Genomic DNA, 41,656 nt, shown 5'->3' with positions numbered 1-41,656 from the left:
CGGCTCGACGAACTCTTGCCCTGGAATTGGCGCGACCGGAACAAGCAAGCCAATCAGGCTGCCTGAGTGACCGCTGCGCGGTCCTCACCGGATGCTTACACGACGTCGATCCCAAGGCCTGGCTCGCCGACGTCCTCGCCCGTATCGCCAATCTTCCCGCGTCGCGCCTGCACGAACTGCTGCCCTGGGAATGGAAGCTCCTGCGCCAAGCCGACAAGCCCGCCGATCAGCAGGCTGCCTGACCTTCACGCAACGCCATCATAGAGCCCGGCGCGCCCGCGCGCATGCGACAATCAGGCGGTCTTCGTCGTATGCGTACAACGCAGCTCTTGTGCTCGCCGAAGCACTCTCGCGGAAGCCGCGCATGCTCGTGGCGATCGCCTTCGCGACCAAGATGGCTCGGACGATTTGGGCCATGGCCAATCGGAAGGTGGATTATCCGGAACCCAGCGCAGGCAGTGACGGCATCATGACGAATGCGGCACGAAAGAGCCTGATGTTGGTGAAGGGTGCGAGCAGGCGACGACCCTAATGGGCGGAACGATCGAACCGATCTGGATCAGGAAAACCAGTTAGAGCCGAAGAGCCGAGGTGCTCGGAGATGAGAATTGGACTTGATCCGCGGATCACCATACCGGCCAGCGGCTTCTGAGGACGCCGTAAAGGAAGGCCTGACAGAAGACCGCATCGTCCACACGCCGAACGGGTCAGAAACTTCTTGCATCACGGGCAGCAACGACAGAAGGCTCTACACGAAGTACCGTCAGCCCGCCAGTGACCGCCGCCAAGGCGTCGTTTAGTCCGTCAACCGCATATCGGACCGAGAACAACCCCGCCTACCATCGCAGAAGAAGGGTGGGCGCGGCCGTCGCCGGCCGGACCGGTTGGCCGATGTGTTTTGAGTCAGAAGTGGTGCCGATGCTCGAGGCAGCCCGATATCGCCGATGCGCAGTGGCTGCAGCGGCTCCATTCGTTTGGGCTGTCGCGAGCCAGCTTTCGGCCCAAAGGACAGATTGCGGAGCTGCGATCCTACGTGCGCCAGCGCGAGCGTCTGATTGGGTACGCGGCCTCCCACATCAAGCATATGCACAAGGCCTTGACGGAGTTAAATCTTCAACTCCACCAGGTCTCGCCGACATCACCGGCGCCACCGGCTGCGCCTGATCCGCGCGATCCTTGCCGGCGAGCGCGATCCTGAGGCGCTGGCGTGCTTGCGCCATTACAGTTGCCACGCTAGTGCGGAGACGATCGTGAAGGCGCTCACCGGAGGCTATCGCGCCGAGCGTCTGTTTGCGCTCGAGCAGGCACTTGCGCTTTAGGACGCCTACCACGAGAAAGCATCTGTCTGCGACGCCCCGGATCGAAGCCGTGTTGAAGGCGCGTCGGAATCGAACCGATCAGGCGAACGCTCTAGCTTACGAACGTCCGCGTGGCGCTGTTCCGTTGGTCGGAAAGGACATCACCACGCTCGACGGCCTCGGTCCTTACCTCTCGCTGAAGCTGATCGCTGAATGGGGCGACGACCTCTCCTCGTGGCGAAGTGCAAAGCATTGTACCTCTTGGCTGGGACTGGCGCCGAACAACAAGGTCTCCGGCGGCAGAATGCTCTCGTCCGAACCCGCGGATCCGGCGGTAGGGCGGCGGCACTTCTGCGCCTTGCTGCCGTGACCGTGGGCCGTACAGACACCGCGCTCGGCAGCTTTTACAGGCGACTTTCATCGCGCATCGGCAAGGCCAGGGCAGTGACCGCCACGGCCCGCAAGATCGCAGTTCTGTTCTACAACGCTTTGCGATACGGACGGACTATGTCGATCCAAGGGCCTCGTCCTACGAGACGCGTTACCCAACGCGAGTGGTCAACAATTCGCATGGGCGTGCCAAGGCATTGGCCTTTGTTCTCCAACCCTTGGAGCCGCAAGTCGGTGCTCCCGTTTCTTAGGAATCATTCTCCAGCGTCAACTCCCCGCTCTTGGCATTTAGTGACTTCACATCGACCGCGGGCGCAACCGTCGCCGAGCTCCCCGCGCCGAACACGTCAGAAGCCCAGGCCTCAAGCTGAGCTTTCCAGGCCGTCACCGGATGGGGTGGACGTCGAAGTGCTCGGCCAATTGGCCTGTCGTCCGATCGGTTGACGGCGGCAAGCGCCACCTTCGCCTTGAAAGCCGGGCTGTGGTTCTGCGCGGTTCGTCTGTTCTTGGTCTCTCCTGTTCGCGGCCATCATCGCCGCTTTCAGGCAGAAACTCCAGTTATCGACCTGTTCAAAATTTGCGGAGCCGGCTCTCAGAAGAGTGGCGCCAGGTGCTTGGGGTGCGCCTCGAGTGCAGCGCGCGTTCTTCCGCCGCCGCTTGCCGAGCGGCGGCTTTCTGATGACGTGGCACATACCGAGTTTCTCGAGGCCGTACTGTCGAGCGGCGCAGAAGTTGCACCCGTCAATGAAAAGGTAGATACGAGTCCGCACCTTACCCGCAACTGGCCTTTCAGGCCACCTTCTGAGACGACGCCGGCGTTGCGACCTAACTCGGAACGCCTGCGGCTTGCATGGGCTCGGTAAGGCGTGCCTTCAGGTCGTCCAAATGGTCCTCGGCATAGGACTGCACTTTCGAGATCGCCGTATCGAGGCCGAACTGCACGGTCTGTTCGAGCATCTCCTTTGCGAGGCCCTCGCGCAGCGCGAATTTGACCTCGGGCCCAGCGACAAAGCTAATGGCCTGCCCCGCAAGATTAAGGCCAGCCTCTTTCAGGGCCTGTTTCATATCACCCCCGCTAATGCCCGTATGCAGAAGGCTCAATGCTTGCGACTCGAGCTCGAGCACCATCGATACGCCATCGGCCAACTCGCCCAGTCCCGGAATGACGCCGAGCAGGCCTACTGCCGTGGCCTCCCAGTCGAGCACCTTCGAGCCAACCTTGGCTACGTCATCGACCGCATGCATGAGGACCCCGCCATTCTTCTTCGGAGACGCGACATCGGGTTGGTCGGATACCCCCATCACCATATCTGTGACTGCATTTTGTTCAGCGGCGGTCTTGGGGACATGGGTCTTGATCTGCTGAACGGTATGGTTCGCAGGTGACATGTTGCTATAGAAGTGCCTGAAGTCGTTTTTGCTGATATTACCAGAGTCGACCGTATGCCCGCCGCCTAAGTCGAAGAACTCCTGATGGGTTTTGTAGCCCGTAATCGAATTGTTTAGCAAACGGAACAAGAGCGGGTCCGAGAGCAGTTGCGATGCCGCTTCTCGTATCTTCGGGTCGAGAGTCTTGTCATCCACCATACTCGCCAACTTGTGTCGTGTCATGTCGCCGTCCCCGAAGAAGGCATTCTGATTCTTGTTGATCGTGTCGAGCGTGTTCAGCTCGCTTTGCGTGGAATTCATCGACGACGAGGCGACTTGCAAGAAGTCTTCCTTGTGGATTTTATCAGTCGCACCACCGCACAACTGCTTCCAGGCGTCCGGGTGATCGAGGAAGTGTTGAGCCGCCGCGATCAGCTGAGGCGGACACTTACCGATGTCGGCGTTGCCGTCGACGATCCGCTTGAAATCGTCAAGGCTCAAACTCTTGGGCAGGTAGTCAGAATACTTGTAAAACTCGCGCAATGCATCATTCAAGGTCATGACCGACGCTTGTCCATTCGAGGTGCCGTCGGATGGAATATAGTTCTGCTCGTAGCTATGCGCTTGCTGCTCCTGGAATGTAGCAACCTGCGAATGGCTGGCGGAAAACTCTGACAGATCCTTGGCCTTGATCTTGCCGCCGCAGCGGCCGTCCCCCTGGGAGCCAATCGCATAGAAGAGCTCTGGATCGCGTCGCAGTCCGTCGATCGCCTCCTTCAGATCCGGGGGCGTCGAGGGATCGCTGGCCTTGGCTGCCAGCGAGTCCCAGCTGAGTGGGCATTGGTCCTTGTGCCGGTTCAACACTGCCACGATCTGCAACTCGGCATTGGTCAGCGTGCCGCCGTCCCACGTGATCCTAGAGCTTGGCACCGGAGTGCTCGGAACGTCAGGGGATGGAGCAGCTGTCGCCGATGCGTCTGCACTAGGGGAGTCGACCGACGAGGAATCGACCGAGGAGGAATCGACCGGGGAAGAATCGACCGAGGAAGAAAGAAACGGATCCTTCATCACCGCCTCGATCGCCGCCTTCGCGTGCGCTGACAACTGGTCCAGCGGATCCTGCGGGATCTGTAGCTCTGATTGCAGCAGATCCGGCGGCGTGGAGGGAACGTCGGATTTCTCTTCCCGCGAGCAGAGGGACACCATTGCCTCGAACATCGAAGGTTCGCCTTGCCGAATCTGGCCGGGGGTCTGCGCGGATGATCCCAAGGCCGACGAAGCCCCCGGAACAAGCCCGAACTGAGCTGGATCTGCACTGGCGGGCAGCGAAACGCTGTTGAGCTGCATTAGGTTCATTCCATTCCATTGCGGTAAATACTTGGCGTCGGCGTCGTAAGATCGAGCTTTCATGTTAAGGGGGCGAGCTTTCGAGAAGCTGACGACTTTTAGACGGAGCAGGACGGGCCAAAGTCGGTCGTCTTAACATCCCGGAGAGGCGTCATCGTGCTCGTGAAACTCTGCGCAGGCACGAAGCTGCTCTGACGCTTTCGCAAAGCAGGTGCCTGCGGTCGTCAGTCCCGAGTGACGATCGCTGTGGAGCCACGAAACAACATCACCACCGATTCCCGCGGCAGCATTTCCAACTGCGCGCGGTTTTGCCTCTGACTTGCCATCACACCATTGCTGATCGACCAATGTGATGAGGTGCGTTGGGCAGGCGCCGCGATCTGGCGCTCGTCGTCATAATGTAGAGATTGAAAGTGGGGCCGAGAAATTCGCGCGGTGGCAGTCGCGGCATGTACCTGCGAATCCGCGCTCTCAGCTGGGTTGACGTTGACGATAGTGAGGTTGTTCTCATTCTCGTCAGCTTCTCGACAGCTAGTCCCGGTAGCGTAAGCAATGTGAATCGCTCGGTGGTGATACCACCGTTTTGGCGGAACTGAAGTGAGAGGCACCAGATGGCCGGGGCAATCGAAGGCGTGATCCATACCAATTCTGACAGTGGCAGCTCGCAGTCGGTAACTGATCGTCAGAAGTTCGAATCGGCTTTCGGTTCGGTTCTTGCCAACGTCGCGATGCAAGCGATGGAGCGAAACATGTCAAATCTTCGCGAAGCTATAGCTGAAACAGAAGAGGATACCTGACGCCGGTTCTTCGACGTCAGTGGAGTGTTGCCATTGATGGCGGCAAAAAAACGGAAGGTGAAGCGATATGACCAAAACAAGTTCTACTAGCACTTCTACTGGTGGTGCCCACGACACCCATGATAGCAAGGCAAATAACAAGACTGATAACAAGACTGATAGCAAGTCCGCGAGTCCCGGCGTCGGTAGCTCGGCGACCGATGACGTTGGTGGGACGGGTACTTTCGAGAAACTGATCGACGAATTGAAGGCGGTTAACAAGCAGGCCATGGTGCAGGACATACGGTTGCGTGCACTGACGACCGAGCTCTCGAGTGAGAGGAAGGCGGCCAGCGAGCGCGTCAACGGATAACGGTCAAAGGCGGGGCGAATCGTCGCTCCGCCTTTCCCGTCACATCGGGGTGATGTGAGTGGTGCGGCCTAGGAATGAGTCGTGCGACCAATCGCCCTGCCGTGCTCGTCATGGTTCGGAGAATTGTCCGTGAATGAGGCCGCCTCCTTACATTTCGAGGTACTGTCGGGACCTTATCTCGGGCTAAGCGGGAAGGCGGCTGCCGGAACGAGCCTTATCGGTAGCGGCCTCGACGCGGATATGGTTTTCGTCGAACAAGGGCTTGAGCCGCATCACCTACGTATCACCCTCGTTGGCAATTCAATCGAGCTTGAGGCTCTTGCAGCCGTAAGCACCCCAGAGGGCGAAGGGGATATTGCCGCAGGTGAACGTGTTGTTCTTTTTCTTCCCGCCGTCATTAGTGCGGGCGCCATGTCTATTCGCTGGTCGATGCAGAATGCAGTTGAGGCTCGGTCGATCAGCCTCTCGCGCGTTTGGATCTCAGCTCTCGCCCTCGTGCTCCTCAGCTTTCTTGGTGTAGGCAGTCTCTCAACCATTTTCTTCAAAGCCACCGGAAGTGCACCGACCGGCATTGCGCCGGCTGCCGCAGAGCTTGCACCCAAGCTGGGCACGAACCGGCCTGACGATCGGGGAGCTCAGGCTGCAGCCGAAGTGCTGAAACAGGAAATTGATAAGGCGGGCCTGCTCGATATCAGGGTTGGTTCGGGGCCGGGTTTTGTTAGCGCTGAGGGAAAAGTCACGCCTGCAACCGTTGCGAAATGGCAGGAGCTCCAGCAATGGTTCGATGGTCGTACATACGGTGCGGTCACACTGGTGAACGGAGTGATCGTCAAGGAGGAAAAGCAGCCATCCTTAATCGCGATCGAAGCTGTTTCGCGCGGATCCCAGCCCTATCTGCTTGTCGGTGGGCAGAAGTATTTCGTCGGCGCTCTCTTGGCCGAGGGATGGGCGGTCACTCGAATCGAGGATGGGCGTGTGCTGCTAAGCCGCAACGGCCGCGTTGTTGCCGTTCCGTATTAGGCTTTCCTGGCCCGAAGGAAGGATAAGGAGATCGTCATGTCAAAGGTTTCCCGCTACGATGTCGGGCCTGGCGCTGCTTCGCAGAGACTCAGCGAGGACCATCATGAACCAGTGATAGGGCCGACCATCCGACCCAATAAAGGTGAGGCGGACGGTGCTCGTGCAAATGGCGAGAAGGAGCGTGCGTCGATCTGGGACGAGCTGAACACGCCTTATATGTCGCTGGATGTAGCGATCGAAGCCGCATCGGAGGCCAAAGATATTGATGCAGTCTGGCGTGTCAGTCTCAACGAGATGCGCACTCGCATTTGTGAGATCGAGCAGCCCGCTGGGGTGGGATCGCTCTACGGGCGCGATATCGCGCACGATCTACTCTCCTTCGTCACTCCAAGCCTACGTCATCCGGACATGCTGCGGGCAGAGCGGTATAGCATTGTTCTGGAACGTCTCGTCCATAAACTGGCGGCCGCGCCTGCGGATTCGATGGCGGGGGACGGTATCGTCGTCCTCCGGCAGGGGCTGCACTGGCTAGCGCTGCTCCGCCAGAATCGGAATAGCTTGATCGAAGCCTAACAATGTTCAACTCCGATGGAGCGCAACGGACGACCAGCGTTTCCGAATCCGATAACGTCTCACTGAGTTCCGGGCAGGAGCGCGATTTGCTCTGTACACTTTCCTATCTTCATCTTGCATGTGGGCAGAGCGCAGAATGCGTGGCTCTCTTGCGACTCATCGTCGGCAACGACTCGCGAGATGTCGATCTATTACGGATTCTCGCCTATGCCCTCATCTTGGAAGGCCTCGGAGGTGAGGCGTTGCAGGTCCTAGATAGACTAAACGCACTTGATGACGAACCCTCGGCGCGTATCTCTTTGATGCTGTTGCGTAGCCACGCCCTGCGGCGGGCCGGCCTCATAGACGAGGCGCTCGCCGCTTTCCAACGCTATGTCTCGTTGCGTGAGAGCACTGGCCTGATCAATCAACGATCGGAAAGTCCCCATGACCAGCGTCCTGCGTAAGATCATTGCGCGCGCGTCGGCCAGCTCCGATTTGATGGTCGCGTTGATGCTGCTTCTGACGGTCGGCATGATGATCATGCCGATCCCTATAGTGGCGATTGATACGCTCGTCGGCTTCAATCTGGGCTTGGCCATATTGCTGCTGATGGTCGCTCTCTATATTAGCACTCCACTTGATTTCTCGTCCTTGCCGAGCGTCATTCTGATTTCCACGGTATTCCGTCTGGCGCTCACCGTCTCAACGACGCGGCTGATCTTGGCTGAGGGGGATGCGGGCAGCATCATTCGCACCTTCGGTGATTTCGTCATATCGGGAAATATCGTCGTCGGCATTGTCATATTTTTAGTCGTGACCATGGTGCAGTTCATCGTCGTGGCCAAGGGGGCTGAACGCGTGGCCGAGGTGGCGGCGCGGTTCACGCTCGATGCTCTGCCAGGCAAGCAGATGGGAATCGATGCGGAATTGCGCAATGGCCATATCGATCAGAATGAAGCCCGCAGCCGGCGCGCTACATTGGAGAAAGAAAGTCAGCTTTACGGGGCTATGGATGGCGCCATGAAATTCGTGAAGGGCGACGCCATCGCAGGATTGGTGGTTATCTGCGTCAACATGCTGGGCGGGATCACCATCGGCCTGCTCTCCAAGGGAATGTCTTTCCAGGCGGCGCTGCATCAATATACCCTGCTGACCATAGGTGATGCGTTAATCTCACAAATTCCCTCGCTGCTGCTCTCGATTACAGCTGCGACAATCATCACTCGAGTAAATGGGGTTGTAAGGCTCAATCTTGGGACCGACATCGTTAACCAGCTCACAGCAAACTCGCACGCATTGCGGCTGTCTGCCGGCGTCCTGGTTGTAATGGGGGCTATTCCGGGTTTTCCACTCCCTGTCTTTCTCGTCTTGGCTGCAGTCTTTGCGGCAGCGAGCTTTGCCGACGGTGCGACCCAAAGCGGCAAGAAAAGCGCTGATATCTCTCGCCCGGCTCCCACACAGTCTAACAAGGATATCGTGCCTGCGGAGGCGCTTCCCATCGCATTGTTCCTTGCGTCAAGTCTGACACGGGCGATCGACAAAGAAGAATTGCAACAGCACATTGCACGCGTTTCGGGACTGATCTCGTCTGATCTCGGCATCACAATTCCGCGCATCCCCATCGAGGTCGACGAGCGCTTGCCAGACTTGGAGTACAGGGTGGATGTCGAGGGCGTGCCCGTCGAGCAGGAGTTAATTGATCCAACGCAGCTCGCACTCCACGACGATCCGGCCAACATTGAATTGAGTGGCATCCCGTTTCGGCATGACCGGGAGACGGATCAAATCTGGATTGAACAGAGCAATGCACCGGCTCTCAAAGCAGCCGGCATCGGGCACCACCGTCCCATTGAAATCCTGGCCTTGCGCGTCCATTCGGCGTTGACCCGCTATGCACAGTGCTTGGTGGGTATCCAGGAGACGCGCCAGTTGCTGGCTCGCATGGAGACGGAATATTCCGATCTGGTCAAGGAGGTGTTGCGTACGACGCCGATCCCTAAAGTAGCCGACGTCTTGCGGCGCCTCCTGGAGGAGGGTATTCCGATCCGGAACACACGGCTGGTCTTGGAAGCATTGGCCGAATGGAGCGGACGTGAACAAAACGTCGTCTTGCTCACGGAACATGTTCGCTCCGGTCTGAGACGGCAAATCTGCCACCGGTATGCCAACACACACCGCGTCGTTCCGGTCTTTATCATCGAACGTCAAACCGAGGATATCGTGCGCAGCGCGGTTCGAGAGACTGCCAAAGGACCCTACCTGGTTTTGAGCGACGGGCAAAGCGAGGCGCTGCTCTCAAAAATGCGTCAGATCCATTCGAACGTAGTGCGGGGGCAGATCCGGCCCGTTATCCTTGCTTCGATGGATATACGACGCTTTGTCCGCGGCTTTCTCACCCGTAATGGGATCGATCTTGCTGTTCTATCCTATCAGGACCTTGCCTCGGACTTCACAATCCAGCCTGTTGGATCCATTACACTCGCAGCTGCAAAGGACGACGACGCGCCGTCCGAGGAACTCAGCAACACGTTCCTTGCCGCCGATTCACAGGCGCAGCAGTCAATCCAAGAAGGACCGCATGAATTCACCTCGTAAGGCAGTGCGGTGGCGCTTGGGTTCATTCTGTTTGCTTTCGTGCTCGGCTCTCTTCGCTACTCTAGGGCTCTGCAGTTGCGCTAGCTGGGATAGACCAGCTCTTCAAATGCAAGAGCCGCCGGCGCCAAAGTTGCTCGGCGCCAAAGACATCGATCCAGCTATGCGCGAACGCATTGAGTGCGCGATCGGCCGGACTCCTGACCAGGAGCTTTGCGCGACGCGTTGAAGCAAAACAGCTCGGAAGATCAATGCAGCGGATCGGTCTTGCGTGTCGATGCGAAAGCGCCTCGCATTGAGTGCTCGCCAACGTCTGCCTGGACCTGCGATTTATATGCGCTCAAGACTAAATGCGTTAACTCGACAACGTGGGACGCTTGGTGAGCCACAACGGCAATACAAGCAATGGCGACAGCGCAGCGTATTCCGATTGCGCGGACCAAATCACGTTGTCCGCAACGATCGGTGCACGATATCGCGCAATGCAAGCACCCGCCCGCTGCGCTGGCGTGCCGCCCTACAGAAATGACGCATAGCTAATAGTATCGGACGTACTGGCTCTGTTGTCTCGATTACCAACTAGGTGAGCAGGTCCTTTTTGGGAACCCCCCGTGGGTGCTAAGTGCGGCAGGGAACTGCTGGGGCATAAGAGAAATGTGATACAGTTTGATTTTGCGACGCGCCTCTCTTGCGCTAGCCCCGTTGCGTGCGGCAAGCGTGGTGCTTGGAAAAGGGGTGTCGAAACCCGCTCGTAAGATCCCTGTGTTCGTCTCCTGGCTTGCTCCGGGCAGGAAGTCTCACGCACGCTTTACCCGGCATAGCACTCAGCGTGAACTCCAAATTGATCGGCTGATTGGGGTTTTCCTGCATACGCCATGACCGATACCAGATGTGATGCAGGGATTTGCCGCATCGTTATGGCCCCGAGCGGCTCGGCACCCGCTGGGCTCGTCAGGAGGTACAAAGGAAATTCCGAACGCCTATGCGATGAGCCAGTCGACCAGTCCTCGTCTCACCCCGGATGGAATAGCCTGATTGCCTGGCGGCAGATTACGTAAACAATGGCGGCAGTCGGTCGATGTTGCGAGAGGTGATGAAGCACCTGCGCCGCTGCCGGGCGCGCCCGCCGTGGCAATCGTTCGAAAAAGATCGAGCGCCGCCGTGCGGTTAGATCCTGCCGGCCGAGCACTACATTTTCACAGATGGTCCCTCCGCGCTGGCGTCTGAAGCCGACCATGACGCGCCGACGGCTGAGTGAAAACAGGATTGACAGCTCCTTGCAACGCGGTGGCCGCTTCACAGCTCAAGCTCATGGTCCGCGAGCACCTGACGCGTCAGCGCGCCCTTGATCTCGCGGACGATCTCATCGCGGATCTGCGCTCCGAACTGCCGCTCGGCATCGCTGTTCCCGATTAGCTCATGACCGGCGAGCCGTTGCTGGAGTCGGCTGTCGAACTCCTCCCCCATCGCCTCGAGGAGCCGATGCTGCATCTGTGCATGGCGTTCGGGTGCGATCCGGCTCAGCACCGTCTCCCAGGGTTGCCACCGAGTTGCCAGATAGTCGGCCAACCCCGTCTCCTCCTCGTCGCGCACCCGCATCTCAGCCGTGCTGAGGTCGTACTCAGTGACCCAGGAGACGCCGAAGAAGCGCATGTCCGGGGCGATGTGCCGTAACTCAAGCCGCTCGCGCAGCTTGACCTGATAGGCCAGATAGACTTCGATCTCATCGACAAAGCGGAGCGAGTTGACCTTCTCCCTTGCGATCTGCTCGAGCGCGTCCAGGCGGAACAGGACGCGGCCCTGCTGGACGAGATCGTCAAGCCGATTGTCATAGGCGCCATTCTCGACTTCAGCGTTCAAGCGTGCGGTCTGCATGCCGTTCCAGGTTAAAGTGATGCGATCCTCGCAGCTCTCGCTCGCTTCGAAAGCCAGCTGAAAGTACTGCTGGCGCAATTGCGGCCTGGTCGCCGCCTGCCGCAGATCCTCAATCACGGCCTGCCGGAACTGGGGATTGCCAGAATTTACGGTGTCCCGCAGCCTGTCGAGGAAGCGCGCGTATTCCGGCGCACCCGCCTCGTCAGCGAAGTTCTGCCAGGCGGCCAGAACCTCCGGCTCCCCCTCGACCCAGTCGGCCACAGCCTGCGCCAGCGGCCGCTCATGATTCACCGCCGGTTCCCGGCCCATTGAGAAGAAGACCCGAGGGCCGGTATAGCCTCGCGCATTCAGGGCCATCGCCAGATTCGTCTGCACCCGCTCGGGCAGCGGATTATCCTCCAGATAAACCATACACCCAGAATCTAGCTGCGTTAGCAGGGTCTCCGGCAGGCTGGCTAACCGGTTGTCTCGCACCTCGAGCACCTGAAGCTCGGCCGGGAGGGTCTCGGGCAAGCTGGTCAGCCTGTTGCCGCCGGCATGAAACCTCTGGAGCTCAGGCGGGAGCGTCTCGGGCAGGCTAGTCAGTCGGTTGTCACGGACGAAGAGCAACTGGAGCTCGGCGGGGAGGCTGTCGGGCAGGCGGGTCAGCCAGTTGCCGTCGGCTTCGAGCTCTAGGAGTTCGGGCGGTAGAGTGTCGGGCAGGCTGGTCAGCCTGTTGCCGCCGACCTCAAGTAACTGAAGTCCGGTCGGAAGGGTCTCCGGCAGGCTGGTCAGCCGGTTACTGCGAACATCGAGTTGCTGGAGCTCGGCCGGCAGGGTTTCAGGCAGGCTGGCCAACCGGTTGCTGGCGACGGCGAGTGTCTGAAGGCCATCCGGAAGTGTTACGGGCAGGCTGGTTAGCTCATTGCTGCCGATGGCGAGTAACTGAAGTGCCGCCGGCAAGGTCTCAGGCAGGCTTGTCATGCGATTGCCGCGGGCGTCGAGCGTCCGGAGTTCGGCCGGTAGGTTGTGGGGTAGGTGCATCAACTCGTTTTCGCTGACGTCGAGCGTCCGGAGATCGGGCGGAAAGGCGGGGGGCAAGGTCGTTAGGCACAGGTATGGTAGCTCCAGCCGTGCATAGACGTCGCCGGCCTCTCCCCAGGCTTTGATTCGTCTTACCGCCTCTTGCCGGTCCTCGTCTTCTGTCTGCTCCTCCTCGCCAGCCCAACTGTTCAGGATTTCATCAAGCTGCGATTGCTGGAGGACGGGGCCTTCAACGTTCGTCGGACCGCCAGCGGCGGGGGAGACCCGCCCGTCGCTCAATGCTTGGACCCACTGCGCCTCTGCCGGGGCTAACCAGTGCCCTTCTTCTGAAGTATTGCCATCGCCGAGCCATGGCCGTGGTTCGAGGAACGATCCCCCGTGATGTTGCTCCCAAGGAACAGTGGAGGTCGTTGGCCAATCATCATCGGCGTTCGCCCACGAATACTCCTGCTGGTCGACACTAAGCGTCGGCAAGTGGACCGCTGAATCCAGGCCGTGCCAAACGTCCGTCGGACTGAAACTGCCGGCTGGCAACTGGCCACCAGATTCGGTGGGCGGATTCCACGTCGATCGCGAGATGCCTTCCCCGTGGTCCAACCAGTCCGCATCCCTGTTCGACACATTATAAGGGTCGCCGCGACGATTTGCATTGCGGGGCGGGCGCTCGCGCAGGTGCAACTCGTTTAGGTGCTGCTGAAACCCCGCTTGGTCAACTGGGAGCTGTTGCAGCTCGTCGTAGTCCGTCCGGGCGAAATCCGGAGGCTCGAATTGGCCGAGATTGTGGAACGGATCCATCGGATTCTCCTTTGGCAGATCCAACAGCTAACGCCGGGCCCAGATCGACACCTTCTGCCTAGGAGGCTTAGCTTTCGAGAAGCTGACGGTGCGCAGCTACGCGAACCTCCTCCGAATGAGTGGACACCTGTAGTAGGCTCAGAGAGCCAGGACGCGTCGAATGGAAGTACGTCAACGTCGATTGTTTACCGAGGAGTACAAGCGACAGGCGGCTAAGCTTCTTGTGTCGAGTGGCCGATCGATCAGAACCGTTGGCAAGGAACTCGGTCTGCGCGGTTCGGTGTTGCGGCGCTGCGTTGAGAAGCTCCGGCAGGAGCCGGCATCGGCGACGCGGCGCCACAGCACGCAGACGGCGCCGATGTCGGCGGACCAGGCTCCCGAGATCGCCCGTTTGCCGAGGAGAACGAGCGGATGCCCATCGAGCGGGACATTCTAAAAAGTCGATCGCGATCTTTGCCGGAACGCGGACACGAGCTTCCGCTTCATCGAGGACCATCGCGATACCTGCCCGGCGGCTGATGTGCGCCGCGGTCGAGGTCTCGCGGGCCGGCTATTACGCCTGGCGCGAGCGTCCGGACAGAGCACGCACGACCACCAATGCTGCGCTCTTGACTGACATTCGAGTTCATCAGGACAGCGGCGCGCGGGGACGGCAACCCACGGGTCCATGCCGCGCTGGGGGCACAGGGACTTGGCGCCAGCCGTGGCCGGATCGAATGCCTAACGCATCGGCACGGCATCGGCGCCATCATGGCCCGGCCGCACCGCGTTGCCGACAGCCGTCATGGCCTGCCGATCGCGCCAAACCTCATCGATCGCAACTTTAGGGCCGCAGCAGCGAACCGGATCTGGCTCGCCGACATCACTTACATTCGACTGCAGATGGCTGCTGTACCTGGCGGAGATCATGGACATCTGTCAACGGCAGCGAACTTTCCGTGAGAATGTCCAGATTTCCCTGGGTGACGGCGATTGTGGTTCGGGGATCAGCCGCTATCGGAATCGTCGTTGGTCCTTCCAGGCGGACGGCCGCGGCGCTTGGGCTGCGGCAGGTTGGCAAGCGGACGTTTTCCGGGACGAGAGCGGCGTGCTGGCGGAGCCGATAGCTCGATCCCTCGATTTTGATAACAATTGTGTGGTGAAGCAGTCGATCAAGCAATTGCTGTGGCCGGTTCGAAGTGAGGATCACCGCGCCCTTGTCATAGCGGGCGTTCACCAACTGGAAGACAGATTGCCGCCGCCCGGTACGACCTGGAGGTAACCGATCTCGTCGACGACAAGCAGGGAGGCGCGGGCGAGGAACCGCAGGTGCTCGCGCAAAGTGGTGATGACGATGTCCGCGAGCGTGGCGAACGCGACGCTCTTTCCCGCCTTCACGGCCTCGACCGCGAGTGCCGTCGCGAGATGGCTCTTGCCGGTGTCGCAAGCAGATGAATTTCAATTCGGCAAGCTCCAGAATGCGATTGCGATCGAGCGAGGGCTGGAATGCGAAGTCGAAGCCAGCGAGGGTTTTGACGGTGGTCAGGCGAGACATTCTCAGCGCGGTGCTGACACGGCGACTGTCGCGCACCGTCAGCTCCTCGATAAGCGTGATCGAGCGCCTCAATCCAGGTGACCTCACCCTCTTTCAATTCGCCGCAGGTGGTGTCCAGCATTCTGAGCGCACGTGGCATCTTGAGTGCGACTAGGCCTTTCCTGACGTTGTCGGTCGCTGCCGGCTGCGCGTGCATGGTTATGGCCGGCCTTCCGATTGGGGGAGCCGTTTGCGACACCTTGGTAAAACCCCAGCGACCGGCTTGGCATGTGATCGCCGGCCCGATCGACGAGGGCTTCGGATACGCCAGGTCGCGACCTGGACCGGTTGACCGCCTGTCGATGCTCGGGCGCGACGCGAGTTCGCCGGCGGCCTTCTCCAGAACGGGATGGACGGCAACGATTGCGCCTTGATCGAGAATGGGATTACATCGGGCAATTGCTGCACCTCGACAATGCGCCGCGTATGGTCGGGTATGCTGTAATAGTTCCCACTGATCCACACGAGCCCGTCGTGGCTGACACGGGTCTCGATCGGCATTGGACTGGGACTCCGGATCGGCATCCAAAAGGGGCTCTGACTCATATGTGGAACGGCCCGGGCTGCAAGATCTTTCTCTGGTTGAACAAGGGACGACGGTGCGGTCATATGTTCGACCTGTAAACGCGGCGCCTGGCCGCGGGCCACGATGATATCCGCGGAAGCAATCGCCCAATCAATTTCTCGCGCTCGAAGCGCAGTGAGTCAGGCGGTCTGATTGCTACCGGGAATGTCGTCATTCGGGGTCCATCCAGATTTGCACCTTGCCTCCTTGGCAGCTTTCTTCTTCCGCCGGAGAGTTCTTAAGATTAGGTTTTCAGCATTGCAGGCGGCGCATGATAGATGCCGCCTCTGACCAGCAAGCCCCAGATGGTGCGCGCAAGTTATTGGCGAACGCCACCGCTATGAGCTTGACGGCCGTCTTTGCAGCATGATCCGAATCCAGAGCGGGACTTTCAAGCCTCGCTTGCCAAGCTTGATGATTGAGGTCGCACCAAGGATCAAGAGCGTCCGTAGTTGCCGATTTCCACGCTTTGATACCGCCCCGAGCCTTCTTTCCCGCCGCTCGACTGTGCCCTCGGTGTTAACCCCGTCCAAGCCGCAAAATGTGGTGCAGTCGCAAAACCGCGAGCATTCAAGACTGATGTCCGAACGCCAGCGCCGCTACCAGTGCCTTCTCCGAGCGCTGATAGCGTTGAAGCTCGGTCGAGAACCGCCCCTGACGGTCCTGCGGCACCTTCACCCCGGGTGATCAGCGAGCGGGTATAGTAGCCGGAGCGATAGCCCAGCCGCGCCTCGCCGCGCCCAGCGCCTCCGCCATCGCGGCTTCGATAGCTTCCTGCACCGCACCCGGGATCAGGGGTTTCAGGATCCCTGTCCGACGCAATAAGCTGTTTGACGGCAGAGCCATCCGTCCTAATCTTCGTCACGGTCGTGATGGTCCTTGCTCCGCTATGGGCGGTGATCTTCGCAAATACCGGATTTACTGTGACCGCTTCAGCCGCTCAGGTTTTGCAGAACCTCCCGCACACTACCACCGGACATCCGGAGACTGGTGGACAAGGTGGCGCAGCGGCAATTCTCGTGTTCTGGAGCCGATTTACGACACGCACGTCTCGCCGTGCTTGTGCGGCGTCTGACCGGACGATCGGTCCAGGCTCCTTGCACAACCCGCGTAACGGCTGATTGAGCTGTATCATCTTGGGCCCGGCCCTTGCGCAGGCAAGGCACCCTCCTGGCGCGGCATGTCTGAAGAGTACGGGCCTTCAGTTCGCCCATCCCGAACGATCGTCGCTGAGGTGCCGCGATATAACATCAGCACAGATTCCCGGGACGGCATCTCGACGGAGCGAGGTCGCGCCTGCGCCTCCGCCACAAGACCATTGAGCGTCTGATCCACGAGTGCGATGAAGCGTGGTGGACCGGACGCAAGGACTAGGCCATTTCCCGGAGCCGATCTCATGATGTAGCGTTCGTCGGAAATGGCGAGCGCATCGAGGGTTGCCTTGAGCGCGTCGCAGCTGATTGAAGTTAGGACAAGCAGACGAGTTTGCGCTTCCTTTGCGGTAGAGACGTAAAGCACGAGCCCATCGTAATACCATTGAAGATTGTAGAGTTGAGTCAGATGATCAAGGAAGTCGCGCGGTGGCAGGTCCGGCATGTGCCCGCGAATCCGACCCTTCACCTCGGCGCTGATGGTGACTTTAATATTGAGGTTGTTGCCGAATTCCTGCAGCGCGGCAGAAAGCTCCTGATCCAGAACCGTATACCGATAAGGGGTCGAGGGCAGCGACAGGGGAGCGCCGCGCGCGATCTGTGTTCCGCCGGAAACGAAAACGGCGACACACAGAACTCCGTTCAAAACGTGCGGGATTATGGATCGGATGAGCATTCATGGTTCTCGTTGACTTAAACTAACAGGAGTACGTTCGGTACGTGAACGCGAAACGTGATCTTTAGATGGCGATGTGCGTGCGAACTCGTCAGCTTGTCGTCAGCTGGCCTGTCTAGGACATTGAGCCGCTAATCGGCTTGAACGGCTGGTCGTATCACATCTCGATGAGAGCGAGTCTTTCCATGATGATGTCAGGCGCTGCGCCGATCTCTCACAATCTAGAAGGCCTGTCCAAGGCCTGTTCGGCAACAGCGGTCGACGAGCAGGTCCAGTTTCAGCAGAGCCTCTTGCAAGCGGCTTCGGTTCCAGACCTTGCGCCTCCAGTAACGGGAGCGGCGCCCGTTCCGCCGATATCCGAGGTATCGCGTGCAACAACACAGGCGAGCCCGCTGGGCGATCGCATCCTCCAGAACCTTTCTGCGATGTATCCGGTCAATGCAGTTCCAAAAGGTGCGGAGACCGGGTCGACGTCGGAGCCCCTATTGCTGCAGCCGGGCAAAGCGGGAGCGGGTGTGCCGGGCGCCCCCAGTGGCGCAGGTGACTTCGAGGCGATGTTGGCGAATCTGAAGGATGTTTCTGACAGCGTCATCCAGGTAACACTCATTTCAAATGGCATCGGTAGCCTCGGTTCATCTCTGAATAAGCTGATATCAGCGGGCTGAGTGGGGCGAATGATTGGTTTAATCGATCGCGAAAGCGGTCAGGCGCGCCCATTCCGCAAGCGGCTTCAACTTCTGGCTCTGCTGCCGCTCCTGCTTGCCCTGGTGGGTTGCAAAGCCGATCTCTACACGAAAGTTCAGGAACGTGAGGCCAATGAAATGCTTGCGGTCCTCCTCAAGAACGGGGTCGATGCGCTCCGCGTTGCTGCTAAGGACGGGACTATCACGATCCAGGTCGAGCAGACTCAGATTGCTTCCGCAATCGACCTGCTGAATGGCGAAGGGTTGCCGCGCCACGCTTTCAAGAGTCTAGGGGAAGTGTTCAGCGCGGCGGGTCTGATTGCTTCGCCAATCGAGGAGCGCGCCCGTTACGTCTATGCGCTGAGCGAGGAATTATCTCGCACGATCAGTGATATCGATGGTGTCCTCTCGGCGCGCGTCCACGTTGTTCTGCCAAAGAACGACCTGTTGCGACGTGACACCACGCCATCTTCTGCGTCGGTTTTCATCCGACATGACTCGAGGGCAAATCTCTCAATCTTGCTGCCGCAGATTAAAATGCTCGTCGCCAACAGCATCGAGGGCTTATCCTATGACAAGGTGGCTGTTGTTTTCGTCTCAGTCGAGCGGCCCACACTAGAGCCGCGACCGGCGGCTGCGGCTGGTTTCGCCCAAGCATCTGGAGTCATTTCGACGCCATTGGTTGCGGTTGGCATGGGTCTCGGCGGGTCTGTATTCGGCGTGCTGTCCTGCGTCTTGCTGAGCGCTCGTGGGCGCCAGCGCAGGCAATCATCTCAGAAAGTTAGCGCTGTTGGTGGGCGCTCGCCTGTCTCTGCTATGGACATGATTCGCAAAGCGATTAAGCCTAATGCGGCGTAGTGTGGTGTCCGACATGACGAGACCGAATCCGTCTGCCGAGCGGCAGGATCCGCTGAAACTAGCCTCTGTAGGTATCCGTAAGCTTGCTGCCACGATTCATCCGACCCGCCTTGCCGCGCGACTTGACGCTAACCTCTCGTCCGCGACGTTGGTGCGACTGCAGAAGAGTCCTAGGCTGCAGATAAGACTGCAAGCGTTGCTGCTTGAAGATGAAATGGGCTTGAACGGAAGTGACTTCGGGCCAGACCTTCTCCTCGGGCATGATCCGAGCAGGGCTGCCCTGCTCGCCGGCGGCATTTGGCATGCCCGTTCGCTGACAAGGCTGATTTCAAAGCATGATGTCGCCGTTCTGGTCGAGCACGTCGGCACCGAGGTGCAGGCTTTCGGGATCCGACATGCAGCGCATGCGGTTTCGACCAGATTAATTGCTGATCCTCAAGAACTCGCAATAGGGATTGAAGACGATGGACATGCCTGCCTCGGCGCTTGGCTCGATGAAGCGTCAGCGCTTGATTGCCGCCGCGTGCTTTTACGCCTAGCTGTCGGAACGGCCGCCGACAATCCGGGGACTGAACACCGCGATGCCGCGGGCCAATTGTTTTCACCGGTGTTGGCCCATTTGGCGAGGGAGGCCCCAGCGGGATGACAGCCGACGAAACTGCGCCGCCCGTCGCTCCGCACATCCGCCCGCTTGGGCCACTCATAGCGGCGAGGGATCTCGAGATTTGGCAGAGCGCCCTCGAGGCGCGTGCCGTGGCCGAGCGAAATCTGAAGCGCGTTCGCGGCTGGACACGCAGAGCTTATCAGAAGGAGCGTGCGCGCGGCCATGCCGAGGGGGTGAGGGCCGGCGCCGAGGAAATGGCACAGCTGGTGGCACAGGCTGCCTCGGAAGTGGCACGACGAAAGGCCGTTTTGGAGCAGGAACTGTCAGCGCTCGTGATGGACATCGTAACTAATCTACTGGGCGATTTCGATCCCGGCGAGATGTTGGTGAGGACGGTTCGTCACACGATTTCGCACAGATATGGCGGGGCAAAACTGTCCCTTCATGCGTCCCCCATGGATGTTGATGCGCTTACGCGCGAATTTGCTGCCTGTGACGGACGGGAGGACCGGCCGACGGTCCGAATTATTCCGGACCCGGCGCTGTCAGCGAACGAATGCGTGCTGTGGAGCGAATTTGGCAATATCCATCTCGGACTTGACGCGCAGCTCCGCGCACTGCGTTTGGGCTTTGGTTTAGATCATGAGGCAGACGAATAGTGACGGCGCCGAGACCAGACCATAGCTGTCCTGATGGAGACGGGACTCTGCACGCAGCGCTGGCGCGTCTGCGAACTACGGCAAGCCATGTGGACACGCGTGCCGTACGCGGGCGGATCACGCGGGCGCTCGGCACGTTAATCCATGCAGTTTTGCCGGATGCTCGTATTGGAGAAGTTTGTGTGCTCAAGGATCCGCGCACCGGATGGTCGCTTGAGGCCGAGGTGATCGGTCTCTTGCAGGACGGCGTGTTGCTGACGCCGATCGGTGACCTGCAAGGCATGTCCGGCCGCGCAGAAGTCGTTGCCACTGGCCGAATGCACGAAGTGCCGGTCGGCCCCAATTTGCTCGGGCGGGTGATCGACAGCTTCGGCCGTCCTCTCGATGGCAGGGGCGCAGTCAAAACCGTGGAGACGCGTCCGCTGCGCGGCAAAGCGCCAAATCCAATGACAAGGTGCATCATCGATCGCCCTCTCCCACTCGGTGTTCGCGCCTTGGATGGTCTTCTGACATGCGGCGAGGGCCAGCGCATCGGCATTTATGGAGAGCCTGGTGGCGGCAAGTCGACGTTACTGTCGCAGATCGTAAAAGGCGCGGTCGCTGACGTGACCGTGATTGCGCTGATAGGCGAGCGTGGACGCGAGGTGCGTGAATTCATCGAGCGGCATCTTGGGGAGACGGCCCTCCGCCGCACGGTCGTCGTCGTTGAGACCTCCGATCGCTCAGCGACGGAGCGGGCGCAATGTGCTTATACGGCAACCGCGCTCGCCGAATATTTTCGCGATCAAGGCCTGCGCGTCGTTCTGATGATGGATTCATTGACGCGATTTAGCCGCGCTATGCGCGAGATCGGGCTTGCTGCCGGTGAGCCACCGACCCGCCGGGGCTTTCCTCCCTCTGTCTTTGCAATGTTGCCAGGTTTGCTGGAGCGCGCTGGTATGAGTGAGCGTGGCTCAATCACGGCCTTCTATACCGTGCTTGTGGAAGGTGACGGCACGGGCGATCCAATCGCCGAGGAAACGCGTGGCATTCTCGATGGTCATATCGTTCTTTCACGCTCTCTCGCGGCGCGGGCGCATTTCCCCGCCATCGATGTACTGTCGAGCCGCAGCCGCGTCATGGATGCCGTCGTATCTGCACCGCATCGCAAGGCAGCATCCCTCTTCCGTGATCTTATCTCCCGTCATGCAGAGGCCGAATTTTTGATCAAGGTTGGTGAATACAAGCAAGGCAGCGATCCGCTGACGGACCGAGCTGTCGCTTCGATCGATGATCTGCGCGAGTTTTTACGCCAAGGTGAAAACGATGCGTCCACTTTTGAGGAAACCGTCACATGGATGTGCCATCTGACCGCATGAGTTGCATACACGTTTCGAGCTTGCGGCAAGTAAAGGATATGCGCGAGCGTAGTGCTCGTAGTGAGTTGTCCAATATGGAAGCCAAGCTTCATATCGCGACCTCGGCCGCGGAGCACGCATGGCAGGAACTTGCAGTTGCTGAAAAGCATCATACAGAGGCCCAGGCGGAGGTTTACCAACAGTTGATGTCGGCCGGTACCGTGTCCGTCGTTGAACTCGATCATTGCCAGCTCACCCTTGAGAGGCTCGCGATCGAGATCACCTCGAAACGCCGCACACTTGAGGAGGCGCGTATCGCTCAAAAGCAGGCCGAGACAGCCGCATCCGAGAGGCGTGCGCACTGGGCGAAGCGTTCCGCAGCGACTCATAAATGGCGACAAATCGAGACCGACGTCCGGCGTGCGGCCGATACCCATTCGGAAGTAACAGCCGAGCTAGAGGCCGATGATGAAGTCTTGCTTCGCCATGGGAGGGGTTTGCCCATGCCGGTGGCGGGCGGTTCAATTTGATGACAGCTAGTCCAGTTGGGAAGCAAATGCGCTGCCCTGTACAGCTGCCTCCTGCAACTCGCGCGGACGCATACGCGAAGTACGAGCCAACCCAGCGTCTAACGCAGAGTCTCGTAACGTGGCTCAACAGAAACGTGCGGCCCTCCGCCTCTTTGCGGAGTAACCTTTGCGACAAGCCGCTGTCGGTGCGACTGGAACGACTTGTGTGGCAGGAGGAACCTCCGGCTCTGTCGATGCTCGATTGCGTTTGGGGCCTCGGCGATGATGAGCTCGTGTTGTCGATACCGCATGCGCTTGCCGAGGCCTTGATCTCGACAGTACAGAGTGGCCTAGCTTTACTTTCCGAGCCAAGTCGTTCGCTGGTTCTCGAACTTGCACTTGAACCGTTGCTCGCGCGCCTGGAGACTGAGACAGAGCAGCAACTGCGACTCCTTCATGTTGGAAAGGCCGAGAAGAACGGGCCTTATGTCGAATTTGACATCATCTACGGTCCGGTCAGGGACAAAGGTCGCCTATTTCTTTTCTCGCCTCTTGATGGACCGATACCGCCGGCGTTCCGTGCCTTAGGCGAGCTGCTCGGCCAATTGCCGCGACAGTTGTGTGAGGTCCCCGCACAGTTACCCGTTACAGTTGCAGGAGAGGTCGGCTCCCTCCGGGCGTCAGCCTCGCTTCTTCGCAAAACGCGTAAGGGCGACGCTTTGTTGCCGGATGTAATGCCATTCGCCCGTGGTCAGATCATCCTCACTGCGGGCCGGTTATGGACCGCGGCAGATGTCACTGGCAACCACCTGATCCTGCACGGACCGTTTCGCTTGCGGCCGCGCCCTCTGGAGTATGCGCATATGACGACACTACCCGGTTCACAGCAGCCGCCTTCGGAAGCCGATCTCGACGATATTGAGATTTCGCTTGTCTTTGAATGCGGCCGCTGGCCCATCACGCTCGGAGCCTTGAGAAGCATCAGCAAAGGATATGTATTCGAACTTGGCCGGCCGGTCGATGGCCCGGTCGATATCGTTGCAAACGGCGTACGTATCGGGAGTGGCGACATAGTACGTATTGGGGACGAGCTCGGCGTTAGACTGCGTGGCGGGTTAGCGGGCAATGACTAACATCGAACCAGCAATACTGCCGCTTCTTGCGGTCACGGCCGCGCTCGGCTTGTTGGTCTTCGCTGTCGTCACGACCACGGCGTTCGTAAAGGTATCTGTCGTTCTCTTCCTCGTTCGCAATGCGCTTGGAACCCAGTCGATTCCACCGAACATCGTTCTATACGGCGCGGCATTGATGCTCACCGCCTTCACGAGCGCCCCCGTCTTTGAGCAGAGCTACAATCGAGTCGCCGATCTGCAGCTCCGCTATCAAACGCTTGAGGATTGGGTAGCCGCTGCGAAAGTGGGGCAGGAGCCGCTGCGAGGCTATCTCAAGAACTTCACCAATGAAGAACAGCGAGGCTTCTTCCTGTCCTCGACCGAGCGTGTCTGGCCGGAAGAGATGCGCGGCACAGCCACAGCCGATGATTTTGTCATTCTCGTCCCATCTTTTCTAATCTCAGAACTCAAGCGTGCCTTCGAAATCGGGTTTTTGCTATACCTTCCGTTTATCACTATCGATCTGATCGTAACGACCATTCTGATGGCCATGGGCATGTCAATGGTGTCTCCGACAGTGATCTCAGTTCCTTTCAAGCTGTTTCTATTCGTGGCGATTGACGGCTGGTCGCGGCTTATGCACGGGCTAGTGCTGAGCTATACAACACCTGGAGGGTGAGCATGGATGAGGCCACTATTCTCCCTTATATGAGTCGATCACTGGTGCTTTTCATGACCTGGGTTCTGCCGCCGCTCATTGCAGCGGCGGTCGCCGAAACCGTCATCGGCATCATCCAGGCGGCAACGCAGATCCAGGATCAGACATTGCCACTGACTGTGAAGCTTTTGGTCATTGTTGGGATTATAGCTTTGTTTGCTCCGGTGCTGAGCGCCCCGCTCATCGAACAAGCCAAGCAGATCTTCACTGATTTTCCCGCGCTCACGACGGGCTACTAGCAGCCGCCCGTCATGTATGATCTGTCAACCACCAACACGCAAAGTCTCATCCAGGCAACCATCGAACTCGTCGTTGCTGCCGGCCTTGGTGCGGCCCGCCCCGTGGGCATTATGCTGGTGCTTCCGGTATTTACGCGTCCGCAGATCGGCGGCCTGATCCGCGGTTGCCTGGCCGTTGCACTCGAACTACCATACTTGGCGCACATCGCCGATGGCCTGAAGGAGCTAGATCCGGACACCCGTCTGCTCAAGATCCCGCTACTCGGTCTTAAGGAGACGTGTGTCGGCCTGCTGATCGGCGCCCTACTCAGTATTCCCCTCTGGAGTCTTCAGGCCGTCGGCGAGTTCATCGACACGCAACGGGGCATCAGCAGCGTAGTCACTCCCGCCGATCCCGCGACACGCAGTCAGGCTTCGGCGACGGGACTGCTTATCGGTACCACCGCGATCACGATCTTCGTCGTCACGGGGGGGCTGCAAACCATGATCAGCGGGCTTTACGGCAGCTATCTGGTTTGGCCGGCTTATCAGCTTGGACCCACGCTGAGCATGCAAGGGACACTGGAGTTGTGGGGCGTGCTCGACAGCATCATACGTACCGCCGTCCTGGTCTCTGGACCTGTGGTAGCGTTCCTCTTGCTGGCCGACATATCCGCGCTCCTGCTTGGGCGCTTTGCGCCGCAATTCAACCCGCGGGACCTATCGTTGACGATCAAGAATATAGGCTTTGCGATCGTCATGGTCACTTATACGATCTATCTCATCGAATACATGCAATCCGAAATCATACAGTCGAGCCGAGAGCTGGAGAGGCTTGAAAGGAAACTGAAGTGAGCGACACGAGCGAAGAGAAAACGCTCGCCCCCACTGAAAAGAAGCTAAGCGATTCGCGCAAGAAAGGCATGGTTCCGCATAGCACGGATCTAGTCAGGGCCCTCAGCGCTTGCGCCGGTCTCGGCTATCTCTGGATAGAAGCGAGTTCCATCTACGACAAATGTCGTGAAGCGCTCATGCTGACTGACAAGCTGCTTGATAAGTCGTTCAATATTGCGGTCGATCTTGCGCTCGGCGTCTTGCCCGAACTTGCACTGAGAATTGTTGGCCCGCTTCTTGGGAGTATGGTCATCTGCGCAATTCTGACGACGGTCCTGGCCAATGGTGGACTAGTGTTCTCCTCCGAGCCGATGAAGCCGAAATTCGAGAACATTGATCCCATCAACGGACTGAAGCGCATCGCCTCTTTGCGTTCGCTCATCGAGCTTGGGAAGAGCTTGTTCAAAGTCTTCTGCCTCGGCGCGATCTTTGTCCTCGTCGTTGTCGGCGCGTGGAAGACACTGGTCTATCTGCCGGTTTGCGGCACGGGCTGCTTCGAGTTCGTGTTCATTCAAGTGAAACTGTTGATCGGGATTGCAAGTGGTGCATTTCTGATCGGCGGATTGGTCGATCTCCTCGTCCAGCGCTGGTTGTTTTTGCGCGGCATGCGCATGACTAAGAGCGATATGAAGCGCGAGGACAAGGAGCAGCAAGGCAGTCCGGAGGTGAAACGCGAACACCGACGCCTTCGGCGGGAGCAGGCGAGCGAGTCTCCACTCGGCGTGCGTCGCGCGACATTGATCTTGACTGGGCGCGAGCTGCTGGTCGGGGTACGCTACATCCGTGGCGAAACGGGCGTCCCGGTCCTGGTTTGCCGCGGCGATGGGGAGGCGGCTTCACGGCTCTTTGATGAAGCGAGGCGCCTTCGTCTCAGTATCGTCGATGATCACGTCCTGGTCCGTGAGCTAATCTGCAACGCTAGCCTTGGCAATTCCATTCCTGTCCAGTATTTCGAGGCTGTCGCCAAAGCACTCTTTGCTACCGGCCAAGTCTAGTTCGTGTTGTGAAGGAGGTCGCATCGAACGACTGATGTTCTCGCTATCGAGACGGCTGCACGGTCTGGGTGCCGGCAGACGTGGGATCTGATGGCAGCTTGTTGTTAGCTATACCCAAATTGCTGTTATTGCCTGTCGCGAAGGTTTTGTATGTGGCAACGGGAATGGCCGCACGATTGCCATCACTCGGCACAAGGGCCTGATTGTCAATCAAGTCGCGCGGATCGTTGACCATGCCGGCCAAGTTGTACCGGATCGAGCAGCCAAGCGTCGGATCGAAAGAATTGTCGTTCACTGAAGGGCCGACGATCGCAATCGACGGACAAACGGGAGGGCGCGCCTCGTACGTAATCGCCTCGATTCGGGCGGCAGAGCCATCACGCCTATCGATGAATGGACCGTACAGGCGGATGTTGAGAGCGTCGACGCCCATTGCGCGGGCCTCAGCTGCTATCTGCGCCCCGAGCCGACGTGAGCCGACGATATTAAGATGCAGTGCGTCATACCGACCGCGACTGGTACTTGCTATGAAATAACGCAGACGCTGCCGTTCGGGCCCTCCAAGGGTCTGAAACAGTAAGACGTTCTTCTCCTGTTCAACCAGGATCGCTTGCGCGGTCGGCTCGAGGTAAGTCGGCGCGGTGCTAGCGCAGCCACCTAGACTGGCCGTCAGACCGATGAGGGGGCGCACGAATCGTAATCTCATTGGTCGATCCTCATTCGATGATGTGGCCGGTGCCCCTTGTCGCGCCTGGTACGCTTATCGGGGGAGCACTGCGAACAGGCGAGCGCGTTGCCAATGTGTTCGTCAGACTGCGCGCGAGGTCTGAGGGCGGAGCGATGCGGTCGGTGGGCGCACTCATCTGCTTCGAGTTCGATCTTGGCCGCACGACGTAAGGCGTGACGATGATCACGAGTTCCGTCTCATCCTGTTGAAATGACGATGAGCGAAATAGCGCACCAAGTATCGGAACGTCGCCGAGCCAGGGGAAAGTCGTGATCTCAGTGCTGAAGTTGCGCCGGATAAGCCCACCAATTGCAAAGCTTTGGCCGCTGGCGAGCTCGACAACCGTGTTCGCACGCCGGGTGGAGAGAGCCGGTACGGAGATGCCGTTGATATTGACAGCACCTTGTGATGATAGTTCGCTGACTTCAGGCTTCACGCGGATATTGATCTGATTGTTACTGAGAACGGTCGGTACAAACTCCAGGCTGACGCCGAAGTGACGGAACTCGACAGAGACCTGCCGATTGTCCTGCAACACCGGAATGGGAAATTCGCCGCCGGCGAGGAAGCTGGCGGATTCGCCTGACATTGCGGTGAGGTTCGGTTCAGCAAGTACGGAAGCGAGGCGCTCGTGAGCCAGTGCATCGAGCATAGCGCTGACGTTCACATGGCCAGTGTTGACTCCTATCTTCGCCGTACCGCCGCCCTGCGCCGCGCCGTATCCACCACCACTGCCACTGACCAAGCCGAGAGTGAAAGGGCCAGCTTGACCGGAAGCGGAGAGGTTGACGCCGAGCTCCTTCATAGCGCTCCGGGAGACCTCCGCCACCCGCACGCTCAGGTTCACCTGCAATGACCCCGCCACCTGAATCTTGTTGACGACGAGCGCACCAGACCCAAGAAACTGCTCGGTCACTTTCATCGCTATGTCGACGATCTCCGCATTGGGCGCCGTACCGCTAAGGATGGCCCCGCGCGGGGTGTAGCTTACCTGGATGGGATAGTCGCCGACCTGGGCTTTCAGCGTGGCGCGCAGATCCTCGATCGGCTGCGTGACGACAACACGCAGTTCAGCGAGAGCCTCCCCGCCCTCGTTCAGTGCGAACAAGGTGGTCCGCCCGGATTTTTTGCCGAAAACGAAGATGGTCTTGTTCGAAGGTGCCTGATAGTCCGCGACCGTAGGATCTGCGATAAAGATGCTCGCAGCTGGCGCTGGCAGATGAATCGTCTTACCCAGCGAAGAGGAAAGGGTCAGCGTTCCGCTAATGCCGTCGGCAGCCGTACGCTGCGGCCCACCTCCATCATCCCGCTTGATCTGAGCTACGGCAGCAGCCGGGAATAGCAGGACGACCACGCACAAAAGCTGCGAAAGACAAGGAAGAAAGGTGGACGAAAGGCCGTTGGCGGCGATCGATCCTCGAGTGACGCCGGCATGCTTGTCAAGAATGATGCTCAAGATGGTCTTTTCTTTCAAGTTCGATTGGCTGCGCGGTCGATGCCGCGCATTTCAATTCAAGGACGTAGCCGATCCCGCGCGCGGTTTTGATCCGTAGCGTCGCACCGGACTGACTCAAATGACCGCGCAAACGATAGATTCCGACCTCAAGCGCATTGGTGGAGACCTCGTCGTCAAATGCATAGAGGCTATCCTGCAATGACGCGCGAGCCACGGTGCGGCCGGCGCGGCTGAGCAGATGTTCGAGAATGCACACCTCGCGGCGGGCAATCTTCAGCGGTCGACCATTGACCGACGCTTGCCTGCCGATCGAATCGAATCGTAGATTGCCAAAGGTAACGATGGGGGCCGTCATTTGCGTTGATCGGCGCAGAGTAGCGCGCATCCGTGCGATGAGTTCATCAGTAGATACGGGCTTGGGCAGGAAGTCGTCCGCACCGCCATTAAATAGCGCTATCCGCCTACCGAGCTCGTTGAAGTTACTCATCATCACGGCAGGCATCGAATGTCCGTCACGTCTCAACTGCTTCAGCCAATCCAAGCCGTCTCCATCCGGTAGAACCAACTCGAGCAAGAGAATGTCATACCTGGCGCAAGAAAATGCGGCGGCCGCCTCGTCCAGGGTGCACGCTACGTCAACGGCAAAACCGCAATCGGAGAGCGCATCCTGTACAACGCGCGCTGGGTCTGTCTCATGATCAACGAGTAGCGTTCGCATTCCGCGACCTCCTATCAAGTCACGCCAAGAGCACCCACCACGTCAGGTTCGAGCATGCGCGGAATTGAACAGTCCGGCCTCCGCGTAAGCGTTGGAATCCGGAATAGACGAAGAGAAGCGGTGCTGGCGACTCGCATACTGGATGGGGATTCCATTGTAAGCTCGACTGGCGTTGTTCACTGTCTCACGTGGCGCGCATGCATCTTGGTGACGTCGAATGTGCTCTCGCCACCGGGACATAGGCGGCAATCAATCAAATGCATCGATAGGCGGGCAGTACCCGCTCAGCGCCGGAACAATCCCGGTAGTTGTCGCCGACATCCTGAGGTCGAGATGATTGCCGAGAACACATCGAATGGTGAAATCCATGGTTTGGATCGATACATTCACATGGCGGATCAGTGACAATGCCGTTCCATGGTCTGGATCTAAATCTCCTCATCACGATCGATGCTCCCGATGGCGAGCGCAGCCGCACGGCCGCGGGTTTGATGGAAGGAGCAGCGATGATAGGCGATTTGCATCGCGGCCCTCAATTTGCAAAGCCTCACACGCCGGCAGACGTTCCGTGCTTGAGCAACGAACTCCTCATTCGGCCTGGAAGGTGAGCCTCCTTCGTGCTCCGATCACCGGAGCGACAGTGATGGCCAAGCGCGGCTACGCTCAGCTGGAGAACGCCATAACGAGGCCGTCCCGCCGCGCCTTCCTTTTTCTAACGTTTATAAAATCACCGAGACGCTGTGGAATGAACTGCTCAACGGCCGCACAATCCAAAGACAGGGGTGACATGAAGTTGGCTGCACCCGGCAAAACCGTGCCTACAATCCGATCGCGGCGTCCATGATCAAGTACTCATCGCAGCTTTTCCGACAGTAAACCTACCATGGTGCGTGATGCACGACGCTTTCCCTACCCGGCAGCACATGAAGTGTGAAATCAATTCTTTGGATGGATTGCATTCGCATCCTGGATAGTGACAACACGTCTGAGGTCTGTGTCTCAGTCTCCTAGTCGCACCTGATGCTCTGATGACCGAACGCAATCTGTCGCTGGCAGCTCTGGTGGGGCGAGCGATAAGTTTGGTGATTTGCATGGCGGCGTCGTCCTGCAAGGCTCACATTGGGCGCCGACTCTTCTGGACTAGCAAAACCCAGGTTATGGTCACTCGCCCAGCAATGTCGGTTCTGCTCCATCCGGACGTGGGAAAAAATGTTGTTGTGATCGACATTCTACGTTTGATCGGAATGGTGCATCATCTCGGAATCGGTGGGCGACTTGCTCCGGAATTCGCATGGTGAATGACCGCGCGTCAGCAAGTTGTTCCGTCTGAGCCGAAGCGCCCCGATCCTAGAGAGCTTGACGGCCAATAAGTCTTCCGCAGAGTGCATGGCAGTCGCATCGGAGTGCGGACAGATGCTTTGGTCAGGTTGTGGTCAGCTGGGTTGTGTATCCTCCTCGGCAAAGCTTGTCGCGGCACGAGTTCAATCGCGTGCATCTGATGTATGGCAGAATCGGTGGCTCCGTTTTGCGGAAGCGGTTGCCGGCCTGGAGCGAGGTGGGTCGTTGTCGGCGAGCGCGACGCCATACTTCCTGCGTTCCAATCCGCCCATTATCAGATCGTCGACTGAGAATCTTTCATGCGCAAAGTGACGAGATTCTTGTCCAGTGAAATAATGCACATCGCCAGTAACCCGCAGGAGTACTCGGATTTTGTTCGAAGAAAGCCGAGCGGGCTGCAACTGTCGGTGGGTGGAGGCTATTTCCAGTACTTACGATGATCCGGGTAAGCACGCGCGATTTTTCAGATATCAGGTTGGGTGACGAAACTATAGGGCTTTTAGGAGCCGGAGGCTCGGTCAGGATCAGGGGGAGACCATTTTCGCCAACAGTTCGGGCGTAACGATATCACGTCCGTGGTAGATCTACGCGTTACTTATCCGCTCGCCGAGAACGCGGGCGATATCCTGCTGGAGCATGAACTGCGAATGGACGGTGATCATCCGGTGGTCTTATCACGTCCTGGCGTAGGAGGTATGGAACACCGTCTAGCGGAAATGGATTTTGTTCACGTGGGTCGCAATAACTGGGTGCTTGATCCTCAACAGCATCCCAAAGTGTGGACGAAGAACGAGAACGACCAGTGGCACCGAGTAGTCAGGCATACAAAGTATCTTTCCAAAGTCGAGGATAGCGATAGTCAAGAGAGCTGCGAGACGGATTCGTGTGACGATGATCCCTCGTATTACCTGGAGCGCGCTGTTCGAAGATTGGCTGGAGGACAAGACGATTCGGAATGATGAGAGCGGGCTGGGGCGGACTGGTATTTCGCTATTGCAGGGGCCGGTTCAGAAGTGAACTTGAAGGAAGCGCTCGCGCCGGATCGTGCTCCTCGCGCGTGACATATGCCCGGTTTCGAACGTCAAGTTTGACTTCCTCGGCTACTGCTTCGGGCCGCGACGGGCAAAGAACTCACAAAACGCCTCGGTGTTTTGCAGTTTTCTGCCTCGGCTCAGCGCTTCGGCGCTGAAGTTTATGCGGGCGGAAATCCGGGATTTGAACCTCCGAAAAAGGACCCATGTGTCAATGGCTGACATCGCTCGGCAGCTCAATCTCCTCCTGCGGGGGGATTGTGTATTACGGTCGATTCAGGCCGGCGCCTCTGGGTCAATCCTTCGATACGTCAATCAGACAATCGAGGCTTGGATGGTGCGGAAGTTCAAACGCTTTATGGGGTCGCAAGGCCAAGACCGGCCGCGTTCTCGAACGACTATCTCGCGAACGTCCCGGGTTGTTCGCGCAATGGAAGATCGGCATACGCGGCTCGTTCGCCTGATGGGAGCCTAGTGACGCGAGAGTCTCACGCTGGGATCCTTGAGAGGCCGGCGGTGAGATTCCGCCGGCCTACTCGCCAAAGCCGTCTGCCCGGATCTGTGAGGGCAAAGCAAATGGCCGAGCTATTCGACCACGATCCACGGCGATGTGGGTTTCCTGTGCAACCGGAAAAACGCCCTTCGTCAGCTACTCGTCAGCCAGCCTGTCTATCCAGACAGGCTGCGCATTCTCGACTTGATTGGAGATGGAATATGACGGGCATTGGCCGATCTGGAAGATCGCGCACTGGAGATGCTGGAGCCGGATCGAGCAGTTCACGCTCGCACTCAAGGCTAGCCCCTGGGGAAGGCAGTCAATCGTTCGATTCCGTCGTGGAGCGGATGCGCTCTGGGCCCCAAGATAGAGGGACGCCCTCCGCTAGCACGGCGCGCGGTGCCGACGATGCCCTTGGCGACAGGTCTTCCGGTCCCTCCGTTGGCCCAGATCGAATCCTAGGCGCTGCGGCAAGTGCAGCCGCTGCTCCACGTGCAGTCACTGCGCGGCGGCGCGGCTTTCCCTCAGTGTCGGAGGGTGGAGACACGGCGCCAGTCGCCAGCCAGGCGCCAACTTCCGGTGTGGCAGTCCCCATTTCCTCGTCAGAGGAAGAAATCAACGCAGCAAGGCGACACATGGATCGCCTGCGTGAGGAACTTGACGCTTGCGGTAATGCGGGCATGCATGCCCAGAACTCGGAGGAGGCGCTAGAGCTGGCCGATCGGTTCGTCAAAGCAGGCTCGGCAGTTCTGGAGTACTACGCGAGCGTGCGCCCGGCCGTGGCGCGGAGCATTCTGTCCGACGCTGAGGCCCGTCAATACTGCTATGCCGTGCTCGATGCGGGGCATCAAGGCAAGCTTGTGGGCGGGGCGATTATCCACGCCTTGGAAAAGCGCAGAAAGAAATCGGAAAAGGTCTTCCAGCGGATTTACGAATCCAACGCTACCCCCGACCAGCTGAGCCGAGTGGCTTCCAGTATGGTGAAGGACCATGTGCCTGTCATCGAGTGGTGGGGAAAGAAGCTGTTGCGCTCGGAACGGATGCAGTCCGCCTGCGAGGCCACTGCCAACTTGGCAAGCACGACGCCCGAGATGCGGAAGGCCAACCAAGCCGCACTACGCCTGCATACCGGCTCGGCACTTTATGATGGGTGCTTTTATCTGGAATCGCGGATCGCGCTCGCGAAGCTTCTGATTGAGTCTCAGGCGAGCACGTTTGAACCAGCCGTGAGGGACGCCCTCATGGACGAGAACGGGCGGGTGCGTCTGCTCGGGACCTATATCCAGGATGCTTTTCCGGCATTCCTCTCGACGCACAAAGCCGTTCTGAACGAGGACGGAGAGCCCCTCGACGCAGAGCACTGCACCGTTCTGGAAGGAGCCATGGAACGGCATTCGGAATTGGCCTCAGGGGTGGAACGCATCGTTGCCAGGCTAAGGGATGCTGGAACGGATGCCGACCTTCCATTGGAACAGTTGGACCAGGTCGTGGAAGCTGCATGGGTCACCGCGCATCAAGTCACGCGACTTTTGGCAGTGCAGCCAAAGAGGCAAGTGGAGCGGCCTGCCCAGACTGCGATATCGGAAAAGACCGACTTAGCGGCTGAGAGCCACGCGGCGCGCAGGAAGGGGAAAGGCAAGCGCGCTCCGGCCGCAGGCGAGGGGAGTTCAACGGCCGGGCTGCGCGAGCCGCAGCTCGCTAGGCCCGACGCTGCCACAGCCTCTACTGCCAACGTTATCGTACTCTCGGATATGGGTACGAAGAAACTCGCGAGTGCGGAGGAGGCACGCGCGAGGGCGTCATCATCGGCGACCGGGCACCTGGCGATGTGGCAGGCTCCGCCCTCCAGGAATGCACTGACGGGATTACTCAAGCGATTGGACGAGCTGCTGCAGTTCGATCTGCCGGCTCAGCAAAGCGCCATCTCGCAAGCGCGCCAGATGAAGCCTGAGGACGCCGACCACGTCGTGGATCTCGTCCTTAAGCGCCTGCAGGCGCAAGAGGTCGAGATTAAGGCCTGTGTAGCCGCGCTGGAGGAGCCCCTCCGCCATGGCCTACTCACGCATGCGCAATTGCCTGAAGTGCACGGAAAAATAGTCCAGCTTAAGGCGATGTTATCCCAGGTTCAGGGACAGACAAACTCATTGAACGCACGAAAGGCGGCGATCACGATCGATTGCATGAAGACATACGCGTTTCCGTCGCAGAAGTACCTTGAACAGTTGCAGGCGGCCGAAGAACTTGCGTCTGTGTATCCACCCCGCGCCTTGAAGAGCGAGCCAGCGACGCTGTTCGAGATCAAGCTGCAGCCCAAGGCGCTGCGCAATGGTAGGATGCCAAATCCGATGTGGGTGCACATCCATACCAAGCTGCCGGTACATGCCTGGCAGTTGGCCACGCTGGGCAGCGCCGACTTCGCCGCTTGCCACGTGAAGTCCAATGAACAGCGCGGCTACAATCGGCAATGGCAGAGCGCTCGAGCCGCCACGGGGCACGAGAACGTCGTGATCCACCGCGGCAAGCTCACGCCTGCGTTCTGTAAGTCGTTGTTGAGCATCGTCCCATGCGACTCCCTTCGCGAGGCGGAGCATGCCTCGATGCAGTTCGCGCGCCTCAGGATGTAGTTACCTGAGTGTCTCACGCCAGAGCGTCGCTGTGGTGACACCATCAAGCAGACCGTTATCACCGAGAGGAAATCCTCGATGAACTCGAAGCCGGCGCGGGCTCCTCGAACAGATCGACAACGGGTCCGAGTGAAATTCGATCGGGAGCGTCGAGACCACAACTTCCTTTGGCTTGAAAAACAGCATCGCGGCGCTTGTCGCCGCGCTTGCGATGGCCGGGTCCGATTAGCCTAGGACCAGCTATGCTTCAGACGTGAATGAAGCAGTTTTGCGCGTTTGTGTTTGAGACCCCGTCGCCGACCGCTTCGTTAAGTGTCGGTGGCGCCGTGCGTAGCGCCCCAAAAAGATAGGGCTTCCGGCCTGGAGCGCCAGAATCCGGTTTAAAGGGCCAAACGCGTCCGGGCCAGCCGCACCGGGCTCTCGTGCTGGGGGGATTGGCCCTTTCCGCTACTCTGGGGGCACGATGAGGGGGCGTTGCTGACCTCAAAGCAAGGAGACGCCCGTGAGAACAATTGTTCGCATCGGTTCGGATACGTGAAGAGGGTAGTGTTTCAGCTGCATGGCGTTGACAGGACGGAGCAGCCGAGGGTTGAGGGTGCGGAAGCCACGGTCAAGTTAACGAATTGGAGCGGCCGAGCGGGCAGACGAGCGGCATGCCAACCGCCCGGTGTTCTTTCTCGCCGTCATGGTTTCCCACCGGAACTCTGCTATGCCGGCTTGGGACGCGCCTTCGTACGGCGCTGCAAGGGCGAAGATGGGCTTTCACACCGACGGACCATCGCCACCACAAAGCTCTCAACCACCGCGCTGAGAATTCTCACCCGCCGACGCGAGCGGATCATAAAGCGGCTTAAATCGTCCCGTCAGACTCAGCGGTTTCTGTCAGTTGTCGCGCGCCATGGAAAACTGCCCCCTCATATTGCCTCAGATGACAATGTTACCGAAACGCACCCTACCTGTCTCCCGAATCAGCTGCCGCGAGTCCGAGCAAGCCGCTCGCGAAGCGCGCCCTCCAGAGCGCCGTGGCGAGCGAGCGGCTTGCGGTGATTCGGCCGCGCGACAAAGCCAAGGTCGAAGTAGGGGTCCAAATTGTGTCGGGCGATGGATTCTGGCGCGCCTGCGCGCCCGCCGCTTCTTCTCGCTCGCCGCCCTTAACGAAGCAATTTACGCGCTCCTTGTCGAGCTGAACGCTCGACCGCTCCGGAGCTGGGGGCGAAGCCGGCGCGACCTGTTCGAAGTGCTCGATTGCCCGGCGCTGACCCCATTGCCAGATCAGCCGTACGAGTATGCCGAGTGGAAGCGCTGCCGGGTCAATCTCGATTATCACGTCGAGATCGCCAAGCATTCCTAAAGCGTCCCTCACAACCTCGTGCATCAGGAGGTCGAGGCTCGCATCACCCTAAAGACCGTTGAGATTTTCCTGCGCGGCAAGCGCGTCGTCCGCCTGAACTACAAGTTCGTAATCAGACCAAAAGAGTCGATGCGAGAGCGATTGCGATCAGTGCCAAACGCCAAGCTCGTGTTGTCACCTCTGAAGTCAGCCCAGTTGCCTTGGCCTTCGAAACCGAACACCCAATTTGCCGTCTGCCAGCGATAGCCAATCTGACGACGGATCCTGCCCCCGACAGCATTATGGCAACCCTCGCCCACCAGAGCGCCTGGGACACCGAAAATGCCGGCTGCATCCACAAAATCCCAGCACTTGTGGCTTGAACCGCCGCCGCCGTTGATGCCGATGTAAAAGCCGCTCCAGTCGTAAACAGAAGCAACCATCGGAGGCGCCTTCGTATATGGCCGCGCGGCCAGATCCGCCGCACTGGCGGGAGCGACCAGTCCCAGAGTTAGTGTTCCGGCCACAGCCGCTAAAAGCCTTTTCATGCGTGTGTCTCCCCAGAAATACGGTTCAATGAAACGGAAGCGTTTGGCTCCGTGCCCGATTAAGAGTACGTCGTTCGCCTCTACGTTGCTGAAGCCGGCTTGCAACACTCGCGGTCAAAGACGAGCGAAATTCTTCATAGTTATTAGATAATTGCGTAACGAAAATCCCGGTGGCGTGCACATCGGGGGCTACGTCAACCGTTATGGCTGAAGATGTGCCATCGCGGATGGGTGACGAGTACCGTGGATATGCCCTGATAAACGAGAACCCGTCAGCCCTATGTGGCTGGCAGGATTTTCTTTAGGCGCGCAGCCGAAGTCCTGCTGCTCGGCAGAATGATCGCTCACCGCCTGAGAAGGACTAAAGGCAGAGAGAAACAGTGCAGGAACGTCGCAGACAAGAGCGCATCGAGACAAACGAGGCCGCCTACACCGATTGGTGGCGAGAAAATCGGACGGTCGCACGATGAGCAGCCGACCCCTATTGCTCCGTGCCCCTGTTGTGCCCCAGCTTTTTTGGGGCACATACTTGGAGAACCGCGTCGATAAGTAGCTGATTTCACGGGGTAAATGGTGGGCGCACAAGGGATCGAACCTTGGACCTCTCCCGTGTGAAGGGAACGCTCTCCCGCTGAGCTATGCGCCCGGGACCATCATGCAGACGGCCGGACCTTTCGGCCGGCCGGCGCATCGGAGCCCGCGATTTAGAAGTGCGGGCTTGAGGTGTCAAGTTTCCAGGCGCCGCGGGGGCGGAAAACCTTGGCCCCCGCACGCAATTGGCGAAGGAAACCGGATTCTTGGCCGCTTACGCGCCCTGCTGGCGGGCGCGGGAGGCGTGGGCCTGCAGCGCCCGGATGCGCTCGGCCAGCGTTCCGCCGCCTTCGGGCAGGCTGGCAGCCGCGCCATTGGTTGCGGCGTCGTTGGCCGGGCGCGGCGCCGGCTTCGGCGGCTGGCCGGCCTCGGCCGCCAGCAGCGCCTCGATCGGCGAGTTCGGGCCTTCGAGCTGCATCGCGAGCTTTGCCACCTCGGCGGCGATGTCGTTGATGCGCTCGCGCAGCAGCGCGTTCTCCATCCGCTCGGTCGCCCAGGAGCTCTCGGCCTGTTGCTGGATCGCGTTGATGTCGCGCTGGAGCTTGGCGCGCTCGTCGCGGGCGGTGCGGAGCTGTTCCTCGAGCGCGGTCTTTTCGGCGCGCAGCGCCTCCATGGCGGCCGACGATTTGCCGCCGCTGAGGCCCGCGATCTCGACGCGCAGCTCCTTGACGGTGCGCTCGTTGGCCTCATTGGCTTGGCGCAGCTGGTTGTTCTCGTACTCGCGCTCGGCGAGCAGCTTGCCCTGCGTGGCGAGCCGTCCCTCGAGGTCGGCGACGCGGCCCGACAGCATCTCGGCTTCCTTGACCTGTCCGATCAGCTGGCGATCGAGCTCGGTGACGCGCTGGCTCAGATTCTCGACCCGGCCGCGGGCATCGCCGAGCTCGCGCGAGGCGGTCTCCGATTCCAGACGCTCCTGCGCGAGCCGCGCCTGCGTCGCCGCGAACTCCTTCTCGGCATCGCCGACGCGGTTCTTCAACTCCTCGATCTGCGCACGCACGGCGACCAGCTCGACCTGGCGGCTCTCCGCCATCATCGAGCGGTCGGACAGTTCGGAATTGATTTTTGCCAGCTCGTTCTGCTTGTCGGTCAGCGCATTCTCGGCGGCGCGCAGGGCTTCGGTCTTGGTGTTGAATTCTTCCTCGGTGGCGCGGAGCTGCTCCTTCACCGCCTTCTCGCGCGCCTCGAGCGCGAAGATCGTGGCGTTCTTCTCGCCGAGCTCAATCTTCATGCGGTTGATGGCGTCGCTCTTCTTGCCGAGCTCGGCGAGCTGGCTCGTGGTCTTGTTCTTGAGCTGCTCGACGCTCATCTCGAGCCGCCGCGCCGACATCGCGAATTCGGCGCGGAGCTGGTCCTTGTCGGCCTGGATCTCCGCCATCGACAGCGGCGTTGCGGCCTCCAGCCGGCGCGTGGTCAGGCGCACGGCGCGGTTGTGCACCAGCGGCACGATCGCAAGCCCGCACAGCATCGAGAGCAGGAAACCGATCGCCAGGTACATGATCGGTTCGACCATGGGCCAGAACTCCCAAGCTTAAGGAAAAATTCACCAACGACCATGCCATGGCGGGCCGGCAAAAAGCCAGCCCCGGCCTGTCGTTAACCTTGATCCGTAAGCAGGCGGGAGAAGGAAAGCGCTAGAATGGGTTCCAGGTCGCTCGCGGCGTGTATTTGAGATAGCCGATATTGGCGCCCAGCCGCAGGCCGAGTCCGGAGCGGATCGGCACCAGCACGATGTTGTTGGCGGTGAGCGCCGTCATGCCGAAGCCGCCGATGATGTAGGCCGAGCCGTCGAGGCCGGCGAAGCGCTGGTAGATCGCGTTGGTGGCGGGCAGATTATAGACCAGCGTCATGGTGCGCGCGCCATCGCCGCCCCAGTCGAAGCCGAGCGAGGGGCCCTGCCAGTAGACGCGCAAGTCTCCGGCGTTCTTGGTGTACAGCGTGCCTTCGCCGTAGCGCAGGCCGGCGACGAAGGCGCCGGAACCTTCCTCACCCAGGATATAGCCGTTCGGCAGGCCCCATTGGCTGACCGCCTTCTCGATGATCGAGGCGAGGCCGCGCGAGACGTTGCCGAAGAAACGGTGCCCGGCGCCGACGAGCTCATCGGGCCCGTAGGTGTTGGGCGTCGGGGTCCGCTGCGGCGGCGGCAGATTGGGCGGCGGGGCCTGCTGGGCCGAGGCCGGCACGATCCAGCCCACCATCGCGACGAGCGCGAGCGCAGCAAGGCGTGATGCGAAAGTCATGAAAGAACCCCTGGTACCGAATCCGGTCGCTTCCTTAACCTGGCGCCAACAGGCGCGGCTCTAGGTTTGCGCCGGATGTCCCCTCGACTCGGATGTTATCCGCAGCAACTATGACGGCACAACGGCAGGAAGATAGCCCTTTGCGCCCCGGAATTGCCTTGATCCGCCTCGTCGTCTGCCTGTTGTCGGGCATATGGATCATCGGCGCGGGGTTGCCGGCCGGGGCCGCCACCACCGAGCGGATCGTCGTCAACCGCTTCAGCGGCGTTGCCATCGAGGGCTTCGACCCCGTCGCTTATTTCGTCGCTGGCCGGGCGATGCGAGGGACGGCAGAATTCGAGGCCAGCCTCTGGGGCGCGGTCTGGCGCTTCCGCAACGAGGGCAACCGCGCTTCCTTCCTGGCCCATCCCGAAATCTATGGGCCGCAATTCGGCGGCTACGATCCCGCAGATATCGCCCGCGGCGTTACCATCGCCGGCAATCCCCGCTTCTTCGCGATCGTGGCGCAGCGGCTGTACCTGTTCAGCCGGGAAGCCAATCGCGATGCCTTTGCCGCCAACCCCGAGCGGTTCCTCTATGAGGTGGGCAAGCGCTGGCCGGCGCTTTGGGAACAGCTCAGCCAGTAGCAGCCTACCGCCTTAGGGTTTTGCCGCCTGTGGGTCGCCCCAGGCGATGAACTCCGGGATGATGAAGCCGGTGTCGCCGCGCTGGCCGAAGCGGAGCTCGCCGCCTTTGCCGTCGGTCACCCTGCCGCCGGCGGCGGTCACCACCGCAGCGCCTGCCCCGACGTCCCATTCACAGGTGGGCCCGAAGCGGGGATAGATGTCGGCGCTGCCTTCCGCGATGCGGCCGAATTTCACGGCCGAGCCGCAGGTCTTTCTCACGGCGTTGGGCCTGCTGTCGATGAACGCCTCGCTCTGGGGATCACCATGCGAGCGGCTCACCGCCGCGATCCAGGGTTCTCCCCGCGCCGGCAGCTTGCGGGTGTGGATCGGCTCGGCCGCGCCGATGGTCGCGCCGTCAAACCGCACGCGCTCAGCGCCGCGGCCGACGATGCCGCGCCACAGCAGGCCGAGCGCGGGTGCGCTGACGATGCCCAGCAGCGGCACGCCTGACGTCACGAGGGCGAGGTTGACGGTGAATTCGTCGCGGCCGGCGACGAACTCCTTGGTGCCGTCGAGCGGATCGATCAGGAAGAAGCTGCCCTCGAATGGCGGGGAGGCGAGCTGGGTCCGTTCTTCCGAGAGCGACGGGACGTCGCCGGCGAGCTGGGCCAGGCCCTCCGCGATGATGTGGTCGGCGGCAAGGTCAGCCTCGGTCACCGGCGAGCCGTCCTGCTTGCCGTCGACCCGCATCGCCGCGCGGTTGACGGCAAGGATCGCCTCGCCGGCCTTCACCACCAGCGCCGTCAAGGCCTCCATCAGGCCGGATGCGGCCGCGGCGTCGATGATCCGCTTCACCTGGATGCCTCAATCATCGGCAATTCGCTCCTTCTCAACTGATTCGCCCGTGGCTATGACCGCCTTGAGGCGATGGCAAGCTAGCTGCCGCGGGCTGGCGAATGTTAGAACCCGCAGCATCCGTCAAGCATGCGTGATTCGCGGCGTCCAGCGCCGTGCAATTCCAGGAACCCTCCAGGACCCCTTTATATGTCTGACGCCTCGTCGCCCTCGACTGCCACTGCTCCCGATATGCTCGAACTCGCTGCGCTCCTGTGCTCGCGGGTCTGCCACGATCTCATCAGCCCTGTCGGCGCCATCGTCAACGGGCTCGAAGTGCTCGACGACGATCCCAAGCCCGAAGACCGCGAGTTCGCGCTCGACCTGATTCGCAAGAGCGCCAAGACCGCCTCCGCCCGGCTCCAGTTCTGCCGTCTTGCCTTCGGCGCGGCCGGCTCCTCCGGCGCGCAGATCGATCTCGGCGATGCCCAGACCATGGCGAAGGGCCACATCGAGGATGGCAAGTGCTCGATCACCTGGAATCTGCCGCGGCTCCTGATGCCGAAGAACCGCGTCAAGCTGCTGCTCAACATGCTGGTCGTCGCCCAGCATACGATCCCGCGCGGCGGCATGCTGACGATCGACCCGATCGGGGAGGGCGAGACGATGAGCTTTCGCATCACCGCGACCGGCCATAACGCGCGCCTGCCGCAGAACATCTCCGAGCTGTTGAGCGGCGAGCGCGGGCCTGCCGCGGATGCGCATGCGATCCAGCCTTATTATACGCGGCTGCTCGCGCAGGCCTGCGGGCTCACCGTGAAGCTGGCGCCGGAAGGCGAAGCCATCACCGTTACCGCTTCGTAAACGGCGCGTCGCGCCCGGCAGCTTAATTGATTCTTTACGAGGCGCTTCGGCTTGTCCGGAGCGCCTTATCTCTTTGTTGGTTCCGTTCTTTTGCACATACTCAACCAATATTAAACGCTTTGCGGTGAAGCTGGCCCCATTCCGAAATGGCGCATCACACCTCGTGCGCGCCCTTCCTGTATGAAGGCCAGTTTTCATGGATGATCTGTTGCGGGAGTTTTTGACGGAGACCAGCGAGAGCCTGGACACCGTCGACAATCAGCTGGTGAAGTTCGAGCAGGAGCCGAACAACG

General features: G+C 59.8%; 34 protein-coding genes, 1 tRNA gene and 8 pseudogenes. 28 read left to right on the top strand and 15 right to left on the bottom strand.

Annotation, left to right across the window (positions count from 1 at the left end; all coding sequences use genetic code 11):
- From IVA79_RS04345 to IVA79_RS04330, 4 genes and pseudogenes are all read left to right on the top strand, one after another.
- Positions 1-242 (top strand): transposase domain-containing protein (locus IVA79_RS04345; RefSeq protein ID WP_247550643.1); only part of this gene is annotated, 242 nt, incomplete at its 5' end.
- 122 nt (positions 243-364) lie between these two features.
- A complete protein-coding gene (locus IVA79_RS04340) occupies positions 365-532 on the top strand; it encodes a hypothetical protein (protein WP_247550641.1) in 168 nt (55 codons plus the stop codon).
- A gap of 154 nt (positions 533-686) precedes the next feature.
- Positions 687-933: pseudogene (locus tag IVA79_RS04335) on the top strand (hypothetical protein); the annotation flags it as partial.
- Positions 934-1,368: 435 nt separating this feature from the next.
- Positions 1,369-1,668: an IS110 family transposase gene (locus IVA79_RS04330; protein ID WP_247550639.1), complete on the top strand. Its 300-nt coding sequence runs from the start codon at positions 1,369-1,371 to the stop codon at positions 1,666-1,668.
- Between the two features lie 273 nt (positions 1,669-1,941).
- Here IVA79_RS04330 and IVA79_RS04325 read toward each other — a convergent pair.
- Positions 1,942-2,148: pseudogene (locus IVA79_RS04325) on the bottom strand (IS3 family transposase); the annotation flags it as partial.
- Positions 2,149-2,513: 365 nt separating this feature from the next.
- On the bottom strand, positions 2,514-4,403 hold the full coding sequence (locus tag IVA79_RS04320) for an HrpF/NolX family T3SS translocon protein (protein ID WP_247550638.1): 1,890 nt from the start codon (positions 4,401-4,403) through the stop codon (positions 2,514-2,516).
- 611 nt (positions 4,404-5,014) lie between these two features.
- Between IVA79_RS04320 and IVA79_RS04315 the strand changes: the two genes are divergently transcribed.
- The 6 genes from IVA79_RS04315 (at position 5,015) to sctV (ending at position 9,722) form a co-directional block, all read left to right on the top strand.
- Positions 5,015-5,200, top strand: a complete 186-nt coding sequence (locus tag IVA79_RS04315) for a hypothetical protein (RefSeq protein ID WP_247550636.1) — start codon at positions 5,015-5,017, stop codon at positions 5,198-5,200.
- Positions 5,201-5,267: 67 nt separating this feature from the next.
- Positions 5,268-5,552 carry a hypothetical protein gene (locus IVA79_RS04310; protein ID WP_247550634.1) on the top strand — a complete coding sequence of 95 codons (285 nt, stop codon included), beginning with the start codon at positions 5,268-5,270 and terminating at the stop codon, positions 5,550-5,552.
- 129 nt (positions 5,553-5,681) lie between these two features.
- Positions 5,682-6,572 carry an FHA domain-containing protein gene (locus tag IVA79_RS04305; RefSeq protein ID WP_247550633.1) on the top strand — a complete coding sequence of 297 codons (891 nt, stop codon included), beginning with the start codon at positions 5,682-5,684 and terminating at the stop codon, positions 6,570-6,572.
- 36 nt (positions 6,573-6,608) lie between these two features.
- Positions 6,609-7,145: a hypothetical protein gene (locus IVA79_RS04300; protein ID WP_247550631.1), complete on the top strand. Its 537-nt coding sequence runs from the start codon at positions 6,609-6,611 to the stop codon at positions 7,143-7,145.
- A 2-nt stretch (positions 7,146-7,147) separates the two neighbouring features.
- Entirely contained in the window at positions 7,148-7,591 is a 444-nt protein-coding gene (locus tag IVA79_RS04295; protein WP_247550629.1) for a histidine kinase, read from the top strand.
- Complete coding sequence (gene sctV, locus IVA79_RS04290; RefSeq protein WP_247550627.1) at positions 7,572-9,722, top strand: type III secretion system export apparatus subunit SctV; 2,151 nt, start codon at positions 7,572-7,574, stop codon at positions 9,720-9,722. Before IVA79_RS04295 ends, sctV begins: the two co-directional genes overlap by 20 nt.
- A 1,293-nt stretch (positions 9,723-11,015) precedes the next feature.
- On the opposite strand, the gene IVA79_RS04285 is transcribed toward sctV, so the two are convergent.
- The gene (locus IVA79_RS04285) at positions 11,016-13,412 is read right to left on the bottom strand and encodes an NEL-type E3 ubiquitin ligase domain-containing protein (protein ID WP_247550625.1); all 2,397 of its coding nucleotides are present in this window, start codon (positions 13,410-13,412) and stop codon (positions 11,016-11,018) included.
- A 160-nt stretch (positions 13,413-13,572) separates the two neighbouring features.
- Here IVA79_RS04285 and IVA79_RS04280 point away from each other — a divergent pair, with 160 nt between their 5' ends.
- Positions 13,573-13,848, top strand: coding sequence for a transposase (locus tag IVA79_RS04280; protein ID WP_247494258.1), 276 nt, complete (start codon positions 13,573-13,575; stop codon positions 13,846-13,848).
- A 550-nt stretch (positions 13,849-14,398) separates the two neighbouring features.
- Here the strand turns inward: IVA79_RS04280 and IVA79_RS04275 are convergent.
- The 4 genes and pseudogenes from IVA79_RS04275 to IVA79_RS04260 all read right to left on the bottom strand — a co-directional run bounded on the left by IVA79_RS04275 (position 14,399) and on the right by IVA79_RS04260 (position 17,377).
- Positions 14,399-15,142 (bottom strand): annotated as a pseudogene (locus tag IVA79_RS04275) (ATP-binding protein).
- 821 nt (positions 15,143-15,963) lie between these two features.
- Positions 15,964-16,091, bottom strand: a pseudogene (locus IVA79_RS04270) (transposase); the annotation flags it as partial.
- A 47-nt stretch (positions 16,092-16,138) separates the two neighbouring features.
- Positions 16,139-16,424: pseudogene (locus IVA79_RS04265) on the bottom strand (transposase); the annotation flags it as partial.
- Positions 16,425-16,681: 257 nt separating this feature from the next.
- Positions 16,682-17,377 (bottom strand): nodulation protein NolW, encoded by a 696-nt coding sequence (locus IVA79_RS04260; protein ID WP_247550623.1) that lies wholly within the window; start codon positions 17,375-17,377, stop codon positions 16,682-16,684.
- Between the two features lie 185 nt (positions 17,378-17,562).
- Here IVA79_RS04260 and IVA79_RS04255 point away from each other — a divergent pair, with 185 nt between their 5' ends.
- From IVA79_RS04255 to IVA79_RS04205, 11 genes are all read left to right on the top strand, one after another.
- A complete protein-coding gene (locus IVA79_RS04255; RefSeq protein ID WP_247550621.1) occupies positions 17,563-18,042 on the top strand; it encodes a nodulation protein NolB in 480 nt (159 codons plus the stop codon).
- Positions 18,043-18,051: 9 nt separating this feature from the next.
- Positions 18,052-18,918, top strand: a complete 867-nt coding sequence (gene sctJ / locus IVA79_RS04250; protein WP_247550619.1) for a type III secretion inner membrane ring lipoprotein SctJ — start codon at positions 18,052-18,054, stop codon at positions 18,916-18,918.
- Positions 18,919-18,931: 13 nt separating this feature from the next.
- Complete coding sequence (locus IVA79_RS04245) at positions 18,932-19,564, top strand: nodulation protein NolU (RefSeq protein ID WP_247550610.1); 633 nt, start codon at positions 18,932-18,934, stop codon at positions 19,562-19,564.
- Positions 19,561-20,181: a type III secretion system stator protein SctL gene (gene sctL / locus IVA79_RS04240; protein WP_247550608.1), complete on the top strand. Its 621-nt coding sequence runs from the start codon at positions 19,561-19,563 to the stop codon at positions 20,179-20,181. Before IVA79_RS04245 ends, sctL begins: the two co-directional genes overlap by 4 nt.
- Positions 20,182-20,228: 47 nt before the next feature.
- Positions 20,229-21,539, top strand: coding sequence for a type III secretion system ATPase SctN (sctN, locus tag IVA79_RS04235; RefSeq protein ID WP_247550645.1), 1,311 nt, complete (start codon positions 20,229-20,231; stop codon positions 21,537-21,539).
- A complete protein-coding gene (locus IVA79_RS04230; protein ID WP_247550607.1) occupies positions 21,515-22,048 on the top strand; it encodes a hypothetical protein in 534 nt (177 codons plus the stop codon). The genes sctN and IVA79_RS04230 overlap by 25 nt, the downstream gene beginning before the upstream one ends.
- Positions 22,049-22,251: 203 nt before the next feature.
- A complete protein-coding gene (gene sctQ / locus IVA79_RS04225; protein ID WP_346658144.1) occupies positions 22,252-23,160 on the top strand; it encodes a type III secretion system cytoplasmic ring protein SctQ in 909 nt (302 codons plus the stop codon).
- The gene (sctR, locus tag IVA79_RS04220) at positions 23,153-23,818 is read left to right on the top strand and encodes a type III secretion system export apparatus subunit SctR (protein WP_247550603.1); all 666 of its coding nucleotides are present in this window, start codon (positions 23,153-23,155) and stop codon (positions 23,816-23,818) included. The genes sctQ and sctR overlap by 8 nt, the downstream gene beginning before the upstream one ends.
- A 2-nt stretch (positions 23,819-23,820) precedes the next feature.
- Complete coding sequence (locus IVA79_RS04215) at positions 23,821-24,096, top strand: EscS/YscS/HrcS family type III secretion system export apparatus protein (RefSeq protein WP_247550602.1); 276 nt, start codon at positions 23,821-23,823, stop codon at positions 24,094-24,096.
- A 12-nt stretch (positions 24,097-24,108) separates the two neighbouring features.
- Positions 24,109-24,930 carry a type III secretion system export apparatus subunit SctT gene (gene sctT / locus IVA79_RS04210; protein WP_247275801.1) on the top strand — a complete coding sequence of 274 codons (822 nt, stop codon included), beginning with the start codon at positions 24,109-24,111 and terminating at the stop codon, positions 24,928-24,930.
- Positions 24,927-25,964 carry an EscU/YscU/HrcU family type III secretion system export apparatus switch protein gene (locus IVA79_RS04205; RefSeq protein WP_247550600.1) on the top strand — a complete coding sequence of 346 codons (1,038 nt, stop codon included), beginning with the start codon at positions 24,927-24,929 and terminating at the stop codon, positions 25,962-25,964. The genes sctT and IVA79_RS04205 overlap by 4 nt, the downstream gene beginning before the upstream one ends.
- 43 nt (positions 25,965-26,007) lie before the next feature.
- Here the strand turns inward: IVA79_RS04205 and IVA79_RS04200 are convergent, their stop codons facing one another.
- The 3 genes from IVA79_RS04200 to IVA79_RS04190 are packed head-to-tail and all read right to left on the bottom strand — an operon-like array spanning position 26,008 to position 28,865.
- The gene (locus IVA79_RS04200) at positions 26,008-26,670 is read right to left on the bottom strand and encodes a CpaD family pilus assembly lipoprotein (RefSeq protein ID WP_247550598.1); all 663 of its coding nucleotides are present in this window, start codon (positions 26,668-26,670) and stop codon (positions 26,008-26,010) included.
- Between the two features lie 10 nt (positions 26,671-26,680).
- On the bottom strand, positions 26,681-28,102 hold the full coding sequence (locus IVA79_RS04195; protein WP_247550644.1) for a type II and III secretion system protein family protein: 1,422 nt from the start codon (positions 28,100-28,102) through the stop codon (positions 26,681-26,683).
- Between the two features lie 28 nt (positions 28,103-28,130).
- The gene (locus IVA79_RS04190; RefSeq protein ID WP_247550596.1) at positions 28,131-28,865 is read right to left on the bottom strand and encodes a response regulator transcription factor; all 735 of its coding nucleotides are present in this window, start codon (positions 28,863-28,865) and stop codon (positions 28,131-28,133) included.
- A 1,028-nt stretch (positions 28,866-29,893) separates the two neighbouring features.
- Between IVA79_RS04190 and IVA79_RS04185 the strand changes: the two genes are divergently transcribed.
- From IVA79_RS04185 to IVA79_RS04170, 4 genes and pseudogenes are all read left to right on the top strand, one after another.
- Positions 29,894-30,163, top strand: coding sequence for a hypothetical protein (locus tag IVA79_RS04185; protein WP_247550594.1), 270 nt, complete (start codon positions 29,894-29,896; stop codon positions 30,161-30,163).
- A 1,785-nt stretch (positions 30,164-31,948) separates the two neighbouring features.
- Positions 31,949-34,354, top strand: a complete 2,406-nt coding sequence (locus tag IVA79_RS04180) for a hypothetical protein (protein WP_346658143.1) — start codon at positions 31,949-31,951, stop codon at positions 34,352-34,354.
- A gap of 730 nt (positions 34,355-35,084) precedes the next feature.
- Positions 35,085-35,242: pseudogene (locus tag IVA79_RS04175) on the top strand (IS6 family transposase); the annotation flags it as partial.
- Positions 35,243-35,403: 161 nt separating this feature from the next.
- Positions 35,404-35,792, top strand: a pseudogene (locus IVA79_RS04170) (IS21 family transposase); the annotation flags it as partial.
- A 20-nt stretch (positions 35,793-35,812) separates the two neighbouring features.
- On the opposite strand, the pseudogene IVA79_RS04165 reads toward IVA79_RS04170, so the two are convergent.
- From IVA79_RS04165 to IVA79_RS04150, 4 genes and pseudogenes are all read right to left on the bottom strand, one after another.
- Positions 35,813-36,232, bottom strand: a pseudogene (locus IVA79_RS04165) (hypothetical protein); the annotation flags it as partial.
- Positions 36,233-36,803: 571 nt separating this feature from the next.
- A tRNA-Val gene (locus IVA79_RS04160) sits at positions 36,804-36,878 on the bottom strand.
- Positions 36,879-37,037: 159 nt separating this feature from the next.
- Complete coding sequence (locus IVA79_RS04155) at positions 37,038-38,333, bottom strand: hypothetical protein (protein ID WP_247550584.1); 1,296 nt, start codon at positions 38,331-38,333, stop codon at positions 37,038-37,040.
- Between the two features lie 121 nt (positions 38,334-38,454).
- On the bottom strand, positions 38,455-39,060 hold the full coding sequence (locus tag IVA79_RS04150; protein ID WP_247550583.1) for a DUF1134 domain-containing protein: 606 nt from the start codon (positions 39,058-39,060) through the stop codon (positions 38,455-38,457).
- Between the two features lie 140 nt (positions 39,061-39,200).
- Here IVA79_RS04150 and IVA79_RS04145 point away from each other — a divergent pair, with 140 nt between their 5' ends.
- The gene (locus IVA79_RS04145; protein WP_247550581.1) at positions 39,201-39,686 is read left to right on the top strand and encodes a YHS domain-containing (seleno)protein; all 486 of its coding nucleotides are present in this window, start codon (positions 39,201-39,203) and stop codon (positions 39,684-39,686) included.
- 12 nt (positions 39,687-39,698) lie between these two features.
- Here IVA79_RS04145 and IVA79_RS04140 read toward each other — a convergent pair whose 3' ends face one another.
- Complete coding sequence (locus IVA79_RS04140) at positions 39,699-40,520, bottom strand: 3'(2'),5'-bisphosphate nucleotidase CysQ (protein WP_247550579.1); 822 nt, start codon at positions 40,518-40,520, stop codon at positions 39,699-39,701.
- Between the two features lie 189 nt (positions 40,521-40,709).
- Between IVA79_RS04140 and IVA79_RS04135 the strand changes: the two genes are divergently transcribed.
- Positions 40,710-41,363, top strand: coding sequence for a histidine phosphotransferase family protein (locus IVA79_RS04135; RefSeq protein ID WP_247550577.1), 654 nt, complete (start codon positions 40,710-40,712; stop codon positions 41,361-41,363).
- The last annotated feature ends 293 nt before the right edge of the window (positions 41,364-41,656 follow it).

This window comes from Bradyrhizobium sp. 138 (assembly GCF_023074075.1).
Lineage (GTDB): Bacteria > Pseudomonadota > Alphaproteobacteria > Rhizobiales > Xanthobacteraceae > Bradyrhizobium.
Note: the sequence above shows the minus strand (reverse complement) of the source record. Positions and strands in the feature narration are given on the sequence as shown.

Coding starts and splice junctions, on each gene's coding strand:
- IVA79_RS04340 (WP_247550641.1), top strand. CDS start 365: ATGCTCGTGGCGATCGCCTTCGCGACCAAGATGGCTCGGACGATTTGG.
- IVA79_RS04320 (WP_247550638.1), bottom strand. CDS start 4,403: ATGCAGCTCAACAGCGTTTCGCTGCCCGCCAGTGCAGATCCAGCTCAG.
- IVA79_RS04315 (WP_247550636.1), top strand. CDS start 5,015: ATGGCCGGGGCAATCGAAGGCGTGATCCATACCAATTCTGACAGTGGC.
- IVA79_RS04310 (WP_247550634.1), top strand. CDS start 5,268: ATGACCAAAACAAGTTCTACTAGCACTTCTACTGGTGGTGCCCACGAC.
- IVA79_RS04300 (WP_247550631.1), top strand. CDS start 6,609: ATGTCAAAGGTTTCCCGCTACGATGTCGGGCCTGGCGCTGCTTCGCAG.
- IVA79_RS04295 (WP_247550629.1), top strand. CDS start 7,148: ATGTTCAACTCCGATGGAGCGCAACGGACGACCAGCGTTTCCGAATCC.
- sctV (WP_247550627.1), top strand. CDS start 7,572: ATGACCAGCGTCCTGCGTAAGATCATTGCGCGCGCGTCGGCCAGCTCC.
- IVA79_RS04285 (WP_247550625.1), bottom strand. CDS start 13,412: ATGGATCCGTTCCACAATCTCGGCCAATTCGAGCCTCCGGATTTCGCC.
- IVA79_RS04280 (WP_247494258.1), top strand. CDS start 13,573: ATGGAAGTACGTCAACGTCGATTGTTTACCGAGGAGTACAAGCGACAG.
- IVA79_RS04260 (WP_247550623.1), bottom strand. CDS start 17,377: ATGCTCATCCGATCCATAATCCCGCACGTTTTGAACGGAGTTCTGTGT.
- IVA79_RS04255 (WP_247550621.1), top strand. CDS start 17,563: ATGATGATGTCAGGCGCTGCGCCGATCTCTCACAATCTAGAAGGCCTG.
- sctJ (WP_247550619.1), top strand. CDS start 18,052: ATGATTGGTTTAATCGATCGCGAAAGCGGTCAGGCGCGCCCATTCCGC.
- IVA79_RS04245 (WP_247550610.1), top strand. CDS start 18,932: ATGACGAGACCGAATCCGTCTGCCGAGCGGCAGGATCCGCTGAAACTA.
- sctL (WP_247550608.1), top strand. CDS start 19,561: ATGACAGCCGACGAAACTGCGCCGCCCGTCGCTCCGCACATCCGCCCG.
- IVA79_RS04230 (WP_247550607.1), top strand. CDS start 21,515: ATGGATGTGCCATCTGACCGCATGAGTTGCATACACGTTTCGAGCTTG.
- sctR (WP_247550603.1), top strand. CDS start 23,153: ATGACTAACATCGAACCAGCAATACTGCCGCTTCTTGCGGTCACGGCC.
- IVA79_RS04215 (WP_247550602.1), top strand. CDS start 23,821: ATGGATGAGGCCACTATTCTCCCTTATATGAGTCGATCACTGGTGCTT.
- sctT (WP_247275801.1), top strand. CDS start 24,109: ATGTATGATCTGTCAACCACCAACACGCAAAGTCTCATCCAGGCAACC.
- IVA79_RS04200 (WP_247550598.1), bottom strand. CDS start 26,670: ATGAGATTACGATTCGTGCGCCCCCTCATCGGTCTGACGGCCAGTCTA.
- IVA79_RS04190 (WP_247550596.1), bottom strand. CDS start 28,865: ATGCGAACGCTACTCGTTGATCATGAGACAGACCCAGCGCGCGTTGTA.
- IVA79_RS04185 (WP_247550594.1), top strand. CDS start 29,894: ATGACCGAACGCAATCTGTCGCTGGCAGCTCTGGTGGGGCGAGCGATA.
- IVA79_RS04180 (WP_346658143.1), top strand. CDS start 31,949: ATGACGGGCATTGGCCGATCTGGAAGATCGCGCACTGGAGATGCTGGA.
- IVA79_RS04155 (WP_247550584.1), bottom strand. CDS start 38,333: ATGGTCGAACCGATCATGTACCTGGCGATCGGTTTCCTGCTCTCGATG.
- IVA79_RS04150 (WP_247550583.1), bottom strand. CDS start 39,060: ATGACTTTCGCATCACGCCTTGCTGCGCTCGCGCTCGTCGCGATGGTG.
- IVA79_RS04135 (WP_247550577.1), top strand. CDS start 40,710: ATGTCTGACGCCTCGTCGCCCTCGACTGCCACTGCTCCCGATATGCTC.